Here is a 57,671-nt window from a genome sequence, read left to right as displayed (position 1 = left end):
GTCTTTTTCTGTTCCGCCGAATTCCAGGCGGCGTCGACCAGGATGATGACGTCGGGATTGGCGGCGACGATGGCCTCCCAAGAGGCCGAAATCCAGCCTTCCTCGATATCGGCATAGAGGTTTTCGAGCCCTAGCGCCTCCATGATCATCGCCGGGGCATTGGTGCCGGCTCCGAGATAGGGGGTCTTGGTGCCGGAGGAATACCAGAGCGCGGTGAGGCCGCGATCGTCCGACGCGATACTGGCCAGGAGGGCCGATTGCTGGTCGATCAGGCCATTGGCGGCGTCGATGACGTCGAAAATCACCCCCATTTCGCCGAATTCGGCAAACAGGCGCTCGAAGGTCAGTTTGGGCGGGGGGACGGATCGGCAGGCGGCGGGGGCGACATAGGTGGCAATGCCCAGTTGCGCCAGGGTCGCGCGCTCCCCGGCGCCATCGGCGGCGAAATTGCTTTCCCAGCCGCCATAGATGAAGTCCGGCTCGGTTTCGAGCACCACTTCCTGGCTGGGGAGCTTGTCGGAGAGGATGGGGAGGTTGGCAGCGAGGTGATCGGGCAGGGGGCCATCCTGGAAGCCGACCCCGACGATGGTTTCGGCAAGGCCGAGCGAGAGGAGCAGTTCGGTGGCAGTGGACTTGATAGTGACGACGCGTTGTGGCGGTCCATCGAGTGAAATGACGACGCCGCAATTGTCGATGAGATGGGGGTAGATGGTGGCGGCCTGGGCGGGCAGGGCGAGGGCGAGAAAGACGGCCGCGACAGCGGGAAACAGAGGTCCCCGCTTTCGCGGGGATGACCCCGAGCGTGAATTTCTGGACGTCGCCATTGCTTATTCCTGACGCTGTTTTCTCTTGGCCTTTATTTCCGCCATCGCCGCTTCATAGCCGAGGCGATAGGCTTCGGCGCTGCCGAAGCGGAACATGTCGTCGTCGCCGGTGCGGGCGAGGGTGCGGGCGCCGGGGGCGTCGAGGTCGGTCACGAAGCGATCGAGGCCGCGCACCACGGCCACGGGAATGCCGGTAGTCTTGCCCTTCACCAGGTCGGCGGCGCCGGCGATCTCGTCAGCGACAACGGCCTGGGTGACATGGAGGGGACGGCCATTGGCGTCATTGGCCCCGCGCAGGTCGTCGGTAAGTTGTATCCCCGCGGCGCCGATGGCCATGTCGGTCTGGCCGACGCGCCAGGCGCGGCCGATCGTGTCGGTGACGATGATGCCGATCTCGACGCCGAGCCGGTCGCGCAGGCCGGCGCAGAGCGCGCGGGCGGAGGCGTCGGGGTCGGCCGGCAGGCGCAATGCGGTGCCTTCGGGCACATTGGACATGTCGATACCGGCTGCGGCCATGACCAGGCCCTGGCGCGTCTCGACGATGCGGAACGTGCCGCCGGGATGGACCCGCTCGGCCACGATGCGCACCGTATCGGCGGCGATGGCCTTTTCGCGGTCGGCGGCCGGCACCTGCATCCCCTCGGATTTGGAGACGATTTTGGAGGTGACGACGAGAATGTCGCCGGATTGAAGGGCGAGATCGGGGTCGGTTTTCGCTTGAGCGGCGATGGCATCGGCGATCAAGGCGACGAGGTCGTGGTTCGGCTCGATTTCAGGGAGGCCGGTAACGCCCCAGACGGAGAAGCGGGGTGTCATGGTCGGAAACCTGCTTGTGTCTGAATGTTATCCCACATTCGATCGTCACCCTCGGGCGTGACCCGAGGGTTCTGTTCTTGCGGCACCACAAGAAAGTTAAGAGCCCTCGGGTCAGGCCCGAGGGTGATGTCCAGCGCGTGTGGGGGCGCGTCCATGCTCATTCCGCCAGTTTCCGCAGTCGCGGCAGGATTTCCCGGGAATAGAGATCCAGGAACCGGCTCTGGTCGGTGCCGGGCGCGTGGAAGACCAGGTGGTCGAAGCCGTAATCCATATAGGTCTTTATGGCGGCCACATGCTCGTCGGGATCGGAGGAGACAATCCAGCGCTTGGCCACCCGCTCGATGGGCAGGGCGGCGGCAAGCCGTTCCATTTCCTCGGGGTCCTGGACGGAATGCTTTTCCTCGGCCGAGAGGGAGAGCGCGGCCCAGTTGCGGGTATCCTCGAGCGCGCGCGCGGGGTCGGTGTCGAAGGAAACCTTCACCTCGATCATGCGCTCGAACGGCTCGCCCTTGAGTTCGCTTTCGGCGCGGCCGGCTTCGACATTGGGCAGGAGCTGATCGAGATAGAGTTCGGCGCCCTTGCCGGAGGTGCAGATGAAGCCATCCCCGGCGCGGCCGGCATATTTGGCATTGAGCGGTCCACCGGCGGCGATATAGATCGGCACCGGCTCGGCGGGCTTGTCATAGATGGTGGCATTGATGGTCTTGTAATACTGGCCCTCGAAACTGACGCGGTCTTCGCGCCAGAGCTGGCGGATGAGTTTTACCGCCTCGCGCAGGCGCGCCGAGCGTTCCTTGAGTTCGGGCCATTCCATGCCGGTGGCGGGCACTTCGTTCAGGCTTTCGCCAGTGCCGACGCCCAGGATGACGCGACCGGGAAACATGGCGCCCAAGGTGCCGAAGGCGTGGGCGACTACGCTTGGGTGCAGCCGGAACGTGGGGGTGAGCACCGAAGTGCCCAGAACGATCTTTTCGGTGCGGGCGAGGGCTGCCGACATCCAGCCCGGCGCGAAAGGCGCGTGACCATCTTTGTGTTTCCAGGGCTGAAAATGATCGGAAACGAACACCGAATCGAAGCCGGCCTGCTCGGCCTCGATCGCGAAACGGAGGAGGTCGTTGGGGGCGAATTGCTCCGCCGATGCCTTGTAGCCGAACCGCATGTCAGGTCCTCCCGAGCGTCGGTGATCTATTTTTGATCGTTTGGTCAAAAAACGTCGATAGTCAAGTTGCTTCGTGCTAGAGACGCGACCAGACTGTAGGGCAACATCGGGATAGTGCCTATCCCGGCAAAAGACGGCGCATTGAATGAAAGTAATCTTCGACACCGATCCGGGCATCGATGATGCCATGGCACTGCTTTATCTGAGCAAATTGCCAGAAATCGAGCTTTTGGGCATCACCACGGTGGTCGGCAATGCCGATATCGCGACGACGACGCGCAATGCGCTGTTCCTGGGCGAGCAATTCGGCATTTCGGCGCCGGTGGTCCAGGGCGCGGGCGAGACGCTGGATGGCGTCGTCAAGGACGAACCGGTGATCGTGTACGGTCACAATGGCCTGGGTGATATCGCCATCCCGGCCGTGGACGAAAGCGGCCTATATCCGGACGCGGCGAGCCAGTTCATCATCGACAGCCTCAAGGCGCATCCGGGCGAAGTGACGATCATCGCCGTGGGCCGGATGACCAATCTGGCGCTGGCCCTGCGCGCGGCACCCGAGGTGGCCAAGCTGGCCAAGCAGGTCATCATCATGGGCGGCGCCTTCGGCTATCAGGGCCGCAGCGGCAATATCACGCCACTGGCCGAAGCCAATATCCACGGCGACCCAGTGGCGGCGGACGAAATCTTTGCCGCCGACTGGCCGGTCGTGGCCGTGGGCCTTGACGTCACGCACGACATCATCCTGGATAATGATTATCTCGCCTCGCTGGCGGACGAAGCCGGTGACAATGGCGAATTGTTGCGCCAGATGTGCGGGCATTATGCCAAATTCTACAGGGAGATCATGGGCCTGTCGGGTGTGGTGGGTCACGATCTGCTGGCTGTGACCTATGCGCTCCATCCCGAATGGTTCGAGGTCCGGCGTGGGCCGGTCCTGGTGATCCGCGACGGTCTCGCCGCCGGGCAGACCGCGCAGATGCCCGAAACGCGCAAGGGCGGCCACGCGGCCTGGGCCGACCGGCCGAGCCAGATTGTGTGCATCGGGGTGGATGGACCCAAGGTGCTGGCGCATTACCGGGAGACGGTGACGCGGGGCTGAGGGGGCAAGGCCACGCTCCCTGCGATCCTAATTCGTGGGAATTCAAGCGTTTATGCTCCTCCCGGCGTGGCGCCTCCCCCGCCATGTACAATCCCACTTTACATATAATAGTACTTTATGTAGCGTCCTCTCACCCGTTCAGGCGAGAACGCCGGACGGCATTTGGGAGGATTCATCGTGAGCATCATCACCAAGCTCGCCCTCGCGGCGAGCCTCGCTACCGCCTTGTCTTCCGCTGCCCTGGCCCAGGATATTTCCGGCAAGGTGGTGGGCTTTTCGCAGATCGGTTCGGAATCGGGCTGGCGCGCCGCCGAGACCTCGGTGACCCGGCAGGAGGCCGAGGCCCGTGGCGTCGATCTCAAGTTCGCCGATGCGCAGCAGAAGCAGGAAAACCAGATCAAGGCCATTCGTGGCTTCATCGCCCAGGGCGTGGACGCCATTCTGGTTGCCCCGGTGGTCGCCACCGGCTGGGATGAAGTGCTGACCGAGGCCAAGGAAGCCGAAATTCCTGTTGTGCTGCTCGATCGCGGCGTCGATGCGCCGGAAGATCTCTACCTGACCTCGGTGGCGTCCGACCAGGTCGAGGAAGGCCGCGTGGCCGGGCAATGGCTGGTCGATACGGTCGGCGCCGAGGATTGCAAGGTGGTCGAGTTGCAGGGCACGGTGGGCTCGACCCCGGCCATCAACCGCAAGCAGGGCTTCGAGGAAGCCATTGCCGGCCATGACAACATCACCATCGCGCGCAGCCAGACCGGCGACTTCACCCGCTCCAAGGGCAAGGAAGTGATGGAAGGCTTCATCAAGGCCGAGAATGGCGGCGCCGATATCTGCGCGGTCTACGCCCATAATGACGACATGGCCGTGGGCGCCATCCAGGCCATCAAGGATGCCGGCCTCAAGCCAGGCACCGACATTCTCGTCGTTTCCATCGACGCCGTGCCCGATATCTTCACCGCCATCGCCGCCGGCGAAGCCAATGCCACGGTGGAACTGACCCCGAACATGGCCGGCCCGGCCTTCGATGTCCTCGCCGCTTATTGGGCCGATGGCACCGAGCCGGAAAAGTTCATCATCACCGAGTCCAAGCTCTATACTTCGGCCGACGATCCGGCCGGTGAATATGAGCGCCGCAAGGACCTGGGCTACTAAGCTCCGGATCATATCCACACACAATGTCATCCCGGCGCAGGCCGGGATCCATCCTGATATCTGGAGATGGACCCCGGCCTGCGCCGGGGTGACATTCTGTGGTGGTGGGAATTAGGGTGGTCCACAAGGGGAGGGCGGCATGGTCGACGCAGATTACGCGCTGGAAGCGCGGGGGATCATCAAGGTCTTCGGCAATCATGTCGCGCTCGACAATGTCGATTTCGGCCTGCGCGCGGGCGAAATCCATGCGCTGCTGGGCGAGAATGGCGCGGGCAAGTCCACCCTCATCAAAATCCTGACCGGGGCCTATCAGCCCACGACCGGGCAGGTGCTGGCCGATGGCGTTCCGGTCGCCGTCGACAATCCGCAACAGGCGCAGAAGCACGGCATCGGCACGGTCTATCAGGAGGTCAACCTGCTGCCCAACCGTTCGGTGGCGGAAAACCTGTTCCTGGGCCATCAACCGACACGGTTCGGGCTGGTCGACCGGCGGAAAATGGAGCGGGATTCGCGCGATATCCTTGAGCGTTACGGACTCGATATCGATCCGGCCAGCGAATTGGGCGCCCATTCGGTGGCGGTGCAGCAGATCGTGGCCATCGCGCGGGCGGTGGAGCTTTCGGGCAAGGTGCTGATCCTGGACGAGCCCACGGCCAGCCTCGATCGCAACGAGGTGGAGCGCCTGTTCGAGATCATGCGCGATTTGCGCGCCAAGGGCCTGGCCATCGTCTTCATCACCCATTTCCTGGACCAGGTCTTTGCCGTGGCCGACCGGGTCACCATCCTGCGCAATGGCAAGAGAATCGAGACGCGGGCACTCGATGATGTCACGCGCACCGATGTGGTGCGGCTGATGCTGGGCAAGGACGTCGCCTTTTCCGGCGCCACCGGCGTGCAGGATGCGCGCCCGCTCGGCGAAGTTCTGCTCGATTTCAGGAATTACGGCCGCAAGCGCAGCGTGCATCCCTTCACCCTCTCCATCCATAAGGGCGAGGTGGTGGGCGTGGCCGGCCTGCTTGGCTCGGGCCGTACCGAAATGGCGCGCATCATGTTCGGCGCCGACGCGGCCGACGAGGGCGAGGTGCATTTCGAAGGCAAGCCGGTGAGCATCGCGCGGCCGACCGATGCGATATCGAAGGGGTTCGGCTTCTGCCCGGAGGACCGCAAGGCCGAGGGCATATTTGGCGATCTTTCGGTGCGCGAAAACATCATCATCGCGCTTCAAGGCAAGCTCGGCTGGTTCAGCGCGCTCAATCGCGACGAGCAGATGGAGATTGCCGGCAAGTTCGGCGAGGCCATGGATATCCGCGCGGCCTCGCTCGACATGCCGATCAAGCTCCTGTCGGGCGGCAACCAGCAGAAGGTGATCCTGTCGCGCTGGCTGGCCACCGATCCGGCCTTCCTCATTCTCGACGAGCCAACACGCGGCATCGATGTGGGGGCGCATGCCGAAATCGTCCGCACCATCAACCGGTTGCGCGACGAAGGCCTGGCTCTGGTCGTCATTTCTTCCGAGCTGGACGAGGTCGTGGCCTATTCCTCGCGCATCGTGGTGATGCGCGACCGCGAAATGGTGGCCGAATTGTCGGGCAAGGACATCAATCCCGGCGTCATCGTGCAGGCGATCGCCAATCACAAAGAGGGTACCGCATCATGATGCGGCGTATTCTGGGCCAGCTGGCCAATCCGCAATTGCTGGCCCTGGCCGGTGTGCTTCTGATCAACTGGCTGTTGTTTCCCAATTTCTTCCGCATCACCTGGCAGGATGGCCGGCTTTTCGGCAGCCTGATCGACGTTCTCAACCGTGGGGCACCGGTGGCGATCCTCGCCATCGGTATGGTTGGGGTCATCGCCACCAAGGGGGTCGATCTTTCGGTCGGCGCCGTGATGGCGATGGCGGGCGCGGTGGCAGCGACTTTGGTGGTGGCCGGTTATCCAGCGCCCATTGCTGTCGCCGCCGCCCTCACGGTAGGATTGCTCTGCGGATTGTGGAACGGTTTTCTCGTCGCCGTGCTCGATATCCAGCCCATCGTCGCCACGCTGGTGCTGATGGTGGCCGGGCGCGGAATCGCCCAGCTCATCACGCAGGGCTTCATCGTCACCTTCAACGATCCGGTGCTGATCTTCATCGGCACGGGCTCGTTCCTGGGCCTGCCCATGGCGGCGGTCATCGCCATCGTGCTGCTGGTCATCGTGACGCTGCTGGTACGCAAGACGGCTCTGGGGCTCTTCATCGAGGCGGTGGGGGTCAATCGCGCCGCCGCCAGCCTCGCAGGTATTCGCAGCCGCATGCTGCTGCTCTATGTCTATGGCCTTTCCGGGCTCTGCGCGGCCATTGCCGGGATCATCGTGGCCGGCGACATTCGCGGAGCCGATGCCAATAATGCGGGCCTGTGGCTGGAGCTCGATGCCATTCTCGCCGTGGTCATCGGCGGCACTTCACTGTTGGGCGGACGCTTCTCGGTGCCGCTGGCCGTGGTGGGCGCCATCATCATCCAGGCGATGAATACCGGCATCCTTGTCTCCGGCTTTCCGCCCGAATTCAACCTCATCGTCAAGGCCGGACTGATCTTCCTCGTGCTCATCATCCAGTCACCTCTGGCCGGAAGGCTGTTTCCGGCCCGGCTCCGTCCGGTCCAGGAGGCTCGCAAATGAGCCGCTCGCTGCGTCCCCTGGTGGCCACGGCCATTATCTTCATCATCGCCTATTCGCTGGCGGTCATGCAGTTCCCCGGCATGTTCTCCACCCGCGTATTGGGCAATTTTCTCACCGACAATGCCTTTCTGGGCATTGCCGCTGTGGGCATGACCTTCGTGATTCTCTCCGGCGGCATCGATCTTTCGGTGGGCGCGGTGATCGGATTTACCGGCGTTCTGGTGGCGGTTCTGATTTCCTGGGCCGGGTTCCATCCCCTCTCCGCCTTCGCCATCGCGCTGCTGGTGGCGGCGATTTTCGGCGGGGTCATGGGCCTGGCAATCCATTACATGCAGGTGCCGGCCTTCATCGTCACCCTGGCGGGCATGTTCCTGGCGCGGGGCGGCGCCTCGGTGATCACCCAGGATTCGGTGCCGATCAGCCATGAATTCTATTCCTGGATTTCCAGCCTCATCATCCGCCTGCCGGGGGGCGGCAGGCTGAGCTTCATCGGCCTCACCATGGTGGCGGTGTTCATCGTCGGAGCCCTCGTGGCCCATCGCACCAAGTTCGGATCCTACGTCTATGCCCTGGGCGGCAATCCGGTTTCGGCCTCGCTGATGGGGGTGCCGGTGGCGCGCACCACGGTGGGGGTCTACATGCTCTCCAGCGTGCTGGCCGCCTTGGCGGGAATCGTCTTCTCGCTCTATACTTCGGCCGGCTATCCGCTGGCGGCGGTGGGCGTCGAACTCGATGCGATCAGCGCGGTGGTCATCGGGGGCACGCTGCTGACCGGGGGCTATGGCTTCGTGCTAGGCACTTTTATCGGCGTCATGCTGCTGGGCCTGGTGCAGACCTACATTATTTTCGACGGAACCTTGTCCAGCTGGTGGACCAAGATCGTCATCGGTGTGCTGCTGTTCCTGTTCATCGTGTTGCAGCGGTTGATCTTCGCGGCCTCGGCACCGGGAGAGAAGGCGGCCGAGAAGGGCTAGCATGATCGAAACAGGCAGCCTTATCCGGTCCTTGTCGGGGCGGCGCGCTGCACGAAACTTCCACACCTTCGTCATCAACGAAATCGGCCAGGCCATCGTTACCGGCCGGTTTCCCATCGGCTCCGTTCTGGCCAGCGATGCGGTGATGATGGAGACTTATGGCGTTTCGCGCACAGTGCTGCGCGAGGCATTGAAGACGCTGGAGGCCAAGGGCCTGGTCGAGGCCCGGCCCAAGGTGGGCACGAGGGTATCCCCGCGGGTGCGGTGGAATTTCTTCGATCCGCAGGTCTTGGCCTGGCATTTCGAAGCCCCGCCCGATCCCGGTTTTTACGAAAGCCTGTTCCGCGCCCGCGAGCGGCTGGAAATGCCCATGGTCGAACTGGCGGCGCGCTATCGCAATGCCGAGCAGGTGCGCCTGCTCAAATATTGGTGCCACCAGATGGAAACGGCCGGTGACAGCGTCGAGCAATTCGGGCTGGCGTGCCTGGAAGCCCATGGCGTCATCGCCGACAGCGCCCAGGACATGCTGCTGCGCTCGGTTCTCGGCGTGGTGGAACTGACCTTGGCGCTGGCACTGACGCGGGACGTGGCGATGAGCGGCCCCGATTATCGCGCGCGATCCGTGGACCTCTTCGTGCGGCTCACCGCGGCGATCGAGGCGAGCGATGTCGAGGCGACTGCCGCCTTGTTCGCGCAATGCCGCCTGCTGGATCGCGGACAGGTCTATTAGGATTGCGCGGGACTTCGGTCGGGCTTGGTCTTGGGGACTTCGGTTCGCACAACAAGCGCGGTTCTTTCGCTCCCTCCCCCTTGAGGGGAGGGCCGGGGTGGGGGTTCTGCGGTTCCAGCGAACTCTGCATGCATGGATAGGCCTGAACCCCCACCCTCAGGGAGGCGATGGAGCCGGCAGATCGTGAATGAGCGGTGGGCAAGCGGCTCATCGCGCTGGAAAAATATCGAGGCGGGCCGCAGATTGACTGCGCTCAATCCTTTCCAGCCGGAGCCGTGCCGTGCCCTTTCCCGACCTCGTCCATCCCGCAATCGACGCTTATGAAAGTGCGGTCGCCATGCCGGCTGATTTCGCCGAATTCTGGGCGACCACCATCGCGGAGGCGCGGGCGCTTGGCGGGGCTGTCGCCATGGTGCCGGCAGAGACCACGCTCAGGCTGGTCGAGGTGTTCGATGTCACCTTTCCCGGTTTCGGGGGCCATCCCGTCAAGGGCTGGCTGGCGCTGCCCAGGGCGCGGGCCGGCCGCCTGCCGCTGGTCGCGCAATATGTGGGCTATGGCGGCGGGCGCGGCTTTCCGCATGAGCAATTGCATTGGGCGGCCTCGGGCTTTGCCTATTTCCGCATGGATACGCGCGGGCAGGGCTCGGGCTGGAGCACGGGCGCGACACCCGACCCCGTCGGCTCCACCGGCCAGGTTCCGGGGGTGATGACCAAGGGCATCCTGGATCGGAACGATTATTATTATCGCCGCCTCTTCACCGATGGCGTGCGGGCCATCGATGCGCTGGCCGATCTTGATTTCATCGATCCCGCGCGCATCGCCGTATGCGGCGGCAGCCAGGGCGGGGGCATTTCGCTGGCGGTTGCGGGGATCGATAGCCGGGTGAAAGCGGTCATGCCGGATGTGCCGTTTCTCTGCGATTTTCCGCGCGCCGTGCGGGTGGCCGGGCGCGACCCCTATCTCGAAATCGTGCGTTTCCTCGCACAGCATCGGGACAAGGCAGCGAGGGTGTTCGAGACCCTGCGCTATTTCGATGGTGTCAATTTTGCCCGGCAGAGCAAGGCGGCAGGCCTGTTCTCGGTGGCGCTCATGGACGATGTCTGTCCGCCCTCGACGATCTATGGCGCCTACAAGGCCTTTGCCGGAGCCGACAAGACCCTCATCGAATATGAGTTCAACAACCACGAAGGCGGCGGGCCCTTCCAGGAGCGGGAACAGATGGCCTGGCTCACTCGGCGCTTCGCCACGCCCGAGGGGGCGAACGGGGCATAAGTGATGTTTGCAGGGGGAACCTCAATTCCCCCATTCCGTTGCTCGGCCAGCGTCATCGCAAAGCGAACACTGGAGATCAAAGAATGGCTGACAAGCAACTGGACGATCTTTTCCTCGATACGATCAAGGACATCTATTACGCCGAACGGCAAATCCTGAAGGCCCTGCCGAAAATGGCCAAGGCGGCCATGTCGGAAGAGCTCAGGGCCGGTTTCGAGCAGCACCGCGTCGAAACCGAAGGGCATGTGGAGCGTCTGGAGCAGGTCTTCGAAATGCTGGGCAAGGCGCCGCGCGGCAAGACCTGCGACGCGATCCTGGGTATTCTGGACGAGGGCAAGGAAATCATGGACGAGTTCAAGGGCACCTCGGCCCTGGATGCCGGCCTGGTCTCCGCCGCGCAGGCCGTCGAGCATTATGAAATCGCCCGCTATGGCACCTTGGCCACCTGGGCCAAGCAGCTCGGCTATAATGACGCGATGAACCTGTTCCTTGAGACTCTCAAGGAAGAAGAAGCCACCGATGAGAAATTGTCGAGCCTAGCCAAGAGTTCGGTGAATCTGAAGGCGGCGTAAGCTTCCCTGGGCCGTTCAGAATGGCGCCGCTCTCACGCGGGATTGTCACCCCGGAAGACCGGGGTGACTCGCGCATGGGGTGATTTCAGGTCGAAGGCATGCTTGAACGAAAACGGGCCCAATGGGCCCGTTTTGATTGTGCCAGTAGATGGGTCGGGCCACTCGACCATAGGTCTCGTGGCCCGATGGCCTAAACTCCCCATAGGGGAGATGCCGGGCAAAGCCCGGCCGGCCATCAGTCCTTCGCGCGTTCGACGTAGGAATTGTCTTCGGTCAGGATGACGATGCGCGTGCCGGCGTCGATATGGGGCGGCACCATGACGCGCAGGCCGTTATTGAGCAGGGCGGGCTTGTAGGACGAAGAAGCCGTCTGCCCCTTCACGACCGGCTCGGTCTCGACGATCTCGAAGGTCAGCCGCTGCGGCAATTCCATGGACAGCGCGATGCCCTCATGGGTCATCAGGTGCACCTTCATGCCATCGGTGAGATAGGCCTTCTGGTCGCCGATCACATCGTCGCTGACAGTGATCTGCTCATAGGTCGCGGGCTCCATGAAGTGGTGGCCTTCGCCGTCCGAATAGAGGTAATCGTATTCGCGATCGTCCACGTCGGCCTTTTCGACCATTTCGACGGTGCGCCAGCGGCCGATCACCTTCACGCCATCGGAAATGCGGCGCATGGTGACGTTGGTCACCGAATTGCCCTTGCCGGGATGGACGTTTTCGGCGGTGAGGATCACGTGCAGATTGCCGTCCTGCTCGACGACATTGCCTTTGCGCAGGGACGAGGCGATGACCTTGACCATAATTCTTCCTTGTTGCAATCACAGGCGCGGTCTAGAGGCAGGGCCGTCCGGCGCCGATATCTTTATCTGTCGAGCGCCCGATACCCTATTCCGCGCCTTTTCGCCAGACCACACGGCAAGAAACCCGATAATGACGGCATCGCAGACATCGCCTTTCTGGCATCCCGAGCGCCATGCCGACCGGCGCCCGGCCCTCCTGGCGCGGTCGCGGGTAGATGGCGTGCTGCGTGCATGGCTGGCCGAGCGCGATTTTCTCGTGGTCGATCCGCCGGGCCTGCAGCGTTCGCCCGGCAACGAAACGCACCTGCATGCCTTTGCCACCAATATGATCGGCAATGACGGGCAGGGGCAGGCCATGTATCTGCATACCTCGCCCGAGTTCACGATGAAGAAATTGCTGGCGGCCGGAGAGACGCGGATCGCCAGCCTCCAGCATGTCTGGCGCAATCGCGAGCGCAGCGCGCTGCATCATCCCGAATTCACCATGCTGGAATGGTATCGGGCGGGCGAGCCCTATGACGCGGTGATTGCCGACAGCCTCGCCATCATCAGGCTGGCGGCCGAAGTGACCGGTATCGAGCGTTTCCGCTTCCGCGATCGGGACTGCGATCCGCGAGGGGAAGCCGAGCGGATCAGCGTGGCCGATGCCTTTGCCTTGCATGCTGGCATCGATCTGCTGTCGACCATGGATAGCGAGGGCGTGCCGGACGGGGAGAAGCTCGCCACCCAGATGGTGCGCGCGGGCATGGCGGTCCCGGCGGATCGGAGCTGGAATTTTCTTTTCACCCAAATCCTGGTCGAGCGTGTCGAGCCGCAATTGGGCAATGGCCGGGTGACCGTACTGGATCGCTACCCGGCTTGCGAGGCAGCTTTGGCGCGACGGGTACCCGAGGATCGGCGGGTATCGGAGCGGTTCGAGATTTATGCCTGCGGCGTGGAACTGGCCAATGGGTTCGGCGAATTGACCGACGCGGTCGAGCAACGCATCCGGTTCGAAGCCGAAATGGAGGAGAAGGCACGGCTTTATGGCGAGCATTATCCCATCGACGAGGATTTTCTGGCCGCGCTGGATTTCATGCCGGAGGCCAGCGGGGTGGCCTTGGGCTTCGACCGGCTGGTGATGCTGGCGACGGGCGCGCAGCGGATCGAGGCGGTGCTCTGGGCGCCGGTGGCGGAATGAGTGGTCGGGCGAAAAAACCCCTCACCCCAGCCCTCTCCCCGGAGGGGCGAGGGGGCGCAGCAACCGCCGACCCGGTGTCTGTGAGCACTACAGATTTGGCTCCATCGTCTCCTCGCCCCTCCGGGGAGAGGGTTAGGGTGAGGGGCGCTGCGCTGAAGTCGATATCCGACCTTGAGGCCGCTCACCTCATTGCTGTTGGCGACAGCCTCGCGCCCGTCGCTGAAAAATACGCCATCGGCATTACCCCCGCCATGCTGGACCTGATCGATCCGTCCGATCCCGAAGACCCGATTGCCCGCCAGTTCGTGCCATCCGCCGCCGAACTGGTCACTACGCCGGAGGAGCGGGCCGATCCAATCGGCGACCTCACCCATTCGCCGGTCGAAGGCATCGTGCATCGCTATCCCGACCGGGTGCTGCTCAAGGCCGTGCATGTCTGCCCGGTCTATTGCCGCTTCTGTTTCCGGCGGGAAATGGTGGGGCCGCAGGGGCTGGGGACGCTGACGCCGGCCGAACTCGATGCGGCCACGGCCTATATCGCGGACCACGACGAGATATGGGAAGTGATCCTCACCGGTGGCGATCCGCTGGTTCTGTCGCCGCGCCGCTTGCGGGCGATCATGGAAAGGCTGGCCGGCATCGCGCATGTGAAGGTCGTGCGGTTCCATACGCGCGTGCCGGTGGTCGAGCCGGAGCGGATCGATGCGGACATGGTGGCGGCGCTCAGGGCCAGCGGCAAGACCACCTATCTCGCCGTCCATGCCAATCATCCGCGTGAATTGAGCGCGGCGGCGCGAGCCGGGTTCGACCGGCTAATTGCGGGGGGCATCGTACTGATCAGCCAGAGCGTCCTGCTCCGGGGCGTCAATGACGATGTCGAGACCTTGGCCGCATTGATGCGGGGCTTCGTCGAAAACCGCATCCGGCCCTATTATCTGCACCATCCGGACCTGGCGCCCGGCACTGGCCATTTCCGGGTGAACATCGAGGAAGGCCAGGCGCTCGTCGCCGCCTTGCGCGGGCGCATTTCGGGGCTCGCCCAGCCGACCTATGTGCTCGATATTCCCGGGGGACACGGCAAGGCCGATATCGGGGCGGCCTCCATCGTGGGTAGCGATGGGTGCTTTACAGTGCGCGACTGGCAGGGTGGTGAGCATACCTACCCGCCGGTATAGTAATTGCCAGGTTTCCGGACATTTTTGTCCGTCGTCATCACCGGGCTTGTCCCGGTGATCCAGTTTGCTGCGGCATGGATTGCCGGGACAAGCCCGGCAATGATGACAAATTAAAGTGTCGGCGCAGGTGAAACTTACTCGACCACGCGCGGATCGACATCCTTGGAATAGTCGACGCCGCCGACGCTAAAGCCGAACAGCTTCAGGAATTCCTCGCGATATTTCGGCAGGTCGGCCAGGGCCGGAAGCGTTTCGGTGGTGAGCTCGGCCCAGCGCCGCGTCAGCTCGGCCTGCATGGCTTCGGACAATTCCCAGTCGTCGACGCGGATGCGATGTTCATCGTCGAGGTCCAGGCCACCCTGGAGCTTGTCGCGGAATAGGCGGTCGATCTGCTGGATCGGGCCCTCGCCGAGCCCCATTTCGTCCTCGACCTTGATCAAGAGCGTGCCATAGAGCGGCACGACCGGAATGGCGGAGCTGGCCTGGGTCACCACGGCCTTCAGCGCCACGACATGGGCGGCATGGTTGCCATGGGTGTCGCGGATGGCGGCTGCGGCGCGGTCGAGATCGGCCTTGGCCTTGCCCAAAGTGCCCTTGTGGTAAATAGGCCAGGTCAGCTCGGACCCGAGATAGGTGTAGTTGAGGGTGAGGAAATTGTCGGCCAGCACGCCGGCTTCGGCCAGTGCGGCGATCCAGAGCTCCCAATCCTCGCCACCCATGACCTTGACGGTGGCTGCCGCTTCTTCCTCGGTGGCGGGCTCGACAGTAATTTCAGAGACTTCACCGGTGCCGGTATTGAGCGTCTTGGAGGTCACCTGGCTGCCATAGGGCTTGATGGCCGAGCGATAGGTGATGCCGTCCTTGGGATCGGTGCGGACCGGGGAGGCCAGCGAATAGACCACGAGATCGACCTGACCCAGATTGGCCTTGATGGCCTCGATGGTCTCGGCCTTCACCGCATCGGAAAACGCGTCGCCCTCGATGGTGATCGCCTTGCGGCCGGCGGCGCGGGCGCGGTTCTCGAAGGCGCGATTGTTGTACCAGCCGGCGGACGCGGGCTTGGCTTCGCCGGGCTCGCGCTCGAAGGAAACCCCCACCGTGTCGGCATCGGAACCGAAAGTGGTGACGATGCGCGAGGCCAGGCCATAGCCGGTCGAGCAGCCGAGCACGAGCACGCGCTTGCGGTCCGAGGGGATGGCGCCCTTGATCGTCACATGGTCGATCTGGCGCTGCACATTGGTGGCGCAGCCGGTCGGATGGGCAGTGGTGCAGATGAAGCCGCGGATCTTGGGCTCGATAATCATGGGGATTTTCTCCTCGATTTGACACAAGCCAATAGCGGCATTGGCCATCGGTTTCCAGCCGCAGCTTGGGTTTTTGCCCTCATCACGCCTGTTCCAGCGCCTTGCCGGCGGGGAATATCCCCGACATCACCGTAAAGCCCGGAATGCGCCGCACCCGGTCCGTCCAGCGCCGCAGGGCCGGATAATCCTGACGCGAAATCCCGCCTTCCTCGGACAGCATGACATAGGGGAAGCAGGCAATGTCGGCAGTGGTAGGGTGCGCGGGCGTGCAGAGCCAGTCGCGCCCTTGCTTCTCGCCGAACCACAAATGCTCGTCCATGATGCGGAAGATGCGGTGGGCGCCCTTCTGGGATTTTTCGATGTCGAAGGGATAATCATAGCCCAGGGCCAGCCGCGCGGCGGAGGAGGTGGCGGTGATATCGTCGGCCACGGCATGCCAGCGCAGCACTTCGGCTATGATCGCCGGATCGTTCGGAAACCAGAGGCCGGAGCCGTCGTATTTGCTGGCAAGGTAGGCGAGGATGGCGCCGGAATCGGACAGCGTCAGATCGCCGTCCTGCAGCACCGGAAGCTGGCCGAAGGGATTGAGGCGCAGGAACCAGTCCGATTTGTGCTCGCGCCCGGGGAAGAAATCCACCGGAACGATCTCATAGGGCAGGTTGAGAATGCTCATCAGCAGGCGCAGCTTGTAGCAGTTCCCGGAGAGCTCGAAGTCGTAGAGGGTGATCATGGGGCGGGCCTGGCTCGATCTGTCCCCTCCCCCTTGAGGGGAGGGCTAGGGTGGGGGTTCAGGCGGCTTGGTCGCGCTAGGAATGTGAGGATGGGCCGGAACCCCCATCCTCGATCCCTCCCCTCAAGGGGGAGGGAGGCGCAGGCCGAAGCCCTGGCGTTCATCTCAAATATCCAGCACCAGCCGCCCGGATTTCGCGCGGCTCACGCAGGTCATCATGCAGGTATGGGAGGCTTTCTCGGTCTTGTTCAGATAGACGTCCTGGTGGTCCACCTCACCCTCCATGACCGTGGTGAGACAGGTGCCGCAAGCCCCCTGCTCGCAGGAGGAGGGCACGGTGAGGCCCGCCTCGCGCATGGTTTCGAGGATGGTCTTGCCGGCCGGCACATGCAGGGTCATGGCCGAGCGGGCCAGCTCGATATCGAAGGACGAGGAGGAATCGATGACCTTGTCGTTCTGGAAATATTCGAAATGCACCGCATCGTCGGGCCAGCCGAGCGCGGCGGCCACCTCCTGCACCATTTCCAGCATGGCCCCGGGGCCGCAGATATAGACGTGATTGGCGAATTGATAGGGGCCGAGCAGGGCGTTCACCTTCTCGCGGATCGCCTCGCGCGCCAGCCCGATATGGGTATCCACCCGGCCATGCAGCACCTCGAGCTCGCTTTTGAAGGCGACATTCTCGCCGGCGCGCACGAAGTAATGCAGTTCATAGGGCAGGCTGGACTTGTCGAGGAAGCGCGCCATGGACAGGAGCGGCGTGATGCCGATGCCGCCGGCGATCAGCAGGGTCCGGGTGGCGTCGCGGCGCAGCGGGAAATTGTTGCGCGGCTCGGAAATCGCCAGCACGTCGCCCTCGCGCACGCTTTCGACCAGCACCTTGGAGCCGCCCTTGCTCGCGCTTTCCTGCTTGACGCCGATGACATAGCTCATCAGGTCGCCCGGGCCATTGGTCAGCGAATATTGGCGCACCAGGCCATTGGGCAGATGCACGTCGATATGGGCGCCCGGCTGGAAGGTGGGCAAGTGCTTGCCGTCGCGGTCCGCCAGCTCGAAGCTGATGACGCCATCGGCGTTCTGCCATTTGCGCCTGACCACGACGTTGAACGTATTGCCGCGCGGAATGGCGATATCGGGCATGGTGGCGAGGTCGGCGGAGACCTTTTCGTAGAGCGGCGTCAGCGGGGCCGGCGCTTCTTTCCGGGCGGCGGCGCGTTCCAGCCGGTCGCGCAGCTTGGTCAGCACCTCGTTGTAATGGCGCAATGTGGTCATCTCGTCGCTGGGCCGTTCGGGCAGGAGGCCGCGAATGACGGCGCGCGCCGCGTCGATCGGCTGGACGAAATAGAGCACCGCACCCAATTGCACAGCCAGGCCGGGCAACAGGTCGGCGGGCTGGTCATCGGGCGCCAACCGGGCGAGCCCGGCCACGACGTCCTCGGGCTCGGCATTGACCGGCATGGGGCGCAGGGCAAACCAGTCCTTACCCTCGGCTCCGTCGAATGGGGTGAAAGGCCGCTCGTCATTGGCGGCCGACCAGATCAGGCCGAAGGCTTCACGAACCGGATATTTGCGGTTTTCGATGCGCCGGGCCGGTGCGTCGGCGGGATGGGCCGGAATATAGGTGCAGCCGGCGGAGCGGTTGGCATAGCGCCAGCCGTGATATTGGCACTTGAGCTCCTGGCCTTCATTGATGCCGATCGACAGGCGCACGCCGCGATGCAGGCACCGGTTCTCCCAGATATTCACATTGCCGTCATCTGCGCGCCAAACGGCCAGTTCCCGGCCCAGCAACTGGCCTTGATAGACATGGCGGAACGGCAGGTCCTCGCTCGAAGCGATGGGGTACCAGGTGGGGTCTGAGAGGGACAGGGGCATGTCGATCAGATCCAGAGTTTGAGGATCGCGCCACGATCGAATTGGCAGATAAGTCGCGGTCCTGGCGTACGGGACTCTGACTCCCGCTCCCTTGGGGGAGAGGGCTGGGGGAGGGGCCTTTGGCAGATACCGCGTTTGCAGTAGGCCCTCACTCGGCGCCTTGCGCCGACCTCCCCGAGGGAGAGACAAAGAGCATCAGCTCGCTTGGGGGATCACTCCATAGGTAATCCCCTTCTGGCTCAGCCATCTCCGATAGGCGATGGCGCTCTTGTCGGCGCGGATCGGGGTTTCGGCGCGCGGGTCGAGCGGCAGCTTCTTGGGATATTGGTTTTCCAGGATCGGCTTGTCCTGGCCGAAAATGGTCTGCTGGAAACGGCGCATGTCCTTGATGGTCGAATAGGAGTCGATCATCGATTGCAGCAGGTGCGCCCGGCAGCTTTCCTCGGTCATGGGCTGGAGGAAAATCCCGATGACGTCCTGGCGGCTCTCGTCCTCGGGGCAGGATTTGTAAAGCACCGAGCAGAAGGGATGCGGCACGCGATAGACATATTCCACCTCCATCGCGCTGGTTGCGGATTTGGCCGCGCGTGGCTGGATGAAGCGGCAGCGGGTGGCCAGGACCTCGTCACGCTCTTCCGAAACCTCGACGTCGTATTCCTTGACCTCGGTATGCGGCTCGGCACCCAGAATGTCGGTATGGACATAGGGGAAATGGCCCATGTCGAGGAAGTTCTCGACCGCGCGCGGGGCGGAGACGTGGATACCGATGGAGCCGCAGCTCATGTTCTTGCGGTCGGGTTCGGCGAATTCGGGAATGGGGAAGAGATCGGCATCGGGCGTGCCGAGACATGTCCAGGTATAGCCATAGGCGTTCTTCACCGGCAGGCGGTCGAGAATGGTTTCGGCATCGATTTCGTCGCCTTTTTCCTCATCCCCGCGCAGCCAGACGACCGGCTCGCCATCCGCGCCGCGGGTCATGGCCAGGTTCGTATCGAGCAGCATTGTGGTCTCGACCTGTCCGGGGGGCAATTCGTCGGTGGCGGCCACGACATACCACAGATTGCGGGTGACGGGATCGGGGGCGTTCGGCATGGGCTTGGTCTCAACTTTGTCCGCCACAATAGCTCCCGGGGCGGGGAGTGCCAGCATAAAGTTGCAATGGCGGCATGCGGGACCGGCATGGGATGGTGCTGCGCTGGTGTGGATGCTGTTATAGGTGACCCCAGCGTTTGAGGAAAAGACCATGCAGAAGCCGACGGCACCGCGCTTTCCCGAAGCCCTTTTGCGCGAGCGGGTCGATGCCCGTCTGGCGGAGGCGGGCGCCAGCGCGGAGTCCCGCGCCGCGGCGGTGAAGGCGATGCTGCACGCCTCGCTGGTCGGCGTCGACAGCCATGGCGTGCGCCTCACCGGCCATTATTGCCGCATGCTGGAAGGCGGGCGGCTGAATCGGCAGCCCGATATCAAGGTGGATCGCCGCGGCGCCGGCAGCGCCATGGTCGATGGTGATGACGGGTTGGGCCATTATGCCGCCTATAAGGCGGTGGAAATGGGCATGGAATTGGCGCGCGAAGCCGGAATCGGCGCGGTGGGGGTGAAGAATTCCTCCCATCTTGGCGCGGCGGGCGCCTATGCGCTGGCGGGGGCCGAGCAGGGCTTCGTCACCTTCGCCACCACCAATACCGATTCCATGGTGGCCCTGTTCGACGGGGCACAGAAATTCCACGGCACCAATCCGCTGGCCTTCGCCGCCCCGGTGCCGGGCACCAGGCCCTGGCTGCTCGACATGGCCACCAGCTCCATTCCCCTCAACCGGGTCTTGCTGCACCGTTCGCTCGACAGCGAATTGCCCGAGGGCGTCGCCGCGACACCCGAGGGCGTGCCGACGACCGATCCGCATGTGGCCGACATGCTGTTGCCGCTGGGCGGGGTGGATTACGGCTATAAGGGCGCGGCGCTGGCCGGGGTGGCGACGCTGTTCTCGGCGCTGCTGACCGGCACCACGCTCGATCCCGATTTCATCCCCATGTATGGCACGGACGATATTTCGACGCCGCGGAACATGGGCCATTTCGTGCTGGTCATCGACCCGGACAAGTTTGCCGGGCGGGCCGCTTTCGGGGCGGCGATCACCCAATATCTGTTCAGTCTCAGAACGTCCCCGGCGCGCCCCGGCGGGCGGGTGATGGCGCCGGGCGACCGGGAATGGGCAGAGATGGAAGAGCGCCGCGCGAACGGCATTCCGGTCGACCCGGACAGCGCCGCGTTCCTGGGGCTTTAGTCCGAGAGACCTCATGGTGAGCTTGTCGAACCACGAGGTCGGGCATGCTGAAGCCTAAGTGCCACGACCTCGTCCTTCGACAGGCTCAGGATGAGGTCTACTTGGGGATGATGCGTTCTATTTTGAACAGCGCAGGGCGGGGATGCAGTCCCCTTCCTACTTCTCCCGGTAGATGTCGAATGGCCCGATCGCCTGCGTCGTCGCCATCAGCTGGATCTTGTTGACGTTTACATGTTCGGGCAGCGACGTGGCCCAGAAGATGGACTCCGCGATATCCTCGGCGCTCATGGCCTTGGTATCGGAATAGGGCTGGGCCGCCTTGCCCTCGTCGCCCTTGAAGCGCACCAGCGAGAATTCGGTTTCGGTGAGGCCCGGCTGGATGTCGGTGACGCGGACATTCTTGCCCTGCAGGTCGGAGCGGATGGCGAGGGCGAAATGCTTCACGAAGGCCTTGGTCGCCGCATAAACCGAACCGCCGGGATAGGCGAATTCGCCCGCCACCGACCCCAGGGTCACCACATGGCCGCCGCCCCGCGCGATCATGCCGGGCAGGAGCAGGCGCACCGTATAGACGAGGCCCGAAATATTGGTGTCGATCATGGTCTGCCAATCATCCAGATCGGCCTCGGCCGCCGATTGCAGGCCCAGGGCGAGGCCCGCATTGGCCAGCACGATATTGATGGCGTCGAAGGGGGCGGGAATGGCGGCGACAGCCGCTTCCATCGCGGCGCGGTCGCGCACGTCGAGCGGCACGATATGACAATTGTCGTGGCCGAGCTCGTCGCGCAGCGCGATCAGGCGGTCTTCGCGGCGGCCGGTGGCGATCACCTTGCCGCCGGCGGCCACATAGCGGCGTGCCGCCGCCGCGCCGAAGCCCGAAGTGGCGCCGGTGATGAAAACGACGAAACGGCTGGGATCGAGCAGCTGGTACATAGCCATCCTGAAAAAGCGGTTTTTGAAACGGGTCGAGGGTAACGCCGGTGTCGGGGGCGTCAACCTTTCCAAACATCAATCCGGCCTGACGATAGCTAACGTCATCGGCCGAGGCAAAGCGATTACCCCGCTGGCGCGGGAATAGCCGGCCAACCACCCGTTGCCCATCGGCCACGCTTGGCGCCTGCAATGGACACGAATGGATCGCCAAGGGTGGTCCTTCGCGCCATCCGGTCCTAAACTTGCCATGAAATCGTCGCCAGTTGGGCAGACGCGAAGGGGCCGGCCAAAGGCTTAACGGAATCTTTCCGCCCCTGCGGCAATGTTCGGCTTCGGCCCGGTTTGGTTGAAGAGTAAAAGGGCGGATAGACCACTGCGCGCGCGTCTTGTAACGAGTTTTGGCGCCTTGTGCCTTGCCGTGGCGGTTTCCGCCGGCGCGAGCCTGCCCGTGCATGCTTTCGAATTGTTCGGCATCAAGTTTTTCGATGACCAGTCCGATCTCGATGCCGAGGCGGTAATCGTCGATCCGCAACCCTATATCGTCACGTTCACCTCCAGCGAGGGTGGCGGCGTGGAATCGGCCCTGCGCAATGCCTCGGCCCTGCTCGCCGACCAGAACGAGCCCGCCTCGGGCGCGGCCGGACTGATCGCCAAGGCGCGGGGCGATTACCGGCGCCTGCTGGCCGCGCTTTATGGCGAGGGCTATTATGGCGGCTCGGTCAGCATCCGCATCGGTGGGGTAGAGGCCGCCAATCTGGCGCCCGATACCAATCTGCCCGATCCGGTGGACGTGACGATCGTGGTTTCGGCCGGTCCGCTGTTCCGCTTCGCCAATGTCAATATCGTCAACCAGGCGCCGCCCACCGACGATCCCGGCGATCAGGTCGACCTGCCGGTGATGCGCGGGTTCGGCGCCGGCGAAGTCGCGCGCTCGGCGGTGATCCTGCGGGCCGAGCAATTGGCTGTGGAGGCCTGGCGCGAGCTGGGCTACGCCAAGGCCGAGATCGTGTCCCGCGACGTGGTCGCCGATCATGCGACCAATTCGGTGGACGCCACCATCACCATCAATCCCGGCCGCCATGCCGCTTTCGGGCCGGTAAGTGTCACCGGCACGACGCGCATGAATCCCGATTTCGTGGCGCAGCAGACCGGCCTCGCCGTGGGCCAGGAATATGACCCCGACGATCTGCGGCGGGCGCAGAAGCGTCTCGACCGGCTGGAAGTCTTCCGCTCGGCGCGGCTCGAGGCGGCGCAATCCATCGGCGCGGACGGGCTGCTGCCCTATGAGCTGATCGTGGAGGAATTGCCCGGCCGCCGTTTCGGCGCGGGCGCAACCTTCTCCACCCTCGATGGGCTGGGGCTCGAAGGCTACCATCTGTGGCGCAACCTGTTCGGGCAGGCCGAACGGCTGCGGCTCGATGCGCGCATTGCCAGCATCGCCTTTCCGGTCGACACGGCCGAGTTCGACTATTTCGCCGGCGGCACCTTCACCAAGCCGGGCTTCTACCATCCCGACGTGGACCTGGTGGCGGCGATTTCGGCGGAGCGCACCATCTATCCCACCTATACCGAGACATCCGCCGCGGGCCGGCTGGGGCTTACCTGGTTCTTCTCGGATGAATTGACCTTCAGCGGCGGCGCCAGCGTCAAGCGGGCCCGGTTCGATGACGATTTCGGCACCCGCGATTTCGCCACGGCAGGTGTCTATGCCGGAGTGGTTTTCGACGGGCGCGACAGCAGCGTCGATCCGACCGAGGGCTGGTATGCCGCCGGCAATGTCGAGCCCTATTACGATTTCGTCTATGGCAATACCGGCCTGCGCGTGGAAGCCGAGGCGCGCACCTATTTCGGCTTCGGGGAGAACGATCCCTTCGTCCTGGCCGGGCGCGTCAAGGGCGGCGCATTGCTCGGGCCGGACCTCAGCGAGATACCGCCCGACAAATTGTTCTTTGCCGGCGGCGGCGGCTCGGTGCGCGGCTATGCTTTCAAGTCCATCGGCGTCGATGACGGCTCGGGCAATGTGACCGGCGGGCGCTATCTGCTGGAAGCCTCCCTGGAGGCGCGCGCCAAGGTCACCGAGAATATCGGCGTGGTGGGCTTTGTCGATGGCGGCTATGTCGCCGCCGACGTCTTCCCGGGCCTCGAGGATTTGCGCCTCGGCGCGGGCCTCGGCCTCCGCTATTATACCGGGCTCGGGCCGTTGCGGCTCGATGTGGCCGTGCCGCTCAACAAGCGGCCGGGCGATTCCGACTATGCCATCTATGCTGGTATCGGGCAGGCTTTCTGATGCGGCTTGCTTCTCCAAAACTCCTGCTGGTCGCCGCCCTTCTGGTTGGCTCCGCCGCCGTTCCGGTGGCGCTTGTCGCGCAGGACATGAACAATGAAGAGCAGAAGGACTGGCTGACCAGCTTCGTCGAGGGGCAGCTTTCCACCCCCGAGCGGCAGATCCGGCTCTCCAATATCGACGGCATCCTGGGCTCCGACGTCTCGATCCGCCAGATCACCATTTCCGACGCCGAAGGGGTCTGGCTGCGCGTCAACAATGCCAGCCTCAACTGGAACCAGGCGGCCCTGTTCACCGGGCGACTGGACGTGCGCTCGTTGCGCGCCGAGTCCATCGATTACGTGCGCAACGCCATTCCTGTCGAAGGCGCGGTGGACCTGCCACCGCCCGAAGCGGGAAGCCTCGAGATTCCCGAATTTCCCGTGGCCATCCAGCTCGGCGAGCTGGCCGTGCCCAGCGTCACCTTCGGGGAGGGCGTCTTCGGCCTGGCCTCGGAGATTTCGCTGGCTGGCTCCATGACGCTGGAAGGCGGCAATCTCGATGCGGTGCTCGATATCGAGCGCCTGGACGGGCCGGGCGGCACGCTGGACCTCGACGTGTCCTATCGGCGCGAGACCAATGCCATCGATCTGGGCCTGTCCCTGGTCGAGCCGCCCAATGGTGTGATCGCGAACCTGCTCAATATCGAAGGCCGGCCGGCCATGACGCTGACGCTGGAGGGCGAGGGGCCGGTGGCTGACCTCACCGCGCAGATGCGCCTGCTGGCCAATGACCGCGAGGCCCTGGCGGGCACGGCGATCATCGCGCAGCAGGCGGACGGGCTGGCCATCGATGCCGATCTAGGCGGGCCGCTCTCCACCCTGATGGCCGCGCCCTATCGCCCGTTTTTCGGCGCCGAAACCCGGCTAAGCGCCAATGCGCTGCTGCGCGATGCCGGCGGGCTGGAGATTTCCGCTCTTAGCCTCAGCGGCGGCCAGCTCGGCCTCTCGGCCAGCGCCAGCACGAGCGCCGACAATTTCCTCACCCGGCTCGACCTCACCGCCAATGTCGCCGATCCGGCGGGCGGCCTGGTTACCCTGCCGGTGCCCGGCAATGCCACCCAGGTGCAATCGGCGGCGCTGGCGGTGCAATTCGGCACCGATGCGGGCGACGAATGGCAGGCCAATTTCGACATTGCCGGCTTCGATACGGCCGGTTTTGCCGCCGAAACCTTCGGCCTGTCCGTTGGCGGCGTGGCGCGCAATCTCGAAGACCCGGCCAGCCGCATGGTTACCTTCAATGGCGACGGCACGCTGGCCGGCATCAATGCGGATGCCGGGGTCAAGGCCGCCCTTGGCGACAGCGTCGGCCTTGGCCTTGCGGGCCTGTGGAATGCCGGCGAGCCGATCCAACTGGCCGAATTCCGCGTCGTCGGCGCGGCGCTGACGGCCGGGCTTTCCGGCATTATCGATGGCACCGATTTCGACGGGCGCATCGCGCTCGAAACGGGCAATATTGCGCCGTTCTCCGCCATGGCCGGCCGCGATCTCGGCGGTTCGCTGGACCTTGCCGCCCAAGGCCGCATCATGCCGCTGAGCGGCGGTTTCGATCTCACCTTCGACGGCATCGGAACCAATCTGAGCGTGGACGATCCGGTGGCCGATGCCCTGCTCGAGGGCGAGGTTAAGCTTTCGGGGCAATTGGCCCGGACGAGCGCCGGCATCACGGCGAATGATTTCACCATCGCCAATAATCAGGTGCAGTTCCGCGCCGATGGCAGCTTTGCCAGCGACGTGTCGGATTTCAACATCGCGCTGGACCTGGCCGATCTCGGCCTCGTCGCCGAGGATGCCGCCGGCGCCCTGGCATTGCGCGGGTCGGCGCGCTCGACCGCGGCCGATGCGCCGCTGGTGCTGCTGCTCGACGGCAGCGTGCCGCAGGGCCGGCTGGGCACACATGGCCTGCGCGACGCGCAGGTTGGCCTGGCCGCCAATCTCATCGACGGCACGCTCAGCGGCGATGTCACCGGCTCGGCCATGCTGGACGGGCACCGCGCCACGCTGAACAGCCATTTTGAAACCGATGCGGAACGCCAGGCGCTCTCGGACCTCGGCTTCGACATCGCCGGCACCCGCGTGTCGGGCAATGTGACCCGCATGACCGAAACCGGCCTGTTGCAAGGGCGGCTCGACGTCGCGGCGACCGACGTGACGCTGGCGGCGGCCCTGCTGCTGACCGAGGCTTCCGGCGCCGTCAATGCTGCCATTGAGCTGACCCCGCAGGATGGCGGGCAGGGGGCCGGCATCACCGCCAATGCCGCCGATCTGCGCATCAACGATATCCGCATCGGCCGCGCCGACATTTCGGCGGGTCTCGCCGATCTCTTCGGCGTGCCGGTGATCAACGGCACCGCCACGGCCAGCGATGTAATGGCCGGCGGCGTCACCGTGAACAGTATCGAGGCCCGCGCCAGCCAGAGCGGGGAGACCACCAGCTTCGATGCCCAGGCGGCGCTCGCCACCGGCACCGATATCGACGTGGCCGGGTCGCTGAGCCCGGTCGATGGCGGCTATCGCTTGGCCCTAGATCGCGCCGCGCTGGTGCAGGGCGCGCTCTCGGCGCGCCTGGCCAATCCGACCGCCCTTGCCGTGCGCGGCGACAGCGTGGCGCTCGACGCCGTGCGCTTCACGGTCGGCTCGGGCAGCATCACGGCCACCGGCAGCGCCGGCAATGCCCTCGACATGGTGGTCGATATTTCCGACCTGCCGCTGTCCATCGCCAATGCGGTGGCGCCCGATCTGGGGCTTTCCGGCACCGTCAATGGCCGGGCCACGATCTCGGGCGCGGCCAGCGATCCGCAGGTGCGGTTCGAGGCGCGGGCGGCCGGCATCGGCGCCAGCGCCATCGCACCGTTCGGCATTGCGCCGCTCGGCCTTTCGGCCAATGGTTCCTATGCCGGACAGGTGCTGGTGCTCGACGCGCTCAGCGCCAATGGCAATGGTGGACTGTCGGTCGCCGGTTCGGGCCGCGTGCCGCTTGATGGGACGGCCATGGCCCTGACGCTCAATGGCTCGGCCCCGCTGGCCCTGGCCAATCGTTTCGTGAGCGATCGGGGCGGGCAATTGTCCGGCACGGCCAATTTCGACGCGCGCATTTCCGGCGTGCTGGCCAGCCCGCAATTTTCGGGCGCGGTGTCCACCAGTGGCGCCGGCTATGTCGATCCCGAACTCAATCTGCGCCTCACCAATATTGCCGGCCGCATCGCGCTCAACGGCACCAGCGCCAATGTGGAAAGCCTCACGGCCAGCCTGGCCACCGGCGGCTCGCTCTCGGCCTCCGGCAGCGTGGGACTGAGCGGCGGCATGCCCGCCAATCTCTCGCTCAACATCAATTCGGCGCGCTATGCCGATGGCTCGCTTTTCGTCGCCACCCTGTCGGGCGGATTGACGCTCACCGGCAATCTCACCGGTTCGCCGCTGCTTTCGGGCAATGTGCTGGTCGAACAGGCCAATATCATCGTGCCGGAAAGCCTGGGCGGCGGCGCCGAGCTGATCGATGTGCAGCATCGGCGCATACCCGGCCCGGTGCAGCAGACGCTGGATCGCGCCCGTATCGACGAGCGCACCGGCATGTCGGCGACCGGTGGCGGGCCAAACCTGTTGCTCGATATCAATGTGAACGCACCCAACCAGATTTTCATCCGTGGTCGCGGGCTGGATGCAGAAGTGGGCGGCTCGGTCCGCCTCACCGGCCCGCTCACTGCCATCCACCCGGTCGGCGCTTTCTCGCTGACGCGCGGCCGGCTCGCCATATTGGGCCAGCGCGTCACCTTCGAAAGCGGCACGGTGACCCTGTTGGGCGATCTCGACCCGCAGCTCAATTTCGTGGCGCGCACTGAAGGCGACGACATCACCGTCTTCGTCATCGTGGCCGGCCGCGCCTCGGATCCCGACATCACCTTCAGCTCCAATCCCGCCCTGCCGCAGGATGAAGTGCTGAGCCGGCTGATCTTCAACCGGTCCATGGGGGAATTGTCGCCGATCCAATTGGCGCAATTGGCGGCCGCGGCGGCCGAGCTGGTCGGCGGGGGCGGTGGCGGCGGGCTGGTGGAAAGCCTGCGCGGCGCGGCGGGCCTGGCCGATCTCGATATCGTTACCGACGATGCCGGCAATGTCGGCGTCCAGGCCGGCGCCTATATCCAGGACAACGTCTATCTCGGCGTCACCGCCGGCGCCAATGGCCAGTCCAAGGTGACCATCAATCTCGACGTCACCAACGACCTCACCATCAAGGGCGCTGCCGGCCAGGACGGCAATTCCAGCATCGGCGTGTTCTACGAACGCGATTATTAGGGTTTCGAGCCGAGGGCAGGATGGTGGCGGCGGACAATGTGCTGCGGCCCACACGACTGGCGCGGCTCCTGTCCGCCCTTCCTCTTGACGGCAGGGCTATCGAATATGGGCAAATGTCTCGTGCTTGCCGGCACCCCCTCCCATCCTCCCCCGTCAAGGGGGAGGTGCTGTATCCAGTTTGGGGCAGGTTTTTGCGTCATACACCGGCTCGGCACCCTCCCCCTTGCGGGGAGGGATGGGGAGGGGGATGGCCTCCTCGATCCTATCGGCCCATATGCGATAGCCGTGCCCCAGGAGGGAGGGGATTGAGCCGTAACCTCCCCGCAAGGGGGAGGGGGAAGAACGAGCCGAGCTTGCTGCGTCCTACTCCGCCCCGGCTCCGCCGGTCCTTGCCGCCTTTTCGGCGTCCCACCACCAGATGGTGGGGAAGCCGTTCGAGAAGTCGGGCAGGGTTTCGGGCCGGCTGAAGCGGTCCCAGCGGGCGGTGCGGGAATAGGTGAGCGCATAGCCCGGCACCACGTAATGATGGTGCAGCAGCACGCGGTCCAGGGCGGCCGTTACGGCAAGCTGGGTCTCGCGGTCATCGGCGACGATCAGCTTGTCGATCAAGGCGTCGACGCCCGGATCGGCGATGCCGGCATAGTTCTGCGAGCCTTCCTCATCGACCGAGCTCGAGCCGAAGAAATAGCGCTGCTCGTTGCCGGGGGAGAAGGATTGTGCCCAGTTCGCATAGATCACGTCGTAGTCGAAGCTGCGGAGCCGGTTGATATATTGCGGCGTGTCCACCATGCGCAGCGTCACCGCCACCCCGATCTGGCGCAGATTGGTGATCAGATTTTGCGCGATGGGCTCCAGCGAGGTCTGGTGCATAAGGATTTCGAAGGCGAGCTGGGTGCCGTTGGCGTCCACCAGCCGGTTGCCGTCCAGGTTGTAGCCGGCCTCGTTGAGCAGGGTCAAAGCGGTCCGCAGGTTGGCGCGCAGCCGGGCCGGATCGCCCGCGATCGGATTGGTATAGGGCTCGGTGAACACCGATGCCGGCACCAGGTCGCGCACGCTTTCGAGCACCTCCAGCTCCTCCCCCTCCGGCAGGCCGGACGAGGCGAAGGGCAGGCCGAAGAAGAAGCTGTCGATGCGCTCATATTGTCCGTAGAACACGGTGGCGTTGAGCTCCTCGAAATCGAAGGCATAGTTCAGCGCCTCGCGCACCCGCTCGTCCTGGAACTTGTCCCGCCGCAGATTGGGAATGAAACCGGTCATCTCGCCGCGGCCATTGCCATCCTGCTGGAATTCCTCGCGCACCACGCGGCCGTCGGCCACGGCGGGGAAGTCGAAGCCGGTGGCCCAGCGGCGGGCGGTATATTCGCTCCACCAATCGAACTGGTCGCCCTTGAAGGCTTCGAACCACACCGATTCATCGAGGAAATATTCGACGCGGTAGGTGTCGAAATTGTTAGTGCCGACCTGGGTGGGGTGGTCCTTGGCCCAGTAATCCTCGACGTGCTCATAGGTGATCGTGCGGCCCGCATCGAAACTGGCGAGCCGGTACGGCCCTGAGCCCAGCGGCGATTCGAGCGTGGAGGCGCCGATATTGCGCGCCTTGCCCTGGGCATCGGTGCCTTCCCACCAATGCTGCGGCAGCACCAGGAGCTGGCCCAGAATGTGCGGCAATTCGCGATTGCCTTTCTGGTCGAAGGTAAAGGTGACCTCGCCCGGCGCGGTCACCTCGGCGCTGACGATATTGGCGTAATATTGCGCATAGATCGGGCTGAGCTCGGTCACCTTTTCGAACGACCAGACCACGTCCTCGGCCGTCACCGGTTCGCCGTCATGCCAGCGGGCCTCGGGATCCATGCGGAAGGTCACCGCGCCGTAATCGTCGGCAACCTTCATCGCCTCGGCCAATAGGCCATAGGAGGTATTCACCTCGTCCATGGAAGGGGTCAGCAGCGTTTCGTAGACGAGGCCGAGGCCCCGTGCCGCCGCGCCCTGGGGCAGGATCGGGTTGAAGGTGTCGAAGGTGCCATTGGTGCCGATGCGCACCGTGCCGGTCTTGGGCGCCTCGGGATTGACGTAGTCGAAATGGGTGAAGCCTTCGGGATATTTCGGGGTTTCCGTCAGCGAATCCGCGTGGACCCAGGTGCCGGTCGGCGTCTGCGCCAGGGCCGGGCCGGCAAGGGCCAGCAATCCGGCAAGGGCGAGGGAGGCGAGCTTGGTCGAGAGCGTCATGGTGCGGTTCCGCATCTGGTGTTCGGCAGGAGCTTAGTCGCTGGCCGGGTTTGTCGGCAATCCATCGGGCTTCACGCTTTCCGGGGCGGCGATATCGAAGGCGGCGGCCATGAGCTGGCGGGTATAATCCTCGTGCGGCGCGGCGAAGATGTCGGCGGCCAGGCCTTCCTCCACCACAATTCCATTGCGCATGACGATCAGGCGATGGGCCAGGGCGCGCACCACCTTGAGATCGTGGCTGATGAAGAGATAGCTGAGGCCGCGTTTCTGCTGCACGGCGCGCAGCAGGTCGATCACCTGGGCCTGGATGGAGACGTCCAGCGCCGAGGTCGGCTCGTCCAGCACCACCAGGTCCGGCTCCAGCACCAGGGCGCGGGCAATGGCGATGCGCTGGCGCTGACCGCCGGAAAATTCGTGCGGATAGCGATGGGCGGTTTCCGGGTCAAGGCCCACTTCGCGCAGGGCCGCGGCTACCTTTTCGGCGCGCTCCGCCGGCTTGAGCCGCGGCATGTGCACGCGCAACCCTTCCTCGACGATCTGGGTGACCGATAGGCGCGGACTCAGCGAGCCGAAGGGGTCCTGGAACACGATCTGCATCTGTTTTCGCAAGGGCCGCAGCGCCCGCCAGGAGCGCTCATCGATCCGATGGCCCAGCGCCACGATGCGGCCCCGGGACGGGATGAGTCGCAGAAGCGCATAGCCGAGCGAGGACTTGCCCGAGCCGCTTTCGCCCACCACGCCCAGCGTTTCGCCCTTGCGGATGGAAAGGCTCACCCCGTCCACGGCGCGGATATGGCCGATCGTCCGCCGCAGCAATCCACGCTTGATGGGGAACCAGACCTTGAGGTCTTCCGCTTCCAGCACGCTTGGCGCGTCCGCCAGCGGCGCCAGCGCCGTGCCGCGCGGTTCCGTTGCCAGGAGGTGGCGGGTATAGGCATGGTGCGGGTCGGCGAAGATGGTTTCCACCGGCCCGGTCTCGACGATCTCGCCATCCTTCATCACGCAGACCCGGTCGGCGATGCGCCGGACGATGTTGAGATCGTGGGTGATGAACAGCATGGCCATGCCGTTCCGGCGCTGCAGGTCCTTCAGCAGCGCCAGGATTTGCGCCTGCACCGTCACGTCCAGCGCCGTGGTCGGCTCGTCGGCGATCAGCAATTTCGGATCATTGGCCAGGGCCATGGCGATCATCACCCGCTGGCGCTGCCCGCCGGAAAGCTGGTGCGGATAGTCGTCGAGCCGCCGGGCCGGATCGGGCAGTCCGACCGCTTCGAGCAAATCCACCACGCGGGCGCGGGCGGCATTGGGGCGCAGGCCCTGGTGCAGCATCAGAACTTCGGCCACCTGCCGGCCGATCGTGTGCACCGGGTTGAGCGAGGACATCGGCTCCTGGAAGATCATGCCGACATCGTTGCCGCGCACGCCGCGCAGGGCGGCTTCGCTGGCGCTTATCAATTCTTCCCCGTCGAAGCGGATCGATCCCGAGAGCTGCGCCGATGGCGGCAGCAGCCGCAGCACCGAGAGCGCCGTCACCGATTTGCCCGAACCGCTCTCGCCCACCAGCGCCATGGTCTCGCCGGGCGCGATGTCGAAAGAAACCTTCTTCGTCGCGGCGAAGGGGCCGAAACCGATGTCGAGATCGCGGACGGAAAGCAGCGCGCTCATCGGAAGGTCTTCCGCGGATCGAAGGCATCGCGCACCGCCTCGCCGATAAAGACCAGCAGCGTCATGATGATGGCGATGGTGAAAAAGCCGGTGAGGCCCAGCCAGGGCGCCTGGAGGTTGTTCTTGCCCTGGGCCAGCAGCTCGCCCAGCGAGGGGGAGCCGGGCGGCAGGCCGAAGCCGAGGAAATCCAGCGAGGTGAGCGTCGCCACCGAGCCGGAGAGAATGAAGGGCATGAAGGTCAGCGTCGCCACCATGGCGTTGGGCAAGAGGTGCCGCCACATGATGGTGAGGTTGGAGACGCCCAGGGCGCGCGCGGCGCTGACATATTCGAAATTGCGGGCGCGCAGGAATTCGGCCCGCACGATGCCCACCAGCGTCACCCAGGAAAACAGGAGCAATATGCCCAGCAGCACCCAGAAGCTGGGCGCGATCACCGAAGAAATGATCAGCAGCAGGTAGAGCGAGGGCACCGAGGTCCAGATTTCGATCAGCCGCTGGGCGATGAGATCGACCCAGCCGCCGAAATAGCCCTGCACCGCGCCGGCCGCCACCCCGATCACCGAGGAGGCGGCGGTGAGCACCAGCCCGAACAGGATGGAGATGCGAAAGCCGTAGATCAGCCGGGCCAGCACGTCGCGGCCGCGATCGTCGGTGCCCAGGTAATGGTAATTGCCGGGCACGCAATCGGGATCGTCCACGCCCAGCGGATAGCGCTGGCAGATGGTCTCCCGGCTCAGCATCCAGCTCGGCGGATTGGCTCCGGAAAAGGCGATATAGGGGTCCACCGTGCCGTAGCTGAACCGCACCGGCGGCCAGATCATCCAGCCATTGGCCTCGATTTCCCCGGCAATGAAGGTGTCGCGGAAATTGGTGCTGGCGAAGAAGCCGCCGAATTTGGATTCAGGATAGTCGACCAGCGCGGGCACCATCAGCTCGCCCTTGTAGGAGACGAGGATGGGCCGGTCATTGGCGAGGAATTCGGCGCCCAGCGTCACGATGAAGAGCAAGAGGAAAATCCACAGGCTCCACCAGCCGCGGCCATTGGCGCGGAAATTGGCGAGCCGGCGCTGGTTGAGCGGCGACAGGCTCATACGTCGCGGCTTTCGAAATCGAGCCGGGGATCGACCCACATATAGGCCAGGTCGGAGATCAGCCCGATGATCAGGCCGAGCAGGGAGAAGATGTAGAGCGTGGCAAAGACCACCGGATAATCCCGCGTCACCACCGATTGGAAGCCGAGCAGCCCCAGGCCGTCGAGCGAGAAGATGGTCTCGATCAGGAGCGAGCCGCCGAAGAACACACCGATAAAAGCGCCGGGAAAGCCGGCAATGATCAGCATCATGGCATTGCGGAAGACATGGCCGTAGAGCACCCGGCGCTCGGTCAGCCCCTTGGCCCGCGCCGTCACCACATATTGCTTGCCGATCTCGTCGAGGAAGGAATTCTTGGTCAGCATGGTGGCGGTGGCGAAGGCGCCCAGGCCCATGGCGGTGATGGGCAGGACCAGGTGCCAGAAATAGTCCAGCACCTGCCGCCACCAGGGAAAATGCTCCCAGCCCGGGGAGGTGAGGCCCCGCAGCGGAAAGATCGACCAGAAGGAGCCGCCGGCAAAGAGTACGACCAGCGCGATGGCGACGAGGAAACCGGGCACCGCATAGCCGATGATGATGATGGTCGAGGTCCAGACATCGAAGCGGGAGCCGTCGCGCCGCGCCTTGGCGATGCCCAGCGGAATCGAGACGCCATAGGCGATCAGCGTCATCCACAGGCCCAGCGAGATCGAGACCGGCATCTTTTCCTTGATAAGATCGATCACGGAAATGTCGCGGTAATAGCTCTGGCCGAAATCGAAGCGCAGGTAATTGCCGATCATCGAGACGAAGCGTTCGAGCGGGGGCTTGTCGAAGCCGAACTGCTTTTCGATCCGCGATACCAGTTCGGGCGGCAGGCCCTGGCTGCCGCGATAGCCCGAAGTCGGCTGCTGGCCCTGCTGGGCGACGAAATCTCCGGTGCCGCCGCCGCTGATGCGTTCCTGGACGCCGCCGCCCATGCCCGAAATATTGGCCAGGGCCTGCTCGACCGGTCCGCCGGGGGCGAATTGGGTGATGAGAAACGACAAGACCATGATGCCGAACACAGTCGGAATCATCAGCAAGAGACGGCGGATGATATAGGCGCCCATTCCTGCTCCGGCCAAACCGATGCCGCCGCACCGGCGACGGGCAAATCACCATGCGGCGAGGTCAGCCCCAAGTGCAACATTTCGATGACGGCTTGGCAATCGCAAAGATGGCCCGGCCGATGTCACATCCCGGCGACGGGCGCGGGCAGGCGGCGTTTTTTCTATCGCGGGCATGGCCCGGCGGCTATGAATGGTCCGGACCACTCGAAAGCTCCAGGAGCCGCCTCATGCGTTTCGCCCCCGTCGCCCAGGTGAAGAACCAGTCGCAGGCGCGCATCCTGCTCGTTGCGTTGCGGGCGCATGGCTTTCACCCGCTGGAGCCGCGCGAGGGCGGGCTGCCGGGCGTGCCGAACCTTTTCGGTCCTGAAGGGTTCATTCTGGAAGTGCCCGAGGAGGAGGCGGCAGATGCCATGCTTCTGGCGGGCGAATTGCTCAAGGATATGGGCCAGCCCGCCCCGTAAAACGGCCACAATGGCATGAAATGGCAGAGAGTGCGGGTTGGGCGATTGAACCGGGCGGGGGCTTTGCGATATAAGCCGCCACAAGTATTAATGTTCATTAAGCCTTTGCGGCAGGAGTGATCAATGCAGGATTGGAAGCGCGGCGCTTCGTCCATGGCCGGCCTGGCAATGTTTGCCCTCTTGGTGGCGGCCTGCTCGCCATCGAGCCGGACCAATACCGCCAATCTCAACGTCGTGGGTCAGCCCCAGCAGGCCCAGCCTGTGCAGTCCTCGACGGTGCAGCAGAACACGTTGCCGCCCCTGGGCGGCGCCACCGGCACGCCGGCTCCCGGTCTTTCCGGCCAGCCGGTCCTGGGTGGCCAGCAGGCTGCGAGCACGCAGGTCGGCGGCAGCACCCAGGTCGCCGGCACCGGCGCGGGGTCGATCACCACGCTCGGCCAGCCGATGTCGACCGGCGTTTCCGTCGGTCCCGAGGGCGCCTGGAACGTCACGGCTGCCGGCCAGACCTGCCGGCTGAACCTGCCGCTCACCGCCAAGACCGGCACCAATTATTATCGCGCTTCGGCCCCCGGCTGCACCGTGCCCCAGATTGCCTCCGTCACTGGTTGGCAGCAGGTCGGCAGCCAGCTCCAGCTTTACGATGATAACGGCAATATCGCCGCCTTCATGGCCCCCAGCGCCGGCCGCTATATCGGCACGATCAGCGGCGGCCAGGCCGTCTCCATGGCCCGCTAGCCACGGCAAGCCGGTCCATTGGGCCGGCTTTCTTTTGTTGCCTCAATCCACCGACCGCCCTCGGGCTTGACCCGAGGGCCAACTTCCGACAGCACTCCGCATCGAAGACCTCATGGTGAGCTTGTCGAACCACGAGGTCGGGAATTCGAGGCTTCGGCGCGCACGACCTCGTCCTTCGACAAGCTCAGGATGAGGTCTCTGAGAATGCCCGGTTCAGCCAATAAAAACCCCGTCCGCGCCGCCTATGACGATCTCGTCGCTCGGGGCGCGCTGACCTCCGATCCGGCGCAGCGCGATGCGGCGGGCGCGCTCGATCGCGTTCTTGCTGATCTCCTCGCTGCCCGGCCGAAACGCCTGTTCGGCTTTTTCGAGAAGAGCCGGCCGGTGCGCGGGCTCTATCTCCATGGCGAGGTGGGGCGGGGCAAGACCATGCTCATGGACCTGTTCTTCGCCGCTGTCCCGTTCCCGGAAAAGCGGCGCCTGCATTTCCATGAATTCATGGACGAGGTGCATGTCGGCATCGCTGCTTTCCGCAAGTCGGCCAGGGGGCGGGACGACAATGCCGATCCCGTGGAGGCGGTGGTGCGGCCGATTCTCAAATCCGGCCTGCGCGTGCTGTGCCTGGATGAGTTCCATGTGCATGACATCACCAATGCCATGCTGCTCGATCGGCTGTTCGGCAAGCTCTTTGCCGGCGGCGTGACGCTGGTGGCCACCTCCAACGTGCCGCCGGACGGACTCTACAAGGATGGCCTCAACCGCCAGCTCTTCCTGCCGTTCATCAAGCTGCTCCAGGAGCAGACACTGGTGGCCGCGCTGCCCTCCGAGCAGGACTACCGCCGGTTGAAATTTGCCGGCCAGCAGGTCTATGCCTTCGGCATCGGTCCCGAAGTGCAAGCCGTCATGGACCGCCTGTGGCTGCGCATCACCGGGGGCGAGCAGGGTGTTCCGGGGCAGGTCGACAGCATCGGCCGGCAGATCGCGGTGCCGCTCATGGCCATGGGCGCGGCGCGGTTCGGCTTCGCCGACCTGTGCGAGAAGCCGCTGGGCACACGCGATTTCGTGCGCATCGCCCACAAGTTCGACTCGCTGGTCATCGACAATATTCCGCAGATGGACCGGACGCGATCCGACGCCGCCAAACGCTTTATCCTGCTTATCGATTCGCTCTATGACCGGGGCGTGAAACTGGCGGCCAGCTTCGCTGTGCCGCTGGAGCAATTAGGCGCGGACGACAGAACCGCCTTCGAATTCCAGCGCACATTGTCACGACTGACGGAAATGCAGTCGGAAGACTATCTGGGCAAGGGGCTGCGGGACGCGGTGGGCACGGAGCCTTCCCTCTCCCCTTGAGGGAGAGGGTGGATCGCGCGTAGCGCGAGACGGGTGAGGGGTTCCGGCCTATCAGCAAAATCGAAGCTGCTGGATAGTCCCGAACCCCTCATCCGCCCTTCGGGCACCTTCTCCCTCAAGGGGAGAAGGGAAGACGGTGTAGGACAAGCTGCGACGCCCCTTTGCCCATCCGGCATACCCCCATCGCCCATGAGCAAGGCCGTTTTGCCGTTTACGACGAAGGGTTCACTTGCCCGGCCTTGCCGCTAGGGTTAAGACGTGCGCCAATTCAACGCAGTCTGGGATGAGGACTTATGGCGCGCAGGAAGATTGCCCTTATCGGTGCGGGACAGATCGGCGGGACCCTGGCCCTGCTGTCGGCGCAGAAGGAACTCGGTGACGTCGTGATGTTCGACGTGGTCGATGGTGTTGGTGCCGGCAAGGCGCTCGACATCGCCCAGTCCGCCCCGACCCAGGGTTTCGACGTGGCCCTCAAGGGCACGTCCGAATACAAGGATATCGAAGGCGCCGACGTGGTGATCGTCACCGCCGGCGTGCCGCGCAAGCCGGGCATGAGCCGCGATGACCTCCTGGAAATCAACCTCAAGGTCATGGAGCAGGTGGGCGCCGGCATTGCCAAATATGCCAAGAACGCCTTCGTCATCTGCATCACCAATCCGCTCGACGCCATGGTCTGGGCGCTGCAGAAGTTCTCCGGCCTGCCCGCCAACAAGGTGATCGGCATGGCCGGCGTGCTGGACAGCTCGCGTTTCTGCCATTTCATCGCCGAGGAACTGGGCGTCTCCATCCAGGACGTCAATGCCTTCGTGCTGGGCGGCCATGGCGATACCATGGTGCCGCTGGCCCGCTATTCCACCGTGGCCGGCATTCCGCTGACCGACATCGTCAAGATGGGCTGGATGAGCAAGGAACGCCTCGAAGAGATCATCCAGCGCACCCGTGACGGCGGCGCCGAGATCGTGGGCCTGCTCAAGACCGGCTCGGCCTTCTATGCGCCGGCGGCCTCCGCCATCGCCATGGCGGAAAGCTATCTCAAGGACAAGAAGCGCGTCCTGCCCTCGGCCGTGCAGCTCAGCGGCGAATATGGCGTCAAGGGCACCTATGTCGGCGTGCCGGTGATCATCGGTGCCGGCGGCGCGGAAAAGGTCGTCGAGATCGCGCTCAATTCGGCCGAGCAAAAGGCCTTCGACAAGTCGGTGGCGGCTGTCGAAAGCCTCATCGAGGCCTGCAAGAAGATCGCGCCCAAGTTGGCGTAACGCATTCAAAGCCGCTGGCGCCGCCGGCGGCTTTTGGCTTTCCGGCTCCAGAAATGCCGGATTACTGACTGCCCATCCAAGGGGAAAAGCATGAATATCCATGAACACCAGGCCAAGGCGCTGCTGAAGGAATATGGCGCGCCCGTCGCTTCCGGCGTGGCCATCTTTTCGGCCGACGAGGCCGAAGCCGCCGCCAGGTCGCTGCCGGGCCCGCTCTATGTGGTCAAGAGCCAGATCCATGCCGGCGGCCGCGGCAAGGGCAAGTTCAAGGAGCTTCCCGCCGATGCCAAGGGCGGCGTGCGCCTGGCCAAGTCGGTCGAGGACGTCATCGCCAATGCCCGCGAAATGCTCGGCAATACCCTGGTGACCAAGCAGACCGGCGAGGCCGGCAAGCAGGTCAACCGCCTCTATATCGAGGATGGCGCCGATATCGCCCGCGAGCTCTATTGCTCGCTGCTGGTCGATCGCGCCACCAGCCGCGTTTCCTTCGTGGTGTCCACCGAAGGCGGCATGGATATCGAGGCCGTTGCCGAGCATACGCCGGACAAGATCATCACCGTGGCCATCGATCCCGTCGCCGGCGTCACCGCTGCCGATGTGCAGAAGATCAATGCGGCCCTGGCTCTGGACGGTGCTGCCGCCGAAGACGGCAAGAGCCTCTTCCCGATCCTCTACAAGGCCTTCACCGAGAAGGACATGAGCCTGCTCGAGGTCAATCCGCTGATCGTGATGACCGACGGCCATCTGCGCGTGCTCGACGCCAAGGTGAGCTTCGACAACAATGCGGCCTTCCGCCATGACGAGCTCAAGCCGCTGCGCGATCTGACCGAGGAGGATTCCAAGGAGATCGAGGCCTCGAAATACGACCTCGCCTATGTGGCGCTGGACGGCAATATCGGCTGCATGGTCAACGGCGCGGGCCTGGCCATGGCCACCATGGACATCATCAAGCTCTATGGCGCCGAGCCGGCCAATTTCCTCGATGTGGGCGGCGGCGCGTCCAAGGAGAAGGTTACCGCGGCGTTCAAGATCATCACGGCCGATCCGGCGGTGAAGGGGATCCTGGTCAACATCTTCGGCGGCATCATGCGCTGTGACATCATTGCCGAGGGCGTCATCGCCGCGGTCAAGGAAGTCGGCCTGGAAGTGCCGCTGGTGGTTCGCCTGGAAGGCACCAATGTCAAGGAAGGCAAGGCCATTCTCGACCAGAGCGGGCTCAATGTCATCTCGGCCGACGACCTGGACGATGCCGCCCAGAAGATCGTCAAGGCCATCGGGAACTGAGCTGATGCGCCCAGGCCTCGCCATTGCGGTAGTCCTTGTTCTTGCGGCCCAGCCTGCCTGGGCGCAGGGCAAGACCAAGACTGCCCCCAGCGCGGCGGCCATTGCCGCGCTGGAAATGTGCGAGGCCTTTGCCGGCGGCGGCGATACCCTCGTGGAGGACGCCATAGCCGCCGGCTGGGACGCCTATGAGGACGATGCGGAAAGCCCCTTCGTGCGCTCCTATTCGGCCGGCCGCGACCTGCCGGGGATCGGTTGGGGCGACCTGTTCTCGCTGGTCGAGACCTATCCCGGCACGGTGTTCGGCTATTGCCGCATCGACATCGCCAATGTCCGGGGCGATGGCAAGGCGGTGATCGACGCCCTGGCCGGGCTCGATCGCTATGAGGGCGAGGTCGTGGCCGAGGATGGCGGGCATTATGCCAGCCTTGCCGGCGGCGATTCCCTGCTGCTTACCCATTGGGACAATATGGGCTTCGTTATCCAGCTCACCACACTCACGCCGGTGGCCGGCGAGTAATTTTCGCCCTCCGGGGCATCAAGACAAGGCGCCCGGCGCCGCAAGACGGAAGAGAAACAAGATGTCCATTCTCGTCAACAAAGACACCAAGGTGCTCGTGCAGGGGCTGACCGGCAAGACCGGCACCTTCCACACCGAGCAGGCGCTCAATTATTACGGCACGCAGATGGTGGGCGGCGTGAACCCCAAGAAGGCCGGGGAAACCTGGACCTCGGGCCTTGATGCCTCGGCGAGCCTGCCGGTCTTCGCCAGCGTGGCTGAAGGCAAGGAAAAGACCGGCGCCAATGCCTCGGTGATCTATGTGCCGCCCGCGGGCGCCGCCGCCGCAATCGAGGAAGCCATCGATGCGGAAATCGAGCTGATCGTCTGCATCACCGAAGGCGTGCCCGTCATGGACATGGTGCGGGTCAAGGCCAAGCTGGAAAAGTCCAGGTCGCGCCTCATCGGCCCGAACTGCCCCGGCGTGCTGACGCCGGAAGAATGCAAGATCGGCATCATGCCGGGCTCGATCTTCTCCAAGGGCTCGGTGGGCATCGTGTCGCGTTCGGGCACCCTGACCTATGAAGCGGTGTTCCAGACCACCAATGAGGGCCTGGGCCAGACCACGGCGGTCGGCATCGGCGGCGACCCGGTCAAGGGCACCGAATTCATCGACGTGCTGGAAATGTTCCTGGCCGACGAAGCCACCCAGTCGATCATCATGATCGGTGAAATCGGCGGCTCGGCCGAAGAAGAAGCCGCCCAGTTCCTGATCGACGAAGCCAAGAAGGGCCGCAAGAAGCCGATGGCGGGCTTCATCGCTGGCCGCACCGCCCCTCCGGGCCGCACCATGGGCCATGCCGGCGCGGTGATTTCGGGCGGCAAGGGCGGCGCGGAAGAAAAGATCGCGGCCATGGAAGCGGCCGGCATCAAGGTGTCGGCCTCCCCGGCCCGCATCGGCGTGACGCTGGCGGAAGTGCTGAAGGGCTGAGCGCAAATTGCGCCGGCTTGCGTGATGTCGTCACCACCGGTCTTGTCCCGGTGGTCCACGCCTCCCGAGAATGGATTGCCGGGACAAGCCCGGCAATGACGGCGGCGGCGGCAAATGCGGTGCGGCGCCCCATCTGCGACCAATGTCGGTCGCGCTTCGGTCACGGTTCGATGTTAACCGGTGGCCTACACAATCTGGTGAGCCGCGGCGCCTCTTGCGGGCGCCGCAAGTCTTAACAAGATACAAAGGAAAAGCGGTCAATATTCGCCCACTTTAATGACCGCACATTCGATCGGCCGCTGGCCGGTCCGTTGAGAAGGATGGCAGGGCGCAAGGTCCTGCGACAAAAGCGATGACACGACAGGAAAAGAACGACACGTTCTTGCTGACCTCGTTCCTCTATGGGGGGAACGCCGACTACATCGAACAACTCTATTCCCGGTACAAGACCGATCCTTCCAGCGTCGATGCGACCTGGTCGAGCTTCTTTTCCAGGCTCGATGACAGCCAGGCCGAAGCGCAGAAGAATGCCGATGGCCCGAGCTGGGGCCGCAAGGACTGGCCGCAGGCCGAGGCCGGCGATCTGGTCAATGCCCTGGACGGCAATTGGGGCGAAATCGCCGTAAAGACCGAGAAGGCCACGGCCAGGAAGGCGGCTGCCGAGGGCAAGCCCGCGCCGAGCGCCGGCGACGTGCTGCAGGCGACGCGCGACAGCATCCGGGCCATCATGATGATCCGCGCCTATCGCATGCGCGGGCATCTGCATGCCGATCTCGATCCGCTCAAGCTCAAGGCCGAGGAGCCGGCGCCCGAGCTCGATCCCAAGAGCTATGGCTTCACCGAAGCCGATTTCGGCCGCAAGATCTTCATCGACAATTATCTGGGCCTTGAATACGCCACCATCCCCGAAATGCTGGCCATCCTGCAGCGGACCTATTGCGGCACGGTCGGCATCGAATTCATGCATATCTCCGATCCGGACGAGAAGCAGTGGATTCAGGAGCGCATCGAGGGGCCGGACAAGGAAATAACCTTCACCCCCGAGGGCAAGAAGGCGATCCTCAACAAGCTGGTGGAAGCCGAAGGCTTCGAGAAGTTCCTCGACGTCAAATATACCGGCACCAAGCGTTTCGGCCTTGATGGCGCGGAAGCCACCATTCCGGCGCTCGAGCAGATCATCAAGCGCGGTGGCGCCCTGGGCATCAAGGATATCGTCCTTGGCATGGCCCATCGTGGCCGCCTCAACGTGCTGACCCAGGTTCTGAGCAAGCCGCACCGCGCCCTGTTCCATGAGTTCAAGGGCGGCGCCTTCTATCCCGACGATGTCGAGGGTTCGGGCGACGTGAAGTACCACCTGGGTGCTTCCTCAGACCGCGAATTCGACAATAACCGGGTGCACCTGTCGCTCACGGCCAATCCGAGCCATCTCGAAATCGTCGATCCCGTGGTGCTGGGCAAGGCCCGCGCCAAGCAGGATTTGCACATCTCGCCCGATGGCAAGCTGGTCAATATCGACAAGGAGGGCAAGCCGGACCGATCCATGGTGCTGCCGCTGCTGATCCATGGCGACGCGGCCTTTGCCGGCCAGGGCGTCGTGGCCGAATGCTTCGGGCTTTCCGGCCTCAAGGGCCACCGCACCGGCGGCTCGATCCATTTCGTCATCAACAACCAGATCGGCTTCACCACCTCGCCGATCTATTCGCGCTCCTCGCCCTATCCCACCGATGTCGCCAAGATGATCGAGGCGCCGGTGCTGCACGTGAATGGCGACGATCCTGAAGCGGTGGTCTTCGCGGCCAAGGTCGCGGTGGAATACCGCCAGAAGTTCGGCAAGCCCGTCGTCATCGACATGTTCTGCTATCGCCGCTTCGGCCACAATGAAGGTGACGAGCCCAGCTTCACCCAGCCGCTGATGTATTCGCGCATTCGCGGCCACAAGACCACGCTGGAGCTCTATAGCGAAAAGCTGATCGGCGAAGGCCATGTCACGGCCGACGACGTCGCCAAGCTCAAGGCCGACTGGAAAGCCAAGCTGGAAGCCGAATTCGAGGCGGGGCAGGATTATCGCCCCAACAAGGCCGACTGGCTCGATGGCCAATGGAAGAGCTTCAAGCCGGCCCATGACGAGGGCCCGCGCCGCGGCGAAACCGGTGTGGCGCTCGATCGCCTGGTCGATATCGGCACCAAGCTGGCCAAGGTTCCGGCGGATTTCAATGTCCACCGGACCGTCAAGCGCTTCATGGACAATCGCCTCAGCATCATCGAAAGCGGTGAGGGGATCGACTGGGCAACCGCCGAGGCCCTGGCTTTCGGCACTCTGGTCACCGAGGGCCATCCGGTACGCCTTTCGGGGCAGGATTGCGAACGCGGCACGTTCAGCCAGCGCCATTCGGTGCTCAATGACCAGCAGGTCGAGAACAAGACCTATACGCCGCTCAACAATCTTTCGCCCGACCAGTCCCGCTACGAGGTCATCAATTCGATGCTCTCCGAGGAAGCGGTGCTCGGTTTCGAATACGGCTATTCGCTGTCCGAACCCAAGGCGCTGACCCTGTGGGAAGCCCAGTTCGGCGATTTCGTGAACGGGGCGCAGGTCGTCATCGACCAGTTCATCTCCTCGGGTGAGCGCAAGTGGTTCCGCATGTCGGGCCTGGTGATGCTGCTGCCGCATGGCTATGAAGGGCAGGGGCCGGAGCATTCCTCCGCGCGTCCCGAGCGCTTCCTCCAGCTCTGCGCCGAAGACAATATGCAGGTCGCCAACTGCACCACGCCGGCTAATTACTTCCACATCCTGCGCCGGCAGATGAAGCGCGACTTCCGCAAGCCGCTGATCCTGATGACGCCCAAGAGCCTGCTGCGCCACAAGCGCGCCGTCTCGGGCCTGGTCGAACTCGGGCCGGACAGCGTCTTCCATCGCCTGCTCTGGGACGATGCCGAGGCGCCCGGCCTGCCCAAGACCAATATCAAGCTGGCCGCCGACGAGAAGATCCGCCGCGTCGTCCTGTGCACGGGCAAGGTCTATTACGATCTGCTGGAAGACCGCGAGAAGAAGGGCATCGACGATGTCTATCTGCTGCGCGTCGAACAGCTCTACCCGTTCCCGGCCAAGGCCCTGCTGGACCTCCTGAGCCGCTTCCCGAACGCGGAAGTGGTCTGGTGCCAGGAAGAGCCGCGCAATATGGGCGCCTGGGCCTTCATCCAGCCCTATGTGGAATGGGTGCTCGACCAGATGGGGCGCAATGGCCAACGCGTGCGCTATGTGGGCCGTGCCGCTGCCGCTTCGCCGGCCACCGGCCGCATGAGCGTGCATCTGGAACAGCTCCAGGCCTTCTTGGACGATGCATTCGCCGCGTAAAGCCTTGTGACAAGACATAAAGAGCGCCACATTCGTCCTTAGGACGAAGGCGCTCTGGCCCGAAATAGAAGGACAAACTCAATGTCGACAGAAATCCGCGTGCCGACTCTGGGCGAAAGCGTCACCGAGGCGACCATCGGCCAGTGGTACAAGAAGGTGGGCGACAGCGTTGCCGCCGACGAACCCCTGGTGGAGCTCGAAACCGACAAGGTGACCATCGAAGTGCCGGCGCCGGCCGCCGGCGTGCTCGAAGCCATCGCCGCCCAGCCGGGCGACACGGTGGATGTGGGCGCGCTCTTGGGCGCCATCGCCGCCAGTTCGGGCGCTGCCGCCGCCGCGCCGCAGGCCGAGGCCAAGACCGAGACCCCGGCCAACAATGCCGCCGGTCCCGAGGAGATCAAGCCGGAGCCCGCTGCCAAGCCGGTGACCGCCACCGACCGCGCTCCCGCGCCCTCCGCGCAGAAGCTCATCAACGAGAACAATCTCGATGCCGGCAACATTGCCGGGTCGGGCAAGGCCGGTCAGGTGCTCAAGGAAGACGTGCTGGCCGCGCTCGCCAAGCCGGCTGCGGCTCCTGCCGCCAAGGCGGCCGAGGCCAAGGCTCCGGCTCCGGCGCCCGCGCCGCGCGCTCCGGTGGCCGCTGACGACGCTTCGCGCGAAGAGCGCGTGAAGATGACCCGCCTGCGCCAGACCATTGCCCGCCGCCTCAAGGACGCGCAGAACACGGCCGCCATGCTCACCACCTTCAACGAGGTGGACATGAAGCCGGTGATGGACCTGCGCAACCAGTACAAGGAGCTCTTCGAGAAGAAGCACGGCGTCAAGCTGGGCTTCATGGGCTTCTTCACCAAGGCCGTCGTGCATGCCCTCAAGGAAATCCCGGCGGTCAATGCCGAGATCGACGGCGACGACCTCATCTACAAGAACTACGCCCATATCGGCGTCGCCGTGGGCACCGACAAGGGCCTCGTCGTCCCGGTGGTGCGCAATGCCGATCAGATGTCGATTGCCGAGATCGAAAAGGAAATCGGCAATCTGGGCAAGAAGGCCCGCGATGGCGCGCTCTCCATGGCCGACATGCAGGGCGGCACCTTCACCATCTCCAATGGCGGCGTCTATGGCTCGCTCATGTCCACGCCGATCCTCAATGCTCCTCAGTCGGGCATCCTGGGCATGCACAAGATCCAGGAGCGTCCGGTCGTGGTCGGCGGCCAGATCGTCATCCGTCCGATGATGTATCTCGCCCTCAGCTACGATCATCGGATCGTCGACGGCAAGGAAGCGGTGACCTTCCTGGTCCGCGTCAAGGAAAGCCTGGAGGCGCCCGAGCGCCTGGTGCTCGACCTCTAGGTCTCGCCACTTTTCACATCTACAAGGGCTCGCTTCGGCGGGCCCTTTTTCGTGATCACCAATTGGTGTGTGTCAGCGCTAACAGTCTGTTAGCGAATTGGGTCTTTATGCGAGTGAAAGCGCGCATGCGAATGCGCTGATCGGAGAGTTTGTGTTGCGACGAAAAGTAGTTCTCGCCGCTGCCTTTATGGCCTCGGTCCTGCCGGCCCAAGCGCAGGACGATGCCACCAATACCGCCCTTATCGGCGAGCTGATGGCCTTCCACGGCTCCAAGGCCATCGTGGAGGCCATGACCACCCATTGCTATGAAACCACCGGGCTCGACAATGCCTACAAGGAGGCAGCGGCGAACTGGTATTTGCGGAATATCAGCTACTTAGACCTGGCCGACCGGGTGATCAGCCGCTTGGGCGGCGGCAGCGAGGGCCAGCAGGAGGCCGCCGAAACCTACGGCGGCAGCCAGATCATGAGCGCCTATAATCAGGCGCCGGACAAGAACGTGTTCTGCCGCGCCTTCCTCGAACAGGTCGAAGGCGGATCGCTCGACATCGACAAGCAATTGCCGGAAATCCTCAAGCGGGCCCAGGAAATCTCGGCCTCCTGACCGGTCGGAGAAAAACGTCCAGGCCATTGATCCATTTCGCGCTTTCATCCGTTCTGGACGCAGGGCAATTGCAGCGGTGAGCCATGAGCGTCGAACTCAATCTTCTGGTGTGGAGCGCCGTGCTGGCATTGGCCTATGTGCTGGTGCAATCCACCGCCTATCGGCTCGACTACGGCCTCTGGTATGCCGGGAGCCAGCGCGACAATGAACGGGTGCCGAACAAATGGACCGCGCGCGGCAATCGGGCACTGCGCAATTTCCTTGAAACCTATGGTGTTTTCATCGCCCTGGCCGTCGCCACCGAATTGTCCGGGCGCTCGGACGCCCTGACCCAATGGGGCGCGCAAATCTGGTTCTGGGCCCGCTGGGCCTATCTGCCGGCCTATTTCATCGATGTTCCACTGATGCGTTCGGGCATCTGGTTCATCTCGCTTATCGGGCTGATCCTGCTGTTCGCGGGCGTGGCGTTCTAGCAGCCTTGCCCGAAGGGCAGGGGGCTATGTCCAGCCCCGCGTTGCCCGAGGCGCGCCGCTGGTGTAACGCTTGCCGGGTCTTAACGCGCGGTGGCGACGGTGGAATTTCCCTGGCTGGAATTTGCGGGCCTGATGCTCGCCTTCGGTATCAACGCCATCATTCCCGGCGCGGATTTCGCCATGGTCCTGCGCCAATCCGTCGTCCATGGCCGTCGTGCCGCCCTGCTGACATCCGCCGGCATTGCGACGTCCATCCTTGTGCACGGCAGCTATACCCTGCTGGGCGTGGGCGTGATCGTGGGGCAGTCGCTGCTTCTGTTCAATATCCTGAAATGGGCGGGCGCCGCCTATCTGGTCTGGCTGGCCATTTCCGCCTTGCGCAGCCCGCCGCCGCAAATGCCGGACATGGATGATGACGCTGCAATCCGCAACAGCGACATGTCCGCCTTCGCCCTGGGTTTCCTGACCAATCTGCTCAATCCCAAGGCCGTTCTGTTCTTCCTGGCCCTGTTCACCTCGCTGGTTTCGGTCCGCACGGGCGGCGATGCCAAGGTGATCTATGTGGGAGCCATGAGCCTCATGCTTTTTGCCTGGTTTGCATTGGTGTCGGTTTTCTTTACGACCCCTTCGGTGCGGCAGGGCTTTTTCCGCGCCGGCCGGTGGTTTAATCGGGTTACCGGCATTACATTCCTGGCGCTGGCCGTTCGTGTCGCTCTGGCACAGCAGCGCTGATCAATTCCTCGAGGCTAGACAATGGCAGACCAATTCGACCTTACCATCATCGGCTCAGGCCCGGGCGGCTATGTCTGCGCCATCCGCGCGGCGCAATTGGGCATGAAGGTTGCCGTGGTGGAGAAATGGGCGACCCTGGGCGGCACCTGCCTCAATATCGGCTGCATTCCGTCCAAGGCCCTGCTGCATGCCTCCGAATTGTTCGAAGAGGCTGGCCATGGCTTCAAGGCGCTGGGCATCGATATCCCGGCCCCGCAGCTCAACCTGCCGCAGATGATGAACCACAAGGCCGAGACGGTAGCGTCCAATGTCGGCGGGGTGGACTATCTGTTCAAGAAGAACAAGATCACCGTGTTCCGCGGCATCGGCTCGATCCCGTCGGCCGGCAAGGTGCTGGTGACGCCGCAGAGCGGGCCCCAGACGGAAATCGCCACCAAGAATATCGTCATCGCCACCGGCTCGGTCTCCGCCAATCTGCCGGGCATCGAGATCGACGAAAAGCAGGTGGTCACCTCGACCGGGGCCCTGACCCTGGAACAGGTTCCCAATCGGCTGGTGGTCATCGGGGCCGGCGTCATCGGGCTGGAACTGGGTTCGGTCTGGATGCGCCTCGGGGCGCAGGTGACCGTGGTGGAATATCTCGACCGTATCCTGCCGGGCATGGATAGCGAGGTCGCCCGCCAGTTCCAGCGCATGCTGCAGAAGCAGGGCATGGAATTCAAGCTGTCCAGCAAGGTCGCTGGCATCGAGAAGCAGGAAGACGGCTCGCTCAAGATCAATGTCGAGCCGGCAAAGGGCGGCGAAGCCGAAGTGCTGGAGGCCGACGTGGCTCTGGTGGCGATCGGCCGCAAGCCGATGACCGAAGGGCTGGGCCTCGATATTGCCGGCGTGGCGCTGGATGAGCGCGGCCGGGTCCGGGTCGATGCGCAGTACAAGAGCTCGGTGGACGGCATCTATGCCATTGGCGACGTGATCGCCGGGCCGATGCTGGCGCACAAGGCCGAGGACGAGGGCATCGCAATTGCCGAAATCCTGGCCGGGCAGGCCGGGCATGTGAATTACGCCGCTATCCCCGCCGTGGTCTATACCAATCCGGAAGTGGCGTCCGTCGGCAAGACCGAGGACGAGCTCAAGGCCGAGGGCATCGACTACAAGATCGGCAAGTTCCCCTTCACCGCCAATGGCCGCGCCAAGGCCATGCTGGCGACCCAGGGCTTCGTCAAGATTCTCGCCGATGTGGAAACCGACCGGGTTCTGGGCGCGCATATCGTGGGCAAGAATGCCGGCGAAATGATCCATGAGCTGGTGACGCTGATGGAGTTTTCCGGCGCCTCGGAAGACCTGGCGCGCACGACGCATGCCCATCCGACGCTGTCCGAGGCCATCCGGGAAGCCGCCCTGGCCCTGGGCGATGGCGCCATCCACATCTGACATCATCCTTTCCTGCATGCATTCGCCCCCGGACTTGTTCCGGGGGTTTTTGTTTTGGCCGCCTGCCGGCGGCGGAACTAGAGCTTGAGATTCATCATACAACATACGAGTAATTGTATGTTGACTTGTCTTTTTAACTTCCATACCAGTTTTGCCCTGGATCGGGTTTCCGCCTTGGAGGGCCGATCGGCGGTGGGTCAGCTCACCGGAACGGCCTGTCAGCGGGGAGTTGCTGGCCGTTGGAGGAAAATTTGGGAGGATTTCATGTTTCATCTGCCTAAGATGGCGGCCGCCGCCGTCATTGCGTCCAGCCTGATGGTGTCGGCCGCCAGTGCCCAAACGGTGCTGCGTTCGTCCGATACCCATCCCGATGGCTATCCGACTGTCGAAGCGGTGAAGAGGTTCGGCGAATTGCTGAGCGAAAAGACCGACGGCCGGTACACGGTCGAAGTGTTCCACTCCGCCCAGCTCGGACAGGAAGCCGATACGATCGAGCAGACCCAGTTCGGCGTGATCGATCTCAACCGCATTTCGATCGGGGCCTTCGGCACCCAGGTTCCGGAAGCCACCGTCACCCAGTTGCCCTATATCTTCCGGTCCACCGAGCACTTCCACAACGTGCTCGATGGCCCGATCGGCGACGAAATCCTGGCGGCTTTCGAGGCTGTGGATGTCGTGGCCCTGACCTATTACGACGGCGGTGCCCGCTCCTTCTATAACAGCTCCAAGCCGATCAATTCGGTGGCCGACATGGAAGGTATGAAGTTCCGCGTCATGGGCTCGGATATTTTCGTGGACATGGTCGCCGCTCTGGGCGGCAATGCCACGCCGATGCCCTATGGCGAAGTCTATTCGGGTATCCAGACCGGCGTTATCGACGGCGCCGAGAACAATTATCCCAGCTTCGACACGGCCGGCCATGCCGAGGTCGCCAAGTATTACTCGCTCAACGAGCACCTGATGGTGCCCGAAGTGCTGGTGGTCTCGAAGGTGATCTGGGATGGTCTCACCCCCGAGGACCAGGCTGCCATGCGTGAAGCGGCCAAGGAATCGGTCGCATACCAGCGCGAGCTCTGGCAGGCCGCGGAACGCGAATCCAAGGCCGCAATCGAGGCGCTCGGTGTCAAAATCAACGAAGTCGATAAGGCGCCGTTCATCGAAGCGATGAAGCCGGTCTACGACAAGTATGTCACCGACCCGGCTCTGCAGGATCTGGTTGCCCGCATCCAGGCCACTGAAGGCTGATCGACCATTCCGGGCCGGTGAGAGCCGGCCCGGTTTCTCAATTCGGAGGACTTCTTCGTGAGACAATGGCTTTTGCCTGTCAGCGGCGTGCTGCGCGCCACCTCCAATGCGGCGCTCTGGCTGGCAGGCTTCGGCCTGGTGGCGATGACCGCGATCGTCGCGTTCCAGGTCTATATGCGTTTCATCGTCAATGCCTCGCCCTCCTGGACGGAAGGCGCAGCCATCATGCTGATGAGCTGGTTCGTCTTTCTGGGGGCGGCCGTGGGCGTGCGCGAGAATTTCCACATGGGATTCGACGTGCTGCTCTATGTGCTGCCGAAGGGCGCTAAGGGCGCACTGCGCGTGATCAGCGACATCGCCGTTTTCGCCTTCGCCTTCGGCATGATCTTTTACGGGGGCCAATTGGCCATTCGCGGCTGGAGCGTCAACATTCCGGTCCTGCATGTGCCGCAGACCATGACCTATCTCCCCATCGTCATTTCCGGCTTCCTGATGTGTCTTTACGCCCTCGAGCGCATTTTGCTGCGCCTTGCCGGCGAGCCCGTCGACGAGCCGCCTGCTGAACTCGTGACCGAGGCCTGATCGCCAATGGAATACTGGATTCTTTTCGGTGTCTTCACCGCCCTGATGATGGTGGGTACGCCCATCGCCTTCTGTCTCGGTATCGCAAGCTTCGCCACCATCGTCTATCTCGGCCGCCCGGCCATCGTGGTGTTCCAGCAGCTCAATTCCGGCCTTGCCGGCTTCACGCTGCTGGCCATTCCCTTCTTCATCTTCGCCGGCGACCTGATGATGCGCGGCGGAATCGCGGCGCGCATCATTTCCTTCGCCGGCGCCATCATCGGGCATGTGCGCGGGGGCCTCGGACAGGTCAACGTCGCCGCATCGACCCTGTTCGGCGGCATTTCCGGTTCGGCCGTGGCCGAAGCCGCGGCCGTGGGCGGCATCATGATCCCGCAGATGAAGGCGCGGGGCTATGGCGCCGATTATGCGGTGAACGTCACCTCGATGGCGGCCCTGATCGCCCTGCTGCTGCCGCCCAGCCACAACATGATCATCTATTCGCTGTCGGGCGGGGGGCGCATTTCCATTGCGGACCTGTTCACCGCAGGGATCATTCCGGGCCTCCTGCTGGCCGTGGCGCTGGGCATCACCGCCTATGTCGTGGCGGTGAAGCGCGGCTATCCGACCGAGCCCTTTCCCGGCTTCTACAAGGCGTTTCAATATTTCCTCGTGTCCATTCCGGGGCTCATGCTGATCGCAATCATCTTCGGCGGCGTGCGCTCGGGCGTGTTCACGGCCACGGAAAGTTCCTGCATCGCGGTTATCTACGCCCTGCTGGTGACCTTGCTTGTCTACCGGTCTCTTACCTGGAGCGAGTTCGTGCACTCGGTCCTCGGTGCGGTGCGCACGACCTCGATGGTCCTGTTCATCATCGGCGCGGCGGCCTCTTTCGGCTGGCTCATGGCCTATCTCAGGGTCGCGCCCATCCTGACCGATCTCATCTCCACGCTCACCACCGACCCGATCATGGTGCTGCTGCTGATCAACGTGTTGCTGCTGTTGCTCGGCACCTTCATGGACATGGGGCCGCTGATCATCATCACCACGCCGATTTTCCTGCCCATGGTGCAGAAATTCGGCGTCGATCCGGTGCATTTCGGCGTGATCATGATCCTCAATCTGGGCATCGGGCTGAACACGCCGCCCCTGGGGCCGGTGCAGTTCGTGGCGGCGGCCGTGGGCAAGATATCGATCTGGACGGCGATGCGCAGCGTGTGGCCGTTCTACGTGGCCGGGCTGATCGTGCTGGGGCTCGTGACCTATATCCCGGCGCTGTCGCTCTGGTTGCCGAGCCTGTTCAGGTGATGCCGTGTCCATGATCGAGGCTACTCCGCCGCCGGCCCGCAGGCCCAAACTGGCTGACATGATCGTCGATGCGCTACGCAAGCGCATCGGCGCCGGTGAAGTGGGGCCGGGCGAGAAATTGCCCACGGAAAGCCAGCTTTCCAAGCATTTCGGCGTCAGCCGCACGGTGGTCCGCGAGGCCATCGCCGCGCTGGCGGCCGATGGCATGGTGCAGCCGCGCCAGGGGGCCGGCGTTTTCGTCATGCCGCAGGCCGGTTCGGCATTCAGCAGCATTGCCGGGGAACGCTCCAACAAGATCTCGGTGGCCCTCAACGTGCTCGAAGTGCGTATCGGGATCGAAATCGAATCGGCGGGCCTGGCGGCGCAGCGGCGCTCCAGCAGCCAGGAGGCGGCGATCCACGAGGCCTGGAATGAGTTCGGACGCCTGTTGGAAAAAGGCAATCCGACGGGAAAGACCGATTTCGCCTTCCACCGCGCGGTGGCCGAAGCGACCAACAATCCCTTCTATATCGAGGTGCTGGATGCGCTGGGCAGCCGCACCATTCCCTGTGACGTCGCCTCGCCCTGGGGGACGGACAGCGTGCTGACCTACGAATACCAGGTTGGCCTTCATGCCGAGCACCGCCGCATCCTGGAGGCCATATCCGCCAGCGATGCCGACGCCGCGCGCGAGGCGATGCGCGACCACCTTTCACGCAGCCAGGACCGGTATCGCAGCCGCCTGGCCGAGAATGCCCGACCAGTTAGGACCTGAATATGAGCACCGAATTCGACATCCGCTTTGCCATCGACCCGATCAGCGCCGCGGGCATGGGCACCGGCGAATTGCGGGAGAACTTCCTGATCGACGATCTGTTCGTCGCGGGGCAGGTCCGCTGGACCTATACCCATTACGACCGCATGGCGGTGGGCGGCGCCGTGCCTGAGGCCGGCGCTTTGGTGCTCGAAACCATCAAGCCGACCGGCACGGCCAATTTCCTCGACCGGCGCGAGCTGATCGCGGTCAATATCGGCGCGGCGGGGACCATTACGGTGGATGGCGTCGACCATGCCGTCGGCCTGCGCGACATGCTCTATGTGGGCATGGGCGCCAAGGATGTGCGCTTTGCCGGCAATGGCGCGAAATATTACCTGCTGAGCGCGCCGGCCCATGCCAGCCATCCCACGACCTTGTTGCAGCAAAGCGGGGCAAAGCGGCTCGACATGGGCAGCAGCACGACGGCGAACGAGCGGTCGATCTACCAATATGTGAATGCGGACAGCGTCAAAACCTGCCAGCTCGTGGTGGGGCTCACCCAGTTCGCGCCGGGTTCGGTCTGGAACACCATGCCGGCGCATGTGCATGACCGGCGCATGGAGGCCTATCTCTATTTCGACCTGCAACCGGATGCCTTCGTGATGCACCTGATGGGCGAGCCGGACGAAACCCGGCACCTGATCGTGCGCAATGAGCAGGCCATCATTTCCCCTCCCTGGTCGATCCATAGCGGCGCCGGAACCGGGGCCTATACTTTCATATGGGCGATGGCCGGGGATAACATCGACTATACCGATGTCGAGAAGGTCGGCATGGACGAGCTGCGCTGATGGATCTCACCAGTTTCGGGCTTTCCGGCAAGACGGTCATGGTGACCGGGGCCAATACCGGCATCGGGCAGGGCATTGCCCTGTCGATCGGCCGGGCGGGTGGCAAGGTGATCGGCGTCGGCCGCTCCGGCATGGCGGAGACGGCCTCGCTGATGGCCGGACAGGGCGCGGATTTTGCGGAAGTGCGCGCCGATCTCGGTTCCACCCGGGAGGCACAGGCCATGTTCGAGGCGGCCTGGGACCAGCATGGTCCGATCGACGGGCTGGTCAACAATGCCGGCATCATCAAGCGCGTCGATGCGGTGGATTTCACCGAGGACGATTGGGATGCGGTGATGGACATCAATCTCAAGACGATGTTCTTCCTCTGCCAGTCGCTTGGGCGCAAGGCGCTGGAGGCGGGGCGGGGCGCCCGCATCGTCAATATCGCCTCGATGCTGAGCTTCCAGGGGGGCATCCGCGTGGCGAGCTATACGGCGTCCAAGAGCGGCGTGCTCGGCATCACGAGGTTGCTGGCCAATGAATGGGCGGCCCGGGGCATCAATGTGAACGCCATCGCGCCAGGCTATATCGAAACCAACAATACCGAAGCCCTGCGCAATGATCCCGATCGTTCGGCCTCCATCCTGGGGCGCATTCCGGCGGGCCGCTGGGGCGTTCCATCCGATATCGGCGATGCGGCAGTGTTCCTGCTCGCCCCCGCCTCCACTTACATGCACGGCGCCGTCATCCCGGTCGATGGCGGCTGGCTTGCGAGGTAGATCATGACCGAACAGAAGTTCTTCGCTCAACCGAACGAAACCGAATGGACCGAGCTGGCGCCCGGCAATACCCGCCGCGTGCTGATCCATACGCCGGAACTGATGCAGGTGGAGTTCGGCTTCGAGAAGGGCGCCGTCGGCGCGCCGCATAGCCACCCCCATATCCAGGTGAGCTATGTCGCCGAAGGCCGTTTCGAAGTGACCATTGACGGGGTAACCGAGATCGTCGGGCAGGGTGGCAGCTTCATCGTGCCGCCCAATCTCGTCCATGGCGTGGTGGCACTGGAAAAGGGAAGGCTGGTCGACGTGTTCACGCCGCACCGCGCCGATTTCCTTTAGTCCAACGCGGCCAGCATGGCTGCATAGGCGCTGTCATGACGTTCTTGCCAATTGTGCATTCCGGGTTTGGTGAGAACGCCACGGCGTGGCGGGATGAAACTGGATATGCGCCGTTCCGGGGCCTCGCTCCAGGCGAGGTTGAAGGCGGCGTAGCGGGGGAAGAATTCCATCTCGTCATAGGGCAGGTGGTCGTGTACCCACCAGGCCATGGCTTCCCAATCCCCGCTTGTCTCGTAATAGGGAATGAAGCGGTTGACCACGATGCAGGCGGTGGCGCCCATATGGCCGGCGGCATTTCGCCTGTCCCAGATATGACCGGCGAAATTACTTTCATTGCTGCCGCAGCTGAGCTTGTTGGCATTGCCGAAGCCGTTGACCTGGGGCGAGCGATAGGCCGAGCGCACCGAAATGCGACCGAACCTTTCCTGCAAGGGTTCGAGCAATTGGACGCAGAGTTCGGTTCCGGCGGCGATGGCCAGGTCGGGGTCATCGGGCAGGTTCCGGAAGCCATTGATGGCCGCGATTTCCGAATAGAGGAAATCACGCATGAAGAAGTTGTCGCTGAGCCGGACGCGGCCGAAATCTTCGAGGGCGCGGACGGAACGGGGCTGGCGCATAATGCTTGCCTCATCGGGTCGAGAAGGGCACATGCTGGTGGCGTAACGCGGCCGGGGCAACCCGGTTTCGACGGCTTCGAGGGAATGCGCCATGTTGTTGATAGCCTTCTACATCGCCATCGCGGCCGAAGCGATGACGGCGGCCCTTGCCGCGGGGCGGCGGAATATGGACTGGTTCGGCGTCTGCCTCATCGCCTGCGTCACCGCTTTGGGCGGGGGCACCTTGCGGGATATCCTGCTCGATCATTATCCGCTGGTCTGGGTGGAAAATCCCTATCTTCTGCTGCTGGTCTGCGGCGCGGCCCTGCTTACCATCCCGCTGGCGCGGCTGGTGGACCGGCTGAAATGGCCCTTCCTGCTGCTGGACGCATTGGGGCTGGTGGTGTTCACGGTCATCGGCTGCAATATCGGCATGGAAGCGGGGGTGCATCCGATCATCGTCATCGTGGCCGGCATGGTGACGGGGACGGCGGGCGGCATTCTGCGCGACGTGCTGTGCAACGACATTCCACTGATTTTCCGGGGCGAGCTTTACGCCACGGTGTCGATGATTACCGGGACGATCTATTTCCTCGGCCTGACCGCGGGGCTGCCCGACAATCTGATGATCCTGGCGTCCGTCATTATCGGCTTCACGCTGCGTTTCCTGGCGCTGGTCTTCAACTGGGAAATGCCCAAATTCGTCTACGACCGGGAGATGCGCAAATGAGGCCGGTACGGATTGTCTTGTCACGGCGGGCGGGCTTTGATCTGCAGGCGGTCTCCCACGCCATCAATGGCTTGCCGGCGCAATCGGTGGCCCGGCCAGGCCCCTGGGGCAATCCCTTCACCATCGCGGCAGTGATGGCCGAAACCGGGCTCGACAAGGCCGCCGCCCAGGCCGAGGCCGTGGCGCGTCACGGGCGCTGGATGAATGGGGAGATCGAGGCCGACCGGCCCCGCCCATCCCGCCAGGATATCCATGACGCGCTGGCCGGCAAGAACCTGGCCTGCTGGTGCCGGGCCGGCACGCCCTGCCATGTGGACACACTTCTCGCGCTGGCCAACGACTGAGCCGGCATCCCTTCTATCTCTCGATTTCAGACGGAGTTTCAAGTTGCGACAGACGTGGCGGTGGTTTGGCCCCAAGGACCTCACCAGCATCGACGACATCACCCAGGTAGGCGCCGTGGGCGTGGTCAGCGCCCTGCATCATGTGCCTAATGGCGTGGTGTGGACCCCGGAGGAAATCGCCAAGCGCCACCAGGAGATCGCCACGCGCAAGGACGGCACCGCATCGGGGCTGACCTGGGACGTGGTGGAAAGCCTGCCGGTGAGCGAGGATATCAAGAAGCAGAAGGGCGATTGGCGCGAGCATATCGCCAATTACAAGGTGTCCATCAAGCACCTGGCCGATAGCGGCATCGAGACCATCTGTTACAATTTCATGCCGGTGCTGGACTGGACGCGGACCGACCTGCGCTGGACCGTGGCGCATGGCGGATCGTGCATGCGGTTCGACATCAACGATTTCGCCGCCTTCGACATTCATATCCTGCAGCGCCCGGGCGCCGCGGCCGATTTCACCAATGCCATTGCCGACGAAGCCGGACGCCGCTTCGAGGCGATGGACGAGGACGACAAGAAGCAGCTGGCCCGCAATGTCACCATGGGCCTGCCGGGCTCGACCGAATCCATGACGCTGACCGACGTACAGGCGCATCTGGACGAATATGGCGCGATCAGCCGCGAGCAATTGCGGGCCCATTTCATCGATTTTCTCGAAGAGGTGGTGCCCACGGCCGAGGATCTGGGGCTGCGGCTCTGCTGTCATCCCGACGATCCGCCATTCGCGCTGCTCGGCCTGCCGCGCATCATGTCGACCGAGGAAGACTACAAGCTCATCCTCGATGCCGTGGACAGCCCGGCCAGCGGCATGACCTTCTGCACGGGCTCACTGGGCGCGCGGCCGGACAACGACCTGCCCGGCATGGTCGAGCGCTTCGGGCCGAAAATCCATTTCCTGCATCTGCGCAATGTGAAGCGGGACAATGACGACATTGCCGGCTCGTTCTACGAGGCCGAGCATCTGGGCGGGGATACCGACATGGTGGCGGTGATCGCCGCAGTGATCCGCGAGGAGCGCCGCCGCAAGGCGGAGGGCCGCAAGGATTGGCAAATCCCGATGCGCCCGGATCATGGGCAGGACATTCTCGACGATCTGGGGCGGCGCTCGCAGCCGGGCTATCCAACCATCGGCCGCATGAAGGGGCTGGCGGAATTGCGCGGCGTGATGACAGCCCTGGAGCATGCCGAATGGGGGCTGGGGGGGCGCTGAGACGCGCAAGAAGGGCCGGGCATGGCAAAGCGCCGCCCGGCCATCTGGCTTGCGGTTTCACTTTGTGCCTTCGCCTCTGCCATTCGACCATAGGTCGCATGGCCTTCTCTGCTAAAATCCTTCCACCGGAAGGATTTTGCGGCTTTGCCGCCGCCTCGAAGGCTGCGGCATGGGGCGAGCTTCGCCTCGGTGCCGG

The 57,671-nt window shown here is 64.0% G+C and carries 50 protein-coding genes (1 of these 50 running past the window's edge); 36 read left to right on the top strand and 14 right to left on the bottom strand.

The genetic code is table 11. From position 1 onward, the window contains the following. From A3840_RS10470 to fgd, 3 genes are all read right to left on the bottom strand, one after another. Positions 1-824 carry the 5' portion of a putative F420-0 ABC transporter substrate-binding protein gene (locus A3840_RS10470; RefSeq protein ID WP_082903807.1) on the bottom strand. It extends 157 nt beyond the left edge of the window, so only the first 824 of its 981 coding nucleotides appear in the window; its start codon is at positions 822-824; its stop codon lies beyond the left edge, outside the window. A 3-nt stretch (positions 825-827) separates the two neighbouring features. After that, on the bottom strand, positions 828-1,640 hold the full coding sequence (gene cofE, locus A3840_RS10465; RefSeq protein WP_067455968.1) for a coenzyme F420-0:L-glutamate ligase: 813 nt from the start codon (positions 1,638-1,640) through the stop codon (positions 828-830). A 157-nt stretch (positions 1,641-1,797) separates the two neighbouring features. Next, the gene (gene fgd, locus A3840_RS10460; protein WP_067455964.1) at positions 1,798-2,799 is read right to left on the bottom strand and encodes a glucose-6-phosphate dehydrogenase (coenzyme-F420); all 1,002 of its coding nucleotides are present in this window, start codon (positions 2,797-2,799) and stop codon (positions 1,798-1,800) included. Between the two features lie 145 nt (positions 2,800-2,944). Here fgd and A3840_RS10455 point away from each other — a divergent pair, with 145 nt between their 5' ends. The 8 genes from A3840_RS10455 to A3840_RS10420 all read left to right on the top strand — a co-directional run bounded on the left by A3840_RS10455 (position 2,945) and on the right by A3840_RS10420 (position 11,251). Continuing rightward, complete coding sequence (locus A3840_RS10455; RefSeq protein ID WP_067455961.1) at positions 2,945-3,898, top strand: nucleoside hydrolase; 954 nt, start codon at positions 2,945-2,947, stop codon at positions 3,896-3,898. A 177-nt stretch (positions 3,899-4,075) separates the two neighbouring features. Continuing rightward, complete coding sequence (ytfQ, locus tag A3840_RS10450) at positions 4,076-5,047, top strand: galactofuranose ABC transporter, galactofuranose-binding protein YtfQ (protein ID WP_067455958.1); 972 nt, start codon at positions 4,076-4,078, stop codon at positions 5,045-5,047. Positions 5,048-5,186: 139 nt separating this feature from the next. Further along, on the top strand, positions 5,187-6,704 hold the full coding sequence (locus A3840_RS10445) for a sugar ABC transporter ATP-binding protein (protein ID WP_067455955.1): 1,518 nt from the start codon (positions 5,187-5,189) through the stop codon (positions 6,702-6,704). Further along, the gene (locus A3840_RS10440) at positions 6,701-7,702 is read left to right on the top strand and encodes an ABC transporter permease (protein WP_067455952.1); all 1,002 of its coding nucleotides are present in this window, start codon (positions 6,701-6,703) and stop codon (positions 7,700-7,702) included. The genes A3840_RS10445 and A3840_RS10440 overlap by 4 nt, the downstream gene beginning before the upstream one ends. Then, positions 7,699-8,676 carry a galactofuranose ABC transporter, permease protein YjfF gene (gene yjfF, locus A3840_RS10435; RefSeq protein ID WP_067455949.1) on the top strand — a complete coding sequence of 326 codons (978 nt, stop codon included), beginning with the start codon at positions 7,699-7,701 and terminating at the stop codon, positions 8,674-8,676. The genes A3840_RS10440 and yjfF overlap by 4 nt, the downstream gene beginning before the upstream one ends. 1 nt (position 8,677) lies before the next feature. Beyond that, the gene (locus A3840_RS10430; RefSeq protein WP_067455946.1) at positions 8,678-9,406 is read left to right on the top strand and encodes a FadR/GntR family transcriptional regulator; all 729 of its coding nucleotides are present in this window, start codon (positions 8,678-8,680) and stop codon (positions 9,404-9,406) included. A gap of 280 nt (positions 9,407-9,686) precedes the next feature. Then, positions 9,687-10,679, top strand: a complete 993-nt coding sequence (locus A3840_RS10425; RefSeq protein WP_067455943.1) for an acetylxylan esterase — start codon at positions 9,687-9,689, stop codon at positions 10,677-10,679. Between the two features lie 83 nt (positions 10,680-10,762). Continuing rightward, positions 10,763-11,251 carry a YciE/YciF ferroxidase family protein gene (locus tag A3840_RS10420; RefSeq protein ID WP_067455940.1) on the top strand — a complete coding sequence of 163 codons (489 nt, stop codon included), beginning with the start codon at positions 10,763-10,765 and terminating at the stop codon, positions 11,249-11,251. A gap of 235 nt (positions 11,252-11,486) precedes the next feature. Here the strand turns inward: A3840_RS10420 and efp are convergent, their stop codons facing one another. After that, positions 11,487-12,056: an elongation factor P gene (gene efp, locus A3840_RS10415; protein WP_067455937.1), complete on the bottom strand. Its 570-nt coding sequence runs from the start codon at positions 12,054-12,056 to the stop codon at positions 11,487-11,489. A 130-nt stretch (positions 12,057-12,186) separates the two neighbouring features. Between efp and epmA the strand changes: the two genes are divergently transcribed. Next, positions 12,187-13,236 carry an EF-P lysine aminoacylase EpmA gene (epmA, locus tag A3840_RS10410; protein WP_067455934.1) on the top strand — a complete coding sequence of 350 codons (1,050 nt, stop codon included), beginning with the start codon at positions 12,187-12,189 and terminating at the stop codon, positions 13,234-13,236. Between the two features lie 137 nt (positions 13,237-13,373). Beyond that, positions 13,374-14,411: a lysine-2,3-aminomutase-like protein gene (locus A3840_RS10405; protein WP_067455931.1), complete on the top strand. Its 1,038-nt coding sequence runs from the start codon at positions 13,374-13,376 to the stop codon at positions 14,409-14,411. Between the two features lie 134 nt (positions 14,412-14,545). Here A3840_RS10405 and fabV read toward each other — a convergent pair whose 3' ends face one another. The 4 genes from fabV to A3840_RS10385 all read right to left on the bottom strand — a co-directional run bounded on the left by fabV (position 14,546) and on the right by A3840_RS10385 (position 19,412). Then, a complete protein-coding gene (gene fabV / locus A3840_RS10400; RefSeq protein ID WP_067455928.1) occupies positions 14,546-15,715 on the bottom strand; it encodes an enoyl-ACP reductase FabV in 1,170 nt (389 codons plus the stop codon). 82 nt (positions 15,716-15,797) lie between these two features. Beyond that, the gene (locus tag A3840_RS10395; protein ID WP_067455925.1) at positions 15,798-16,445 is read right to left on the bottom strand and encodes a glutathione S-transferase family protein; all 648 of its coding nucleotides are present in this window, start codon (positions 16,443-16,445) and stop codon (positions 15,798-15,800) included. A 165-nt stretch (positions 16,446-16,610) separates the two neighbouring features. Next, positions 16,611-18,320, bottom strand: a complete 1,710-nt coding sequence (locus tag A3840_RS10390) for a Rieske 2Fe-2S domain-containing protein (RefSeq protein ID WP_067455922.1) — start codon at positions 18,318-18,320, stop codon at positions 16,611-16,613. Between the two features lie 195 nt (positions 18,321-18,515). Continuing rightward, complete coding sequence (locus A3840_RS10385) at positions 18,516-19,412, bottom strand: aromatic ring-hydroxylating oxygenase subunit alpha (RefSeq protein WP_067455919.1); 897 nt, start codon at positions 19,410-19,412, stop codon at positions 18,516-18,518. Positions 19,413-19,563: 151 nt separating this feature from the next. On the opposite strand from A3840_RS10385, the gene A3840_RS10380 reads away from it, so the two are divergent. Then, positions 19,564-20,598, top strand: a complete 1,035-nt coding sequence (locus A3840_RS10380; protein WP_067455916.1) for an Ldh family oxidoreductase — start codon at positions 19,564-19,566, stop codon at positions 20,596-20,598. A gap of 156 nt (positions 20,599-20,754) precedes the next feature. Here A3840_RS10380 and A3840_RS10375 read toward each other — a convergent pair whose 3' ends face one another. Continuing rightward, the gene (locus tag A3840_RS10375; RefSeq protein WP_067455910.1) at positions 20,755-21,531 is read right to left on the bottom strand and encodes an SDR family NAD(P)-dependent oxidoreductase; all 777 of its coding nucleotides are present in this window, start codon (positions 21,529-21,531) and stop codon (positions 20,755-20,757) included. 418 nt (positions 21,532-21,949) lie between these two features. Here A3840_RS10375 and A3840_RS10370 point away from each other — a divergent pair, with 418 nt between their 5' ends. Continuing rightward, positions 21,950-23,818: an autotransporter assembly complex protein TamA gene (locus tag A3840_RS10370; RefSeq protein ID WP_245676594.1), complete on the top strand. Its 1,869-nt coding sequence runs from the start codon at positions 21,950-21,952 to the stop codon at positions 23,816-23,818. Beyond that, entirely contained in the window at positions 23,818-28,146 is a 4,329-nt protein-coding gene (locus tag A3840_RS10365; protein ID WP_067455907.1) for a translocation/assembly module TamB domain-containing protein, read from the top strand. Before A3840_RS10370 ends, A3840_RS10365 begins: the two co-directional genes overlap by 1 nt. Positions 28,147-28,509: 363 nt before the next feature. On the opposite strand, the gene A3840_RS10360 is transcribed toward A3840_RS10365, so the two are convergent. Genes A3840_RS10360 through A3840_RS10345 form a run of 4 tightly spaced genes read right to left on the bottom strand, consistent with a single transcriptional unit; the run spans position 28,510 to position 34,219 of the window. Then, the gene (locus A3840_RS10360; protein ID WP_067456353.1) at positions 28,510-30,372 is read right to left on the bottom strand and encodes an extracellular solute-binding protein; all 1,863 of its coding nucleotides are present in this window, start codon (positions 30,370-30,372) and stop codon (positions 28,510-28,512) included. 33 nt (positions 30,373-30,405) lie between these two features. Then, positions 30,406-32,037 carry an ABC transporter ATP-binding protein gene (locus A3840_RS10355; RefSeq protein ID WP_067455905.1) on the bottom strand — a complete coding sequence of 544 codons (1,632 nt, stop codon included), beginning with the start codon at positions 32,035-32,037 and terminating at the stop codon, positions 30,406-30,408. Next, on the bottom strand, positions 32,034-33,128 hold the full coding sequence (locus A3840_RS10350; protein WP_067455903.1) for an ABC transporter permease: 1,095 nt from the start codon (positions 33,126-33,128) through the stop codon (positions 32,034-32,036). Before A3840_RS10350 ends, A3840_RS10355 begins: the two co-directional genes overlap by 4 nt. Further along, a complete protein-coding gene (locus A3840_RS10345; RefSeq protein WP_067455900.1) occupies positions 33,125-34,219 on the bottom strand; it encodes a microcin C ABC transporter permease YejB in 1,095 nt (364 codons plus the stop codon). Before A3840_RS10345 ends, A3840_RS10350 begins: the two co-directional genes overlap by 4 nt. Positions 34,220-34,446: 227 nt before the next feature. On the opposite strand from A3840_RS10345, the gene A3840_RS19445 reads away from it, so the two are divergent. The 20 genes from A3840_RS19445 to A3840_RS10245 all read left to right on the top strand — a co-directional run bounded on the left by A3840_RS19445 (position 34,447) and on the right by A3840_RS10245 (position 54,541). Next, positions 34,447-34,680: a hypothetical protein gene (locus A3840_RS19445; protein WP_131798300.1), complete on the top strand. Its 234-nt coding sequence runs from the start codon at positions 34,447-34,449 to the stop codon at positions 34,678-34,680. A gap of 123 nt (positions 34,681-34,803) precedes the next feature. Further along, a complete protein-coding gene (locus A3840_RS10335; RefSeq protein ID WP_067455895.1) occupies positions 34,804-35,415 on the top strand; it encodes an AprI/Inh family metalloprotease inhibitor in 612 nt (203 codons plus the stop codon). 204 nt (positions 35,416-35,619) lie between these two features. Beyond that, positions 35,620-36,768, top strand: coding sequence for a cell division protein ZapE (zapE, locus tag A3840_RS10330; protein WP_067455893.1), 1,149 nt, complete (start codon positions 35,620-35,622; stop codon positions 36,766-36,768). A gap of 293 nt (positions 36,769-37,061) precedes the next feature. Continuing rightward, positions 37,062-38,024, top strand: a complete 963-nt coding sequence (gene mdh / locus A3840_RS10325) for a malate dehydrogenase (protein ID WP_067455890.1) — start codon at positions 37,062-37,064, stop codon at positions 38,022-38,024. A gap of 90 nt (positions 38,025-38,114) precedes the next feature. Beyond that, positions 38,115-39,308 carry an ADP-forming succinate--CoA ligase subunit beta gene (gene sucC, locus A3840_RS10320; RefSeq protein ID WP_067455887.1) on the top strand — a complete coding sequence of 398 codons (1,194 nt, stop codon included), beginning with the start codon at positions 38,115-38,117 and terminating at the stop codon, positions 39,306-39,308. Positions 39,309-39,312: 4 nt separating this feature from the next. Next, positions 39,313-39,825 (top strand): hypothetical protein, encoded by a 513-nt coding sequence (locus A3840_RS10315; protein ID WP_067455884.1) that lies wholly within the window; start codon positions 39,313-39,315, stop codon positions 39,823-39,825. 61 nt (positions 39,826-39,886) lie between these two features. Further along, a complete protein-coding gene (gene sucD, locus A3840_RS10310; protein WP_067455881.1) occupies positions 39,887-40,795 on the top strand; it encodes a succinate--CoA ligase subunit alpha in 909 nt (302 codons plus the stop codon). Positions 40,796-41,147: 352 nt separating this feature from the next. Next, positions 41,148-44,150, top strand: a complete 3,003-nt coding sequence (locus A3840_RS10305; protein ID WP_067455880.1) for a 2-oxoglutarate dehydrogenase E1 component — start codon at positions 41,148-41,150, stop codon at positions 44,148-44,150. Between the two features lie 81 nt (positions 44,151-44,231). Further along, positions 44,232-45,500, top strand: a complete 1,269-nt coding sequence (gene odhB / locus A3840_RS10300; RefSeq protein WP_067455877.1) for a 2-oxoglutarate dehydrogenase complex dihydrolipoyllysine-residue succinyltransferase — start codon at positions 44,232-44,234, stop codon at positions 45,498-45,500. Positions 45,501-45,654: 154 nt separating this feature from the next. Further along, on the top strand, positions 45,655-46,104 hold the full coding sequence (locus tag A3840_RS10295) for a hypothetical protein (RefSeq protein WP_131798299.1): 450 nt from the start codon (positions 45,655-45,657) through the stop codon (positions 46,102-46,104). Positions 46,105-46,187: 83 nt separating this feature from the next. Continuing rightward, positions 46,188-46,577 (top strand): MAPEG family protein, encoded by a 390-nt coding sequence (locus A3840_RS10290; RefSeq protein ID WP_067455871.1) that lies wholly within the window; start codon positions 46,188-46,190, stop codon positions 46,575-46,577. 99 nt (positions 46,578-46,676) lie between these two features. Continuing rightward, positions 46,677-47,309, top strand: coding sequence for a LysE family translocator (locus tag A3840_RS10285; RefSeq protein ID WP_067456350.1), 633 nt, complete (start codon positions 46,677-46,679; stop codon positions 47,307-47,309). A gap of 21 nt (positions 47,310-47,330) precedes the next feature. After that, positions 47,331-48,740, top strand: a complete 1,410-nt coding sequence (gene lpdA / locus A3840_RS10280; RefSeq protein ID WP_067455870.1) for a dihydrolipoyl dehydrogenase — start codon at positions 47,331-47,333, stop codon at positions 48,738-48,740. A 264-nt stretch (positions 48,741-49,004) separates the two neighbouring features. Beyond that, positions 49,005-49,985: a TRAP transporter substrate-binding protein gene (locus A3840_RS10275; protein ID WP_067455868.1), complete on the top strand. Its 981-nt coding sequence runs from the start codon at positions 49,005-49,007 to the stop codon at positions 49,983-49,985. Positions 49,986-50,042: 57 nt separating this feature from the next. Beyond that, positions 50,043-50,567, top strand: a complete 525-nt coding sequence (locus A3840_RS10270) for a TRAP transporter small permease (protein WP_067455866.1) — start codon at positions 50,043-50,045, stop codon at positions 50,565-50,567. 6 nt (positions 50,568-50,573) lie between these two features. Further along, positions 50,574-51,854, top strand: a complete 1,281-nt coding sequence (locus A3840_RS10265; RefSeq protein ID WP_067455863.1) for a TRAP transporter large permease — start codon at positions 50,574-50,576, stop codon at positions 51,852-51,854. A 10-nt stretch (positions 51,855-51,864) separates the two neighbouring features. Beyond that, positions 51,865-52,608 (top strand): FadR/GntR family transcriptional regulator, encoded by a 744-nt coding sequence (locus A3840_RS10260; protein ID WP_067455861.1) that lies wholly within the window; start codon positions 51,865-51,867, stop codon positions 52,606-52,608. A gap of 2 nt (positions 52,609-52,610) precedes the next feature. After that, a complete protein-coding gene (gene kduI / locus A3840_RS10255; RefSeq protein WP_067455858.1) occupies positions 52,611-53,441 on the top strand; it encodes a 5-dehydro-4-deoxy-D-glucuronate isomerase in 831 nt (276 codons plus the stop codon). Continuing rightward, the gene (gene kduD / locus A3840_RS10250) at positions 53,441-54,202 is read left to right on the top strand and encodes a 2-dehydro-3-deoxy-D-gluconate 5-dehydrogenase KduD (protein WP_067455856.1); all 762 of its coding nucleotides are present in this window, start codon (positions 53,441-53,443) and stop codon (positions 54,200-54,202) included. Before kduI ends, kduD begins: the two co-directional genes overlap by 1 nt. A gap of 3 nt (positions 54,203-54,205) precedes the next feature. Then, the gene (locus tag A3840_RS10245; RefSeq protein ID WP_067455849.1) at positions 54,206-54,541 is read left to right on the top strand and encodes a cupin domain-containing protein; all 336 of its coding nucleotides are present in this window, start codon (positions 54,206-54,208) and stop codon (positions 54,539-54,541) included. Here A3840_RS10245 and A3840_RS10240 read toward each other — a convergent pair. Then, a complete protein-coding gene (locus tag A3840_RS10240) occupies positions 54,538-55,158 on the bottom strand; it encodes a hypothetical protein (protein ID WP_067455841.1) in 621 nt (206 codons plus the stop codon). The genes A3840_RS10245 and A3840_RS10240 overlap by 4 nt on opposite strands. Before the next feature lie 91 nt (positions 55,159-55,249). Here A3840_RS10240 and A3840_RS10235 point away from each other — a divergent pair, with 91 nt between their 5' ends. From A3840_RS10235 to uxuA, 3 genes are read left to right on the top strand one after another with little or no spacing between them, the layout of a single operon-like run. After that, on the top strand, positions 55,250-55,867 hold the full coding sequence (locus A3840_RS10235; protein WP_067455839.1) for a trimeric intracellular cation channel family protein: 618 nt from the start codon (positions 55,250-55,252) through the stop codon (positions 55,865-55,867). Continuing rightward, positions 55,864-56,211 carry a DUF4326 domain-containing protein gene (locus A3840_RS10230; protein WP_067455838.1) on the top strand — a complete coding sequence of 116 codons (348 nt, stop codon included), beginning with the start codon at positions 55,864-55,866 and terminating at the stop codon, positions 56,209-56,211. Before A3840_RS10235 ends, A3840_RS10230 begins: the two co-directional genes overlap by 4 nt. A gap of 43 nt (positions 56,212-56,254) precedes the next feature. Further along, complete coding sequence (uxuA, locus tag A3840_RS10225) at positions 56,255-57,475, top strand: mannonate dehydratase (RefSeq protein WP_067455835.1); 1,221 nt, start codon at positions 56,255-56,257, stop codon at positions 57,473-57,475. Positions 57,476-57,671 lie beyond the last annotated feature (196 nt).

This window comes from Devosia elaeis (assembly GCF_001650025.1).
Lineage (GTDB): Bacteria > Pseudomonadota > Alphaproteobacteria > Rhizobiales > Devosiaceae > Devosia > Devosia elaeis.
The sequence above is the reverse complement of the archived record's forward strand: the minus strand, read 5'-3'. Positions and strand labels throughout refer to the sequence as shown.

Excerpts from the sequence above, each read along its gene's own strand:
- efp (WP_067455937.1), bottom strand. The coding sequence starts at position 12,056 with ATGGTCAAGGTCATCGCCTCGTCCCTGCGCAAAGGCAATGTCGTCGAG.
- sucD (WP_067455881.1), top strand. The coding sequence starts at position 39,887 with ATGTCCATTCTCGTCAACAAAGACACCAAGGTGCTCGTGCAGGGGCTG.
- A3840_RS10275 (WP_067455868.1), top strand. The coding sequence starts at position 49,005 with ATGTTTCATCTGCCTAAGATGGCGGCCGCCGCCGTCATTGCGTCCAGC.
- epmA (WP_067455934.1), top strand. The coding sequence starts at position 12,187 with ATGACGGCATCGCAGACATCGCCTTTCTGGCATCCCGAGCGCCATGCC.
- sucC (WP_067455887.1), top strand. The coding sequence starts at position 38,115 with ATGAATATCCATGAACACCAGGCCAAGGCGCTGCTGAAGGAATATGGC.
- A3840_RS10305 (WP_067455880.1), top strand. The coding sequence starts at position 41,148 with ATGACACGACAGGAAAAGAACGACACGTTCTTGCTGACCTCGTTCCTC.
- A3840_RS19445 (WP_131798300.1), top strand. The coding sequence starts at position 34,447 with ATGCGTTTCGCCCCCGTCGCCCAGGTGAAGAACCAGTCGCAGGCGCGC.
- A3840_RS10445 (WP_067455955.1), top strand. The coding sequence starts at position 5,187 with ATGGTCGACGCAGATTACGCGCTGGAAGCGCGGGGGATCATCAAGGTC.
- A3840_RS10260 (WP_067455861.1), top strand. The coding sequence starts at position 51,865 with ATGATCGAGGCTACTCCGCCGCCGGCCCGCAGGCCCAAACTGGCTGAC.
- A3840_RS10390 (WP_067455922.1), bottom strand. The coding sequence starts at position 18,320 with ATGCCCCTGTCCCTCTCAGACCCCACCTGGTACCCCATCGCTTCGAGC.
- A3840_RS10380 (WP_067455916.1), top strand. The coding sequence starts at position 19,564 with ATGCAGAAGCCGACGGCACCGCGCTTTCCCGAAGCCCTTTTGCGCGAG.
- A3840_RS10345 (WP_067455900.1), bottom strand. The coding sequence starts at position 34,219 with ATGGGCGCCTATATCATCCGCCGTCTCTTGCTGATGATTCCGACTGTG.
- fgd (WP_067455964.1), bottom strand. The coding sequence starts at position 2,799 with ATGCGGTTCGGCTACAAGGCATCGGCGGAGCAATTCGCCCCCAACGAC.
- A3840_RS10385 (WP_067455919.1), bottom strand. The coding sequence starts at position 19,412 with ATGCCGAACGCCCCCGATCCCGTCACCCGCAATCTGTGGTATGTCGTG.
- A3840_RS10365 (WP_067455907.1), top strand. The coding sequence starts at position 23,818 with ATGCGGCTTGCTTCTCCAAAACTCCTGCTGGTCGCCGCCCTTCTGGTT.
- kduI (WP_067455858.1), top strand. The coding sequence starts at position 52,611 with ATGAGCACCGAATTCGACATCCGCTTTGCCATCGACCCGATCAGCGCC.
- A3840_RS10315 (WP_067455884.1), top strand. The coding sequence starts at position 39,313 with ATGCGCCCAGGCCTCGCCATTGCGGTAGTCCTTGTTCTTGCGGCCCAG.
- kduD (WP_067455856.1), top strand. The coding sequence starts at position 53,441 with ATGGATCTCACCAGTTTCGGGCTTTCCGGCAAGACGGTCATGGTGACC.
- A3840_RS10230 (WP_067455838.1), top strand. The coding sequence starts at position 55,864 with ATGAGGCCGGTACGGATTGTCTTGTCACGGCGGGCGGGCTTTGATCTG.
- fabV (WP_067455928.1), bottom strand. The coding sequence starts at position 15,715 with ATGATTATCGAGCCCAAGATCCGCGGCTTCATCTGCACCACTGCCCAT.
- A3840_RS10420 (WP_067455940.1), top strand. The coding sequence starts at position 10,763 with ATGGCTGACAAGCAACTGGACGATCTTTTCCTCGATACGATCAAGGAC.
- A3840_RS10440 (WP_067455952.1), top strand. The coding sequence starts at position 6,701 with ATGATGCGGCGTATTCTGGGCCAGCTGGCCAATCCGCAATTGCTGGCC.
- A3840_RS10335 (WP_067455895.1), top strand. The coding sequence starts at position 34,804 with ATGCAGGATTGGAAGCGCGGCGCTTCGTCCATGGCCGGCCTGGCAATG.
- A3840_RS10350 (WP_067455903.1), bottom strand. The coding sequence starts at position 33,128 with ATGAGCCTGTCGCCGCTCAACCAGCGCCGGCTCGCCAATTTCCGCGCC.
- cofE (WP_067455968.1), bottom strand. The coding sequence starts at position 1,640 with ATGACACCCCGCTTCTCCGTCTGGGGCGTTACCGGCCTCCCTGAAATC.
- A3840_RS10360 (WP_067456353.1), bottom strand. The coding sequence starts at position 30,372 with ATGACGCTCTCGACCAAGCTCGCCTCCCTCGCCCTTGCCGGATTGCTG.
- A3840_RS10355 (WP_067455905.1), bottom strand. The coding sequence starts at position 32,037 with ATGAGCGCGCTGCTTTCCGTCCGCGATCTCGACATCGGTTTCGGCCCC.
- odhB (WP_067455877.1), top strand. The coding sequence starts at position 44,232 with ATGTCGACAGAAATCCGCGTGCCGACTCTGGGCGAAAGCGTCACCGAG.
- A3840_RS10290 (WP_067455871.1), top strand. The coding sequence starts at position 46,188 with ATGAGCGTCGAACTCAATCTTCTGGTGTGGAGCGCCGTGCTGGCATTG.
- zapE (WP_067455893.1), top strand. The coding sequence starts at position 35,620 with ATGCCCGGTTCAGCCAATAAAAACCCCGTCCGCGCCGCCTATGACGAT.
- A3840_RS10430 (WP_067455946.1), top strand. The coding sequence starts at position 8,678 with ATGATCGAAACAGGCAGCCTTATCCGGTCCTTGTCGGGGCGGCGCGCT.
- A3840_RS10240 (WP_067455841.1), bottom strand. The coding sequence starts at position 55,158 with ATGCGCCAGCCCCGTTCCGTCCGCGCCCTCGAAGATTTCGGCCGCGTC.
- A3840_RS10265 (WP_067455863.1), top strand. The coding sequence starts at position 50,574 with ATGGAATACTGGATTCTTTTCGGTGTCTTCACCGCCCTGATGATGGTG.
- A3840_RS10375 (WP_067455910.1), bottom strand. The coding sequence starts at position 21,531 with ATGTACCAGCTGCTCGATCCCAGCCGTTTCGTCGTTTTCATCACCGGC.
- A3840_RS10245 (WP_067455849.1), top strand. The coding sequence starts at position 54,206 with ATGACCGAACAGAAGTTCTTCGCTCAACCGAACGAAACCGAATGGACC.
- lpdA (WP_067455870.1), top strand. The coding sequence starts at position 47,331 with ATGGCAGACCAATTCGACCTTACCATCATCGGCTCAGGCCCGGGCGGC.
- A3840_RS10235 (WP_067455839.1), top strand. The coding sequence starts at position 55,250 with ATGTTGTTGATAGCCTTCTACATCGCCATCGCGGCCGAAGCGATGACG.
- A3840_RS10455 (WP_067455961.1), top strand. The coding sequence starts at position 2,945 with ATGAAAGTAATCTTCGACACCGATCCGGGCATCGATGATGCCATGGCA.
- mdh (WP_067455890.1), top strand. The coding sequence starts at position 37,062 with ATGGCGCGCAGGAAGATTGCCCTTATCGGTGCGGGACAGATCGGCGGG.
- yjfF (WP_067455949.1), top strand. The coding sequence starts at position 7,699 with ATGAGCCGCTCGCTGCGTCCCCTGGTGGCCACGGCCATTATCTTCATC.
- A3840_RS10395 (WP_067455925.1), bottom strand. The coding sequence starts at position 16,445 with ATGATCACCCTCTACGACTTCGAGCTCTCCGGGAACTGCTACAAGCTG.